Origin of the sequence: Brevundimonas sp. PAMC22021, from assembly GCF_019443405.1 — a bacterium.
Taxonomy (GTDB): domain Bacteria; phylum Pseudomonadota; class Alphaproteobacteria; order Caulobacterales; family Caulobacteraceae; genus Brevundimonas.
The window spans coordinates 1,183,427-1,238,207 of the sequence record NZ_CP080376.1 but is presented as its reverse complement, the minus strand read 5'-3'; the positions used below and the strand labels follow the sequence as shown (position 1 = coordinate 1,238,207).

Genomic DNA, 54,781 nt, shown 5'->3' with positions numbered 1-54,781 from the left:
TCCTGGCGGCAGGGCTGGACCGGACAGCCCTGACCGGCGTCGCCTTTGCCCTGGTCGCCACCTTCAGCTCGACGCTCGGCAACTACTTCGCCTGGCGGGGGCAGCAGGCGCAGGCGCCGATCGCGACGGCGACAGGCTGGGCCATGGCTTATGGCACGGGGATGCTGGCGCTTTACGGCTTTGTCACCGGCGTCGAGTGGCGGATCGTGGCCGAGCCCAGCTATCTGCTGTCGCTGCTCTATCTGTCGCTGTTCGGCTCGGTGATCGCCTTCGGGCTGTATTTCTCGATCGCGCGGCTGAAGGGCTATGCGACCGCCAGCTACATCTCGGCCCTGACGCCGCCGATCGCCATGCTGGTGTCGGTGTTGTTCGAGGGCGCGCGATTTGGTCTGTCGGCGCTCCTGGGCCTGATCTTGGTGTTGGCTGGGCAGCTGCTGCTGATCCGTTCGCCCAAGGCTTGAGGCGGACCCTCAGCGGGGCGACGTCTTCTTCGCTGAGGCGGTGGAGGCGGGCGCAGATTGTCTCCGGCTCCACTTGGCGAGCCTTCGCACGATCAGCAGGGTCAGCAGGCCGTGGCTTGGACGAAAGGCGGATGGGCATGGTGGCCTCCGCTTCAATCGTCCAGCTTTGCGCCATCCAGATGCTTCGAAAGCCGCTTTCGCTCCGCCTCAGCCTGTTCGCGCTCCACGCGGGTGCGGCCGTGCGCCACGCGATTGGCGACGGCCTTGGCCTTTTCGTCCATGCGCGCCTTGGTCTTGCGCGCCCGGTTCAGGTTCACGACCTCGCCCATGCGCGGTCCCTCCTTGAGCCCGAAACCGCAAAGGCTCGGGTGCGTTAAGTCCGCAGGCAATCTGCCATGGCTTACCAACGCGAGGAACCATCATGATCAACTCGGCCGACATCAAGGAACATCTGGAAGTGCTGGGCTCGGACGGCGGTCACGTCGGTCGCGTGGACCATGTGCTGGGCGACCAGATCGAGCTGGCGAAGCTCGACATCGCCGGCGGCTTCAAGCACCACCTGATTCCGGTGTCCTGGGTCCAGCGCGTTGACGACAAGCACGTCCACCTGTCGATCACCAAGGACGAAGCCAAGCAACGCTGGACCGAGAAGCAGTAAGCGACCTTCTTCCGTCAAAGAAAAGAGGCCCCGCCGACGATCGGCGGGGCCTTTGTCGTTTCAGCGCCGGATCACTGCGGCGAGATCATCTTCTCGGGCCGCACCGCCTCGTCGAACTCGGCGTCGGTCAGGTAGCCGCCGCCGACCGCCTCTTCGCGCAGGGTGGTGCCGTTCTTGTGCGCGGTCTTGGCGATCTTGGCGCAGGCGTCGTAGCCCAGCTTGCCGTTCAGGGCCGTCACCAGCATCAGCGAGTTGTTCAAGCCGCGCTCGATGTTGTCGCGGCGGGGCTCGATGCCGACGACGCAGTTCTCGGTGAAGCTGACCGCCGCATCGGCCACCAGACGCACGGACTGCAGGAAGTTGTAGGCCATCACCGGGTTGAAGACGTTCAGCTCGAAATGCCCCTGCGAGCCGGCGAAGGTCAGGGCGGCGTTGTTGCCGAACACCTGCACGCAGACCTGGGTAAGAGCCTCGCACTGGGTTGGATTGACCTTGCCCGGCATGATGGAGCTGCCCGGCTCGTTCTCCGGCAGGGCCAGTTCGCCCAGGCCCGAGCGCGGGCCGGAACCGAGAAAGCGGATGTCGTTGGCGATCTTGAACAGGCTCGCGGCGACCGTGTTGATCGCCCCGTGAGTGAAGACCATGGCGTCGTGTGCAGCCAGGGCCTCGAACTTGTTGGGCGCCGTGGTGAAGGGCAGGCCAGTGATGGAAGCGATCTTGTCCGCCACGCCTTCCGCAAAGCCGACCGGCGCGTTCAGGCCGGTGCCGACGGCGGTGCCGCCCTGCGCCAGTTCCATCAGCTTGGGCAGGCTCTGCTCGATCCGCTCGATGCCGTTCTCGACCTGCTGCACATAGGCCGAGAACTCCTGGCCCAGCGTCAGGGGCGTGGCGTCCTGGGTGTGGGTGCGGCCGATCTTGATGATGTCCTTCCACGCCCCGGCCTTGTCGTTCAGGGCGTTGCGCAGCGTCTGAAGTGCAGGGATCAATCGGTGCACCACCTCCTCGGCGCAGGCGACGTGCATGGCCGTGGGATAGGTGTCGTTGGACGACTGGCTCATGTTGACGTGGTCGTTGGGGTGGACGGGCGTCTTGGAGCCCATCTCGCCGCCCAGCATCTCGATGGCGCGGTTCGAGATCACCTCGTTGGCGTTCATGTTCGACTGGGTGCCCGAGCCGGTCTGCCAGACCACCAGCGGGAAATGATCGTTCAGCTTGCCCTCGATCACTTCGTCCGCGGCCTTGACGATCGCGTCGCCAACGCCGGCGTCGAGCTTGCCCAGCGCCATGTTGGTCTCGGCCGCCGCCCGCTTGACGATGCCCAGCGCTCGCACGATCGGCAGCGGCTGCTTCTCCCAACCAATCTTGAAGTTGCCCAGCGAGCGCTGCGCCTGCGCGCCCCAATAGCGGTCGGCGGCGACCTCGATGGGGCCGAAGGTGTCGGTTTCGGTGCGGACGTTGCTCATCGTACAGGCTCGATTTCAGACGTGGCGGAGATGTGTCGAGGCGTGTAGCACGGGAGCCATGCAGGACAAGGCGAGGCCATCACGATGACCGCCGGCTGGGTGGGCACGGGCAAGGTCCGAGCGCGAGAGGACGATCAGTCGGTCGAGATCGTGGTCGATGGCCTGACGACGCAGGCCAAATACTACAAGCCGCTGATCTATGAGTTCATGCGCAAGGAATGGCGCGGCGCGCGGCCGTCATGGGGCGACCACGTGGTGGAGATCCGCATGGAGCATGTGGGCGAGCCGCCGGTGATGGACCTGGACAACCTGGCCAAGGCGATCCTGGACGCCATCAAGGGCTATCTGTTCCACGACGACGCGCAGGTCGCGCGGCTGCTGGTGGAGCGGTTCGAGGGCGAGCGCGAGCGGATCGTGGTGCGCAGCTATCCGCGCGCCTGACCGGCGCTGGTCACTTCTTCCGAAACTGATCCAGCGACACGACCTTGGGGCCGTCAGCGGCCGGAGCCGGGCCGTCGGGCTCAGGGCTCGGCGTGGGCTCTTCGATCACCTCGGGGTCGTCCCACTGCAGCATGAACTGCACGCTGGGGTCGTAGAAGCGAGTCACGGCCGCATAGGGCATGGCCAGCACGCGCGGAATGCCGCCGAAACGCAGCTTGACCGAGAAGCGGTCGTTCTGGACATCCAGATCTTCGTACTGGTGCTGGATCACCACGGTCATCTCGTCGGGATACTTCGCCAGGATGTCCGGCGGCACGGAAACGCCGACCGCGCGCGTCTTAAAGGTGATGTAGAAATGATGCGCCCCCGGCAGGCCGGCGGGCGAGGCGGCGCGCAGCAGGCCGTCGCGGATCACCGTCCGCAACGCTTCGTGCGTCATCGTCTCATAGTCCATTTCGTCGACCGGCGGGGTCTGGTCGGTCATCGTCACCTCGGCTGCTGGCGAGGCGACCCATAGACGCGCGCGCGCCCAGGCGAAAGACGGCGTGGGACAGCAAGCCTGGATTTTTGCGGATGAAGTGGAGGGCTTCTGTTGCCAGGCGCCCTCCGAGCCCCGCCCAAGGATCTGAACCCCTAGGACTTAAGATTCGAAATCAACCGAACCGCATTACGCGGCGAGGCGGACTTCTCCAGCGAAGTTATCGTTCGCAGTTAGATAAAGGCCCGATACGGTGGGCCAGGACGAGCGAAAGCAATCTTCTTTACACGTCCGTCGATGCTAGTCGGCCCCATGCTCGCTCCGCCGATAACGCGGGGAAGGAATGGTGGAGCCGCCGGGAATCGCACCCGGGTCCGGTCCGCTTATTACAAGCGCGTTTATCGCCATAGTCCGGGCGAACCCGAACGCATCCAATATAGTCGCGTCCTGACAGATGCCAAGAGCTAGCGCCGGCGAGGCCGCCCTTCGGCTGTCCACTCCGGGCGAAAGTCGCTGTTGGCCAACCAGCGCAACGGTTCGACCAGCGACTGGATGGCCTGGGTCATGAAGGGCAGGTTCAGATTGGCGATGGTGTCGTCGGGCGTGTGATAGGTGGGCGTCACCGCCCAGCCGGAGATGGTGTGGGCGACGATGCCCTGCAGCGCCAACTGGTAGTTGTCGGACCGTTCAAAGAAGTTCTGCTCGGGGTAGAGGTCCGGCGCGACAAGGGCGCCGCGCGCCTTCATCTCCGCGCCGAAATTTGAGCGGTCGAAGCCCGTCATCATCATCACGCCGGCCGGCATCTTGGGGTCCTGCTGGCCGATCATCTCGATCTCGAGATTGGCGACGATGTCGTTCAGCGGCACGGGTGGATTGGCGGCGAAGTATTTGGAGCCCAGGAGGCCCAGTTCCTCGCTGCCGTAGCCGACGAACAGAATGCTGCGCTTCGGCTGGCCGGCCGCCGCCATGGCGCGCGCCAGCTCCAGCACCGCCGCCACGCCCGAGGCGTCGTCGTTGGCGCCGTACATGACCACGCCGTCGGGCCGCACGCCGATGTGGTCCAGGTGCGCGCTGATCAGGATCACGCCCGCGCCCGGATCGCTGCCTTGCAGAAAGCCCATGGCGTTGGTGGTCGGGCTTTCGGTGCGCGTCACTTCGCCAAGATCCAGTGTCGCCTGGGCGCCGGCCAAGGCGGCCAGCCGATCAAACATCTCGGCCGATACGATCGCGACCTCGGGGCTGCGCCGCGTTCCGGCGTCTTCGGTCAGGGACACAGGGGTGCGGGTCTTGCCGCCGGCTGCCGCGACGCGCTGCGTCAGGGTCTCGTTCTCGCGCAGCACCAGCGCCTGCACGCCCTTGGTCGCCGCCGCCCCGATCCAGGCGCCAGCCGAGGCCGCGCCCATGTCGGGAACCATGACGATCGCGGCCTGGGGCAGGGCGGCGGGGTCCGATGCCGCGACCTGCGCCAAGCCGGACGCTGGCTGGCCCGAGGACATCAGCAGCGTCAGGCCAGCGCCCTCCGCCACGGTGACGTCGCCCACCGTCAGGTCAGCCTGACCACTCGGCGTGATCCGCGTCACACCCGTGGTCTGGAAGAAGGACGTCATGCCCGGCGGCGGCGTGAGGCCGAAGCCTTCGAACTGCGAGGCGACATAGGCGGCGGCGATGGCTTCGTCTCGGGTCGCGCTGCCGCGCCCCTGCAGCGCCTCGCCGGCCAGGAAGGATTCGTGGGCGCTGACCCAGGCCTGCTTCACCTGCCAGGGCTCCTGCGCCTGCACGGCGGTGGAAGCCATCAGGAAGCCCGCCAGCAGCAGGCCGCGCGTCATCGCCATCGTCGTCTTCTCCCTACATCCCAGCGCTGACATGATTCGGCTGACGGCGCCTCAGGCTCCGGTGCGCGGCCAATCGGCCGTCTGATTGCGGAACCAGGTCAGTTGACGCTTGGCGTAGTTTCGGGTGGCCTGCTTCAGCGCCTCAACCGCCGCCTCTCGCGTAGTCTCGCCGGCGATCCAGGCCGCAAGTTCGCGCACGCCCACCGCCTTCATCGCCGGCAGCGCTGGGTCGAGACGACGTGCGAGCAAGGTCTCGACTTCTTCAGCCGCCCCACTGGCCAGCATGGCGTCCACTCGGGCGTCGCAAGCGGCGTAGAGCGCCGAGCGCTCAGGCTCGATGACCACGCCCGTCCAGGCGCCGTGCGCCAACAGCGGCCGGGTGTCCGCGCGCCAGTGGCTGAGCGCACGACCGCTGGCGCGCAGCACGCTCGCGGCGCGCACCAGCCGCTGACGATCACCGTGCTCGATCGCAAAGGCGGAAGTGACGTCGTCCTCTGCCAAGCGGGCGCGAAACGCGGCTTCGCCCAAAGTGTGGAATTCCCGATCGACCTCAGCGCGAACCTTGTCCGGCACCGGCGGCATCTCGGCCAGGCCTCGGGTCAGCGCCGAGAAGTACAGGCCGGTGCCGCCGACCAGCACCACCGGCCGGTCTCCAGCCTCCTTGATCGTTCCCAACGCTGCGCGGCTCCAGCGCCCCACCGACCAGGCCTCGGCGGCGTCCGCGACGCCATAGAGGGCGTGATCGGCTTCGGCCTCTTCCTGCGGCGATGGGCGCGCCGTCAGCACGCGCAGGTCGGCGTACAGCTGCTGGCTGTCGGCGTTGACGATCAGGGCGCCTCTCTCGCGCGCCATCCGCATGGCGAGGCGCGACTTGCCCGAGGCGGTGGGGCCGGCCAGCAGGGTGATGAGGGGCTGAGACGTCAAATGCGGGCTCGAACAGGAACGGCTCCGGCGATAGAACGCACGCCCACCCGCCCGCAAGCGTCTAAGGAAGTCGTCATGGTCGAACGATCCACCGTCCTGGCCGCGCTGGACCGCGTCATTGACCCTCGCTCCGGGCAGGGCCTGGCCACGGCCGGACTGGTGCAGGGATTGGTTGTGGCCGAGGATCGGGCCGGTTTCGCCCTGGAGGCGCCCGCAGGACAGACCGCCCTCTATGCGCCCGTGCGCGATGCGGCGGAGGCGGCCTTGCGGGCGATTGCGGGCGTATCGCGCGCTTCCGTGGTGCTGACGGCGGAGGCGGCGCCCGCGCCGCGCCGCACCGCCAGTCTGTCGCCCGCCGCCGTCGATCAGGGGCGCGCCAAGGCGCCCGTGCCGACGGATCGCCCCGCGCACGTGCGTCGCGTGCTCGCTGTCGCGTCCGGCAAGGGCGGGGTGGGTAAGTCGACGGTCGCGGTCAACCTGGCGGCGGCGCTTGCTGCGCGCGGGCTTTTGGTCGGCGTGCTGGACGCAGACGTGTATGGGCCGTCCCTGCCGACGATGCTGGGCCTGTCGGGCCAGCCGGCCTATGAGGACGGCGCCATCGTTCCGCACATCGCGCACGGGTTGAAGGCCATGTCGGTCGGCCTGCTGACCAAGGCCGACGACGCCATGATCTGGCGCGGTCCCATGGCCTCGCAGGCGATCACCCAGATGTTGAGCCAGACACGGTGGGGAACAGCCGAGACGCCATTGGACGTGCTGGTGGTCGACCTGCCGCCCGGCACCGGCGACGTGCAGCTGACGCTGATCCAAAAGACGCCGCTCGACGGTGCGGTGATCGTCACCACGCCGCAGGAGGTGGCTCTGGCCGACGCCCGGCGAGCCCACACCCTGTTCCAGCGGGTCGGCGTTCCCACCCTGGGCCTTATCGAGAATATGAGCGGGCCGGTGTTTGGCCAAGGCGGCGCCCAGGCCGAGGCCGATCGGCTGTCGATCCCATTCCTGGGCGATCTTCCGCTGGAGGTGGCGTTGCGGCAGGCGGGCGACGCCGGGCGCCCGCTAGCGATCGCCGATCCCGATGGCGAGATCGCACGGCGATTCGCGTCGGTCGCCGGCCGGATCGTCGAGGCGCTGGGCCTCTAGCGGCGGTCTAGCACGCGAAAGACCATGGCGTGATCGTCCTTGTCTCCGGCCGCGACCCGCTCGGACGAGGTCTCGCCCCAGGCCGATTCGTCAAAGACCGGGAACACCGCATCGCCGTCCGGTGTCGCCTCCACCTCGGTGATGTAGAGCCGATGCGCGCGCGGCAGCGCCGCCTCGAACAAGGCCGTACCGCCGATCACGCAGACCTCGTCCACGCCGTCATCAGCCGCCGTTTCGCGCGCGATCGCGAGCGCCTCGTCCAGCGTGGCGCAGACCAGTGCGCCCTTGGCCATGCCTTCCGTCTCGTAAGAGCCGCCCTTGGTCAGCACGATGTTCAAGCGGCCGGGCAGCGGCTTCAGCGGCAGGCTCTCCCACGTCCGGCGGCCCATGATGCACGGCTTGCCCATGGTGACCGCCTTGAATCGCTGCAGGTCCGAGCGAAGCCGCCAGGGCAGGTCGCCGTCGCGGCCGATGACGCCGTTGCGTCCGCGCGCAACCACCAGGACGATCTTGACGCTCATGCCTGCGGCTCCAGCCAGCTCAGCCACTTGCGCTGCATGGCCGCCTCCAGATCGACGCCTGAGCGGGCGCAGTAGATCAGCAGCATCCCCAGCACGTCCGCCGCCTCATCGCCCAAGGCTTCGGGATTGCCCTGGCCTCGCGCACGACCCGACAGGCGAAGGTGCTCGGCCGTCAGCTCCCCCAGCTCCTCCTGCAGCTTCAGCATCGCCCAGTCGCGGTCACGCTCGATGCCGTGCTCGGCCGCATAGATGTCGGAGATGCGCGACACGTCGGCGCTGAGCCGCTCAAGCGTCAGCGACGCCATCAGACCGCGACCGCCGCCTTGATGTGCGGATGGGGCTCGTAGCCGCTGAGCGTGAAGTCGCCGGCTTCAAACGCGAACAGGTCGGGCTTCGTCGCCAGCGTCATGGTCGGCAAGGGGCGAGGATCGCGGGCCAGCTGGAGCTCGGCCTGATCCAGATGGTTAAGGTACAGATGCGCGTCGCCGAAGGTGTGGACAAAATCGCCCGGCTCCAGCCCGACGACCTGGGCGACCATCAGGGTCAGAAGGGCGTAGGAGGCGATATTGAACGGCACGCCCAGGAAGACGTCGGCCGATCGCTGGTACAGCTGGCAGCTCAGCTTTCCGTCCGCCACGAAGAACTGGAACAGGCAGTGACAGGGCGGCAGGGCCATGTCCTCGACGTCGGCCGGGTTCCAGGCGCTGACGATGTGGCGACGGCTGTTGGGGTTGGTCTTCAGCCCGTCGATCAGGCGCGAAATCTGGTCGATCGACTGGCCGTTCGGGGCGGCCCACGACCGCCACTGCTTGCCATAGACCGGCCCCAAATCGCCGTTCTCGTCGGCCCATTCGTCCCAGATCGAGCAGCCGTTTTCCTTCAGCCAGCCGATGTTGGTGTCGCCGCGCAGGAACCACAGCAACTCCAGGATGATGGAGCGCAGGTGCAGCTTCTTGGTCGTCAGGAGCGGAAAACCCCTGGACAGGTCGAACCGCATCTGCCGGCCGAACACGCCCAGGGTTCCGGTGCCGGTGCGGTCGTCCCGCCGCGCGCCATTGTCCAGGATGTCGCGTAGCAGGTTGAGGTACTGCCATTCCGGATGATCCGCAGCAGCCTGCGGGCGGACATGATCGGCGATGCTGACGACGGCGCTCATGGCCGCAGGATGACAGCGATTCGCGCCGTGCGCCTCTGATGGATTCGCACGCTCCACAGCTATCAGCCGGTAAAGCCGTCCTGCGCGAGAAACGCCTGCTCCTCCGGCGTCGTCTCGCGACCGAGCGCCCGGTTGCGATGAGGGAAGCGGCCGAAGCGGGCGATGACGCCATGGTGATGCTCGGCCCAACGGTCGTCGGCCGGACGGTCCAGCGCCTGGGACAGCGCAAGCGCCCGATCCTGATCCGCCATCGCCTCTGAATGCTGAAGAGGCAGGTAGAAGAAGCGCCGCAGCGCCATTTCCGTCTGTTGATCGAAGCCGTCGGCCAGCGCTTGGTTCGCCAGGCTCAACGCCAGCGGATCGGTGGCGAAGGCGTGGCCGGTTCCGCGAAAGACGTTGCGGGGAAACTGGTCCAGCAGGATCATCAGGGCCAGCGCGCCCTCGGCCGATTGCATCCAGCCATCCAGTTCGCGTCTGGCGGCCGCAAAGTGCGCCGTCTCAAATCGCTCGCGGAACGCGGCGTCGAAGGCGTCGTCCTTGGCGAACCACTTGGCGGGTCCTGCCTCTTTCCAGAAGGCGACGACGTCAGAGGGCGCTATGTCTGTGCTCATGACCCAGACCCTACCCAATCCGCTTCCCGTCTTCCATGACCGTGACTGCGACCTGTCGATCATCCAGGGCAAGCGCGTGGCCGTGATCGGCTACGGCAGCCAAGGCCGCACCCATGCGCTGAATCTGCGCGATTCAGGCGTCGCCGACATCGTCGTGGGGCTGAGAGCGGGTTCGGCGACACGAGCCCAGGCGGAGGCGGACGGCTTTCGCGTGACGACGGCGGGGGAGGCGGCGGCGCAGGCGGATGTGGTCGCCGTCATGGTGTCGGACGAAGGCCATCGCGACCTCTGGCGCGACGAACTCGAGCCGGCGATCCGGCCCGGCGCGGCACTAGTCTTCGCCCATGGCCTGTCGGTACGGTTCGGGCTGGTCGAGCCGCGCCCCGACTTGGACGTCATCCTTGCGTCGCCCAAGGGCATCGGGCCGCGCATCCGGGACCTGTACGAACAGGGCGAGGGGGTCTTCTGCCTGTTCGGCGTGCACCAGGACGCCAGTGGTCGGGCGCATGCGCTCGGGCTGTCCTATGCGGCGGCGCTGGGTTGCGGGCGCAAGGGCATCCTTGAGACCACGATGAAGGACGAGTGCGAAAGCGATCTGTTCGGCGAGCAGGTGGTGCTGTGCGGCGGGACCGCCGAGCTGGTCGACGCCGCTTTTTCCAAGCTGGTGGACGCCGGCTATCCGCCGGAGGTCGCCTGGTTCGAGTGCTTCTACGAGCTGAAGCTGGTGGTCGATCTGATGCATGATCGCGGCATCGCCGGAGCGTTCGGACGCATCTCCAACACCGCCGAGTTCGGGGCCTATGGCACGGGGCCGCGCATCATCGGCGAACCCGCGCGCGCCGCCATGGACCAGGTGCTGGCCGAGGTGCGTTCCGGCGCCTTTGTCCAGCGGCTGATGCAGGACTACGACGCGGGATCGCCGGAACTGCTGGTCCGCAGGCGCGCCCTGGGTGAGCGCCGCATAGAGGCGGTCGGCGCGCACCTGGCCCTCGTGGCGCAAGCCGCCAACGACGCCTGATGTCAGAGAAGGAGGATGGCTGGGGAACTAGGACTCGAACCTAGAATGACGGTACCAAAAACCGGAGTGTTACCATTACACCATTCCCCAGCAGGTCCGGTGTTCCGCCAGCGCGTCAGCGCCGGGGAGCGGTCGAATACGCCAAGCTATCGGCGGATGCAACACCCTCTATGACGACATTTTTCGGGGTGGCGAAGACTATTTCACCGGCGGCGGAATAGGCGCTTGCGAGCGTTTGGCGGCGTCGCTATAAGCCGCCTCCTCGATACGGAAGCTGTCCTCGCGACGGTCCGATCCGATGTCGGAGTGTGGCTCAGTCTGGTAGAGCACCGCGTTCGGGACGCGGGGGTCGCAGGTTCGAATCCTGCCACTCCGACCATCTTCTCCCGATCTAAGTCATTGTTGCGCTTATCGACCTGGAACCCGGACGCAGGTTTGCGCGTCTATTGCTCCGCTGGAGGGCGGAGGGATCGATGAAGATTTGCGCGGCTGCCGCATGCGCGGCGATGCTGATGAGCGGGCTCGCGTCGCCCGCGCGGGCGGACATGTCCCATGCGTTCGGCAACACAGTGGTGTCGCACTATCCCGACGGCGGTTGGGTCAAGCACTTCTTCGAACCGGACGGACGCTATTCTGCGGTCTGGTCCGACGGCCGCAAGATCAACGCGCGCTGGCGCCAGGATGGTGAGCGCGTGTGCCTGAACGAGATCAGGCCGCGCATGATCATCGGCCGCTTCTGCACCGCCATGGTCACGGCCGGCGTCGGCTCGACCTGGCGATCGCGAGATCCCATCGGCCGCACCGTGCGCAACGTCCTGGTGGCCGGTCGCTGACCGCTTGCAGCGGGGCGGCGAACCGCCTATTGGCGGCGTCCTGCCTGCATGCGGATGTGGCGGAACTGGTAGACGCACTGGATTTAGGTTCCAGCGCCGCAAGGCGTGGAGGTTCGAGTCCTCTCATCCGCACCAATCCAGACAGAACATGAAAAAGGCCCCGGATCGCTCCGGGGCCTTTGTCTTTTCGGACGGATCGATCGTCAGTCCTTCTGATTGTCCACGCCGTGCGCCAGGGCGTCGACCGGCGAGTTCATGGTCGGGTCCTCGGAGATGTCGATGCCCTTGGCGAGCTTCGAGTTCCAGAAGCCATAGCCGGCGTAGATCAGGGCGCCGACCACCGCATAGACGCCCAGCAGGGTCAGAGGCAGGGGATTGTCCTCCAGCGCGTGCTGAATCATCGGCGCCAGGTTCTGATAGGCCAGGAACAGGCAGGCGCAGATGCCGAGCACGGCGGTGACGATGCCGCCCGGCACGCGGAACGGACGGGGCAGGTCGGGATGCTTGATCCGCAGATAGATCACGCTGAGGCACACGATCGAGAAGGCCGTGGCGGTGCCCAGCGACACCAGATCGCCCAGGATCGAGATCGGCAGGAAGGCCGCCGCGATGGCGATCAGCACGCCCAGCACGATGGTGCCGATCCACGGCGTGCGGAACTTCGGGTGCACTACCGAGAAGGCTCGCGGCAGCAGACCGTCGCGCGCCATGGTGTAGAAGATGCGCGTCTGGCCATAGCACAGCACCAGCATGACCGAGGACAGGCCAGTGATCGCGCCGATCTTGATCAGGAAACTGATCAGGTTCAGCTGTCCGCCTTCAGCGGTGGCCAGCGGCACATTGGCCCATTCCAGACCCATCCGGTCGATGGCGACGGCGATCGGGGCGGGGGAGGCCAGCTCCAGATAGGGCACCACGCCCGTCATCACGGCGGCCACCGCCATGTAGATGATGGTGCAGACGACCAAGGCGCCCAGGATGCCGACCGGCACGTCCTTGGACGGGTTCTTGGCCTCGGCCGCCGCCGTCGAGACCGCTTCAAAGCCGACATAGGCGAAGAAGATGATCGCAGCGCCGCGGAAGATGCCGCCAACCCCGAACTGGCCGGGCTGACCGGTCGCTTCAGGGATGAAGGGAACCCAGTTTTCCGGATTGATGTAGCCCACGCCCACGACGATGAAGGTCAGCAGGACGATGATCTTGATGACGACGATGGCGTTGTTGATGTTCGCCGATTCGCTGACGCCAAGCACCAGCAGGGCGCAAACCGCCGCGATGCCGACGGCCGCCACCAGGTTGAAGGTGCCGGTGAAGGGGAAGGCCGCGCCGCCGGCGCTCTGGACGAACTGGATCGCGGGGGTGGCCCAACGCTCACCCTCGCCGCCGGCATAGGCGATGGCGGGGAACAACTGATCCGACAGGCCGAAGTCATGCAGGATCGAAACCACATAGCCTGACCAGCCCACGGCAACCGTCGAGGCCGCGACGCCGTATTCGAGCACCAGGAGCCAGCCCATGATCCAGGCCGCGACTTCGCCCAGCGTGCCGTAGGCGTAGGTATAGGCCGAGCCCGACACCGGCATGGTCGACGCCAGTTCGGCGTAGCACAGGCCGGCCAGACCGCAGGCGATGCCTGCGACCACGAAGGACAGCATGATCGCCGGGCCGGCGTTGGCCGAGGCCACCTGCCCGGTCAGAACGAAAATGCCCGCGCCGATGATGGCGCCGATGCCCAGGCTCATCAGATTGATGGGGCCGAGCGTGCGCTTCAGTTCGCCCCGAGCGGCCTCGCGCTGAATCTGGCTGATGGATTTCTTGAGAAGAAGCCGGCTGCCGCCGGATCTAACGCCGTCTGCGGACATGAAGTCGCAATCCCCGAAATGGGCGTCCCTCCCCGGAACGCCTGACTGGCGGCGACGCTAGACACCGTTGAGGCGACGCGCAACGCGAATGACGCGCAGACGACACGGCCGAGACGCTTTCTTGATGCCTCCAAGCCACGCTATGGGCGGGCGATGTTGCCGATCCATGACGTTCTTGACCCGCTGAAGGCCGCGCTCGAGGCGGGGAACACGGCCGTGCTGGCGGCGCCGCCCGGCGCAGGCAAGACCACGGTCGTGCCGCTGGCGCTGCTGGACGCGGGTTGGCTGGGCGCCGGCAAAATTCTGGTGCTGGAGCCGCGGCGCATCGCCGCTCGAGCGGCTGCCGACCGGATGGCCGAGACCCTGGGCGAGCAGGCCGGCGCAACGGTCGGCTATCGTACCCGGCTTCAGAGCCGCATCAGCGCCGACACGCGGATCGAGGTGATCACCGAGGGCGTCTTCACCCGCATGATCCTGGACGATCCGGGCCTGGAGGGTGTCGGCGCCGTGCTGTTCGACGAATTTCACGAGCGAAGCCTGGACGCCGATCTGGGCCTCGCGCTGGCGCGAGAAACGCAGGGGCTGCTGCGACCGGACCTGCGGCTTCTGGTGATGTCGGCGACGCTGGATACGGCTGGGGTGTCGCGGCTGCTGACCGGTGCGGACGGACCCGCGCCGGTGATCGAGGCGCAGGGCCGGGTCCATCCGGTCGAGACCCGTTATCTCGGGCGAAACCCGGCCGAGCGATTCGAAGAGGCGGTGACGCAGGCCTGCCTGACCGCGCTGGGCGAAGAGACCGGCTCCATTCTGGTTTTCCTGCCTGGACAGGGCGAAATCCACCGAACGGCCCGCCTGCTGGGTGAGCGGCTGCGCCATCCCGCCGTTCAGGTGACGCCGCTCTACGGCGGGCTGGACCGCGCCGAGCAGGATCGCGCCATCGAGCCCGCGCCGCCCGGACGCCGCAAGGTGGTGCTGGCGACTTCGGTGGCGGAAACCAGCCTGACCATCGCAGGCGTGCGGGTGGTGATCGACGGCGGCCTGTCGCGCGTGCCGCGATTTGAACCCGCGAGCGGTCTGACGCGCCTGGCCACCGTGCGGGTCAGCCGATCCTCGGCCGAGCAGAGACGCGGGCGGGCAGGCCGGACCGAGCCCGGCGTCTGCTACCGGCTGTGGGACGAAGCGCAGACGAGGGGCCTGGTCCCGCACCAGCGGCCGGAGATCGTGGAGGCCGATCTGACGGGCTTTGCGCTGGACCTCGCCAGGTGGGGCGCGAGATCCACAGACGGCATGGCGTTCCTGGACGCCCCGCCCGCCGGCGCGTTGGCCGAGGCGCGCGCGGTCCTTAACCGGCTGGGCGCACTGGACGACGAGGGCTTGCTGACGCCGCACGGACATCGCCTGACCCGGATACCTTTGACTCCGCGCCTGGCCCACATGGCGGCGGCGGCGTCCGACGCGGGAGACGCCGTGCTGGGTGCAAGGATCGCCGCGATTCTGAGCGAACCGGGCCTGGGCGGTTCCGCGATCGATCTGGGTGAGCGGCTGGCGGGGTTGGAGCGGGACCGATCTCCGCGCGCCCGTGACGCCCAAAAGCTGGCGGATCGTTGGGCGCGCGCGGCCGGGGGCGGCAAGGACGGCGAGGTCGATCCCGCCGTCTTGCTGGCCCACGCCTTCCCCGAAAGGATCGCGCGATCCAAGGGACGTGCCGGGGAGTTCCTGCTGTCTAGCGGTCGCGGCGCCTCGGTCGACGCGGCCGAGCGGCTGGCGGCGGAGCCCTGGCTGGCGGTGGCGGATCTGGGCGGCGGAGACGTGCGCGACCGGGTGAGACTTGCCGCCGGCCTCGATGCAGAACGGATCGAACGCGACTTCCGTCACCTGATCGTCGCTGAGGATCGGCTGACGCGCGAACCGTCGGGCCGGGCGACCTTGCGGCGTATCCGGAGGCTGGGCTCCATCATCCTCGATGACAAGGTCATAGGCCCGCCGGCTCGCGCGACCTTGACCAAGGCGCTGCGGCAGGAGTTCGAAGCACGTGGGCCGGGCGCCTTGCGCTGGGGCGAGACCAGCACGGCCTTGCGCGCCCGGCTCGGCTTTCTTCACGCACTCTCGCCCGAATGGCCGGACGTGTCGGACGAAGGCCTGGTGAAGGCGCGCGAGACCTGGCTCTGGCCGTTGATCGAAGAGGCGCAAGGGCTGGACGCCATTTCGGACGCGAAGCTGACGGAAGGATTGCGGGCGCTCGTCCCTTGGGACCTGCAACGGCGGCTGGACGAGCTGGCGCCGGCGCGCCTGGCGACGCCGCTGGGATCGGCCGCCATCGACTATGCCGCAGAGGGCGGTCCGCGCGTGGAAATCCGGGTGCAGGAGTTGTTCGGGGTGACGCGCCATCCGACCGTAGCCGGCGGTCGAACGCCTCTGACGCTGGCGCTGCTGTCGCCGGCGCGGCGGCCGGTGCAGGTCACCCGAGACCTGCCGGGGTTTTGGGCCGGGTCGTGGGCGGCGGTGCGCGCCGAGATGCGCGGGCGTTATCCTCGCCATCCCTGGCCTGAAGATCCTGCCGCAGCGCCGCCCACGACGCGCGCCAAGCCGCGAGGGACCTGAGCCTTACGTCATCAAGGCGTCTGTGACCGCGTAGGTCATGACGCCCGTTGCCACCGCCAGGTTCAGGCTATCGGCCCGCCCGCGCATCGGGATCTTGACGTTGACGTCGCAGGCGGCAGCCAGCTGGTCGGTCAGGCCCGCCTGTTCGTTGCCCATCAGGATCAGCGCCGGCGCCTTTAGATCAACCGATCGGTAGTGGGCGCTGGCGTCCAGACGCGTGCCTACGATGCTGCCGCCCCAGCGTTCCCGCCACGCCAGGAAGGCGTCTGTCGTGGTGCGGGTGATCGAGACGGCGAACACCGATCCCATCGTCGCGCGCACGGCCTCGACCGAGAAGGGATCGACGCAGTCGCCGATCAGGATCACCCCGCCGCATCCGGCTGAATCCGCCGTGCGGATGATGGTGCCCAGATTGCCGGGATCGCGCACCTGCTCCAACGCGATCCAGCAGGGGGAGCGTGAAGCGTCTAGTTGGTCCAGCGGGATGTAGGTCTGCTGGAACACCGCCAGCACCGTCTGCGGGTTCTCGCGTCGGCTGATCTTTTCGAGAATGGGATGGGTGACCAGCACCACCTCGCCGCCGGCCTTCGTAGTCTCGGCGCGAGCACGATCCAGCAACGGGTGGGGCCGTGCGTCCTGACCCACCAGCAGCAATCGCGGCGCATGGCCCTGATCCAGCGCTTCTCCAATGAACTTCAACCCCTCGGCGAGAAAGGTCCCGGTCGCGTCGCGCTGCTTGCGCATGTGCAGGGCGCGCACGGCCTTGACCGTGTCGTTGGTCAGGGAGGTGATCAGGCGGTCGTCGCTCATCGTCCGCTCCACCGCGCGAAGAAGGAGAGGCCGATAGCGCGAGGGTCGGCCCCCTCTTCGGAGAGCGCCAGTTCACCCCAGTCGATCCACCCTTCGCGGTCAGGCATCGCGGACTTCATCAGGTGCGCCAGCGACAGGCCGGAAATCCTCGCCGCATAGGCGTTCAGCAGCAGGAAGTCGGCGTCTTCCCCCAACAGGGCGGCGCAGTCGGCGAGCAGCCCGGGAAGGTCCTCGAACAGCCGCCAGACCTCGCCCGTCGGTCCGCGCCCGTACTTGGGCGGGTCCAGCACGACGCCGTGGTACTTCGATCCGCGCTTCACCTCTCGCGCCACGTATTTGCGCGCATCCTCGACGATCCAGCGGATGGGCCGATCCGCCAGTCCGGACTGCTCCGCGTTCTCGCGGGCCCAGGCCACGGACTTCTTGGAGGCGTCGACGTGCGTCACCTCCGCTCCGGCCGCCGCGAGCGCCAGGGTCGCCACGCCGGTGTAGCCGAACAGGTTGAGGATGCGCGGCCGCTCGAGCCTTCTGACGCGCGCGTCCATCCATTCCCAATTAGCCGCCTGCTCTGGGAAAAAGGCCAGGTGCCGGAACGGGGTAAATCGGCCAGTGAAGCGCGCCTGCCTCCAGGACAGGGGAAAGGCCTCAGTCCTGGCGGCGCCAGGTCGGAAGCGCCAGCGCCCGGCCTCGTCCTCGTCCTCCGGATCGAACACCGCGTCCGCCTGTTCCCAGGCTGCAGGATCGCGCGGTGACCACAGGCACTGGGGTTCCGGTCGAACCACGGTGAAGCGGCCGTAGCGCTCCAGCTTCTTTCCATCACCGGAATCGAGCAGGGCGTAGTCTTCCCAGCCTCGGGTGACGAGCGTTTCGGGCGTGGGCGACAGGACGACGGGCATGGCCGCCCCATAGGCGTTCAGGCGGCCCGCCGTCCAGCGTCGGCGCCATTGATCGCTGAGGTGGGGCTTGCGCTCTCCTCGCCGCGATCTTCCCGCCGGTGGGGAGTCTTGTCCCAGACGAAGGGCTCGGAGATCAGCCGCCAGGCGGCGTGGCCGAACGCCAGGGTCAGCATGGACCAGTAGACCGGAGCGCTGACCATGTCCTTCACCCCGTACGTCAAACCTGCACGTCGCGCGCCGAGCGCGCAGGAGATCCAGGCGGATGCGACGCCGCCGAACAGCACGCTGAGCGCCACCACCGGCGTCGCCGGCGAGACGCCCGCCACCAGCGCGATAAGCACCGCCGACACGAGCCACCCAAGCGCCGTAGCATGAGCGGCGGCCGAGATCAGGGCCGCCCCCAACGTCATGGCGAGAGCGAGCACGCCTTTCGGCCCCAAGCCGTCGAACGAGCGGGTGTGGACGCCCAGCGTCTGCATATAGCCCTTCAGCCAGCGCGTGCGTTGCGGCAGCCAGATGTCCAACTCACCCGGAGGGGTCTCGTACGTCGGGCGTCGGATGATCCCCAGCCGCCAGCCCTCGCGCCAGAGCCGAAAGCCCAGATCGGCGTCTTCGGTGACGTTGTAGGCGTCCCAGCCGCCCAGCGGACGCAGCGCATCCATGCGGATGTGGTTGCTGGTGCCGCCCAGAGGGAAGGGCAGACCCAGCCGCGCCATGCCCGGCAGTGTCACCTCGAACAGCGATGCATATTCGAACGCGAACTGGCGGTCGAACATGGGCGCTCGCTCGCGGCCCATGTGCTGGCGTATGCGCAACGGCGCCTGAACGCAGCCGAGATCGGGATCGGCGACGAAGCGGGCCGCCGCTTCGCGCAGCTGCAGCGGATCGGGTTCGTCTTCGGCGTCGTAGATGGTGACGATGTCGCCGGTGGCGAACTGCAGCGCATGGTTCAGGGCGCGGGGCTTTGTACGCGGCGCTCCCGGCGGGACGATCAGGACGTTGAGCCAGGATGGCCGTTCCGCCGCTTCGGCGGCGTCGATGGTGGCCTGATCGTGAGCCTCCAGAACCAGAAAGCCCTGCAGCTGTTCTTCGGGGTAGTCGATCGCCGCCAGCCGGCTGGCTAACTGCTGAACGACGTCCGCTTCGTCGTGCAAGGCCGCAAGCACGGTGTAGCGCGGCCAGGAAAGCGGCTCGTGCGGCGTCGTCTCGACCTTGCCGCTCGCGAGCGCCAGCACGATGCGCCAGATCGCGCAGGCGACAAACAGCGCCTGACCCAGCCACATCAGCGCGAGCCAGGTCAGCCCCAGGTCAAGGCAGAAGCCGGCGACGAGCAGGCCCAGCAGAGAAGCGACCACGGCGCCCTGCATGCGGTTCAGACCCAGACGCTGCGCGCCCTCCGCCACCGTCGGCATTGCGCCCCCGTTCATTGCCAAGCTAACGGCTAGGCTGAAGCGGTTGATCGAGCAAGCCGGATTGCAGGCGACATGGCCTTGCCGCTATTGCACGGACTGATCTGATCCGGAGCCCGCCCGCTTGTCCGTCACCGTCCCTCCCGCAACGCGCTCGGCCCGAAAGCCGAAGGGGGAGGGGCATTCCCGCCGGGCCGAGATCCTGCAGGCGGCCGAGCGGATCTTCGTCGAGCACGGCTACGAGGGCGCGACGATCCGCAAGATCGCGGACGAGGTGGGGCTGTCCTCGACCGCCCTCTACATGCATTTCGCCGACAAGGGCGAAATCCTGCTCCAGATCTGCCGCGACGCCTTCGACATGCTGCTGGCGAGCGTGCGTGAACTGGCGGTGCTGGATGCGCCGCCCGAGGTTCGACTGCGGCGGATGATCGAGGCGTACATTGATTTTGGCTTCGCCCAGCCGAACGCCTACCGCCTGATCTACCTGACCCGGCCGCTGGAGGCCCGCGAGGGCGCCCAGAGCGCGGCGCAGGAGTTGGGGGGCGAGCTGTTCGCGGCGTTCGAGGCGGTCGTGCGCGAAACCGTCGAGGCCGGCCGAATGGCGGGCGATCCTTCGACGGTGGCCCAGGCGATCTGGGCGGCGGGGCATGGGATCGTGTCATTGATGATCACTAAACCCTACTTCCCGTGGGCCGAGCGTGAGCGGCTGGTCGGTACGTTACTGGACCCGCTGTTCGCCGGACTGCAGCGGCGGTGAAGGCGCGGGGGCTGGCGGCATTGGGCCTGCTGTCGCTCGTCCCGGCGACGTCTGTCGACGCGAGACCGCTGAGGGTTCTGTCGCTGGATCAGTGCGCCGATCAGTACGCGTTGGCCCTCGCGCCCGACGCCGAGCTTGCCCTGTCGCCACGCGCAGACGATCCCGATTCCCACCTGAAAAGTCTCGCGCAGGGCAGGCGGCAGGTTCGACCTACGCTGGAAGCCGCCACGACCTTTAAGCCTGACGTCGTCATCCGCTACTGGGGCGGAGACCCTCGATTGCTGACCGCGTTGGAGCGAGGCGGAGTCAAGGTGACGAGTCTGGACGACGCCATGGACTTTGACGGCGTGCGCACGAACATCCGCCGCGTGGCGCAGGCGCTGGAACGCCACGACGCGGGAGAGGCGCTGGTGCGCGACATGGACGCAAAGCTGCGGCGGGCGAACACTCGGCCCGCCGCATCGGCGCTGTATCTGACCGCCGGCGGCTTCACGGCTGGAAGCGGCACGCTGATCGATGCGGTGTTCAAGGCGGCGGGGCTCCGCAATCTGGCGCCGGCGCCAGGATATCAGCCGTTCAGCGTCGAGCGGGTGGTGCTGGAGCCGCCGCTGCGCTTCGTTTTGGCCTTCTTCGACCAGGCGCGAGCCGACTGGCGCGGCGCCGGTCGCCATCCATCGGTTCGGCGCGCCGCTCAGTCTCGGACCGTCGCCAGCCTGCCGGCATCGCTGCTGACGTGTCCCGCCTGGTTCGCGGCCGATGCGGTCGAGCGGTTGGGCAAGGGCGGATGAGGCGTCATCGCCTGTCGTGGGGCCTCGCCCTCGGCTGCCTCATCGCGCTCGGCATGGCGGTGGCCTTCGGCGAGAGCGCCTTCGACCTGACCCAATATGCGGCCGCGATCGCTCAACCCGGCTCGCCCGAAGGAGAAGTGCTGTGGCAGGTGCGCGCGCCTCGAGCGGTCTGCGCCCTGCTGGTCGGCGCGGCGCTGGGCTTGTCCGGCGCGGTGATGCAGGGCCTGTTGCGCAACCCCTTGGCCGATCCCGGCGTGTTGGGCGTCTCGGCGACAGCGGCGCTGGCGGCGGCCTGCGCCATCGTCGCGGGCGGCGCAGCCTGGGCCGGCGTCGTCGAGGGCTCGGCCCTGATCGGCGCGCTGGCGGCGGGTGCGGCTCTGGCGGTCGCCGCCGCCCATCTCCGGTCGCCTGAGGCGCTGATCCTGTTCGGCGTGGCCCTGTCGAGCTTTGCCGGCGCCCTGACCGCGTTGATCTTCAACCTTTCCCCGTCACCCATCGCGACGGCCGAGGTGATGAGCTGGCTGCTGGGCTCGGTGCAGAACCGCAGCTGGATCGACGTGGCCTGGGTCGGCCCGGCGGTTCTGGTCGCAGCGGTGCTGGCCGCGCGTACGTCGCCAGGCTTGAGGATGCTGTCGCTGGGCGAAGAGGCGGCGGCGGTGTCGGGTTTGTCCATGCGGCGCTTCAAGGTGCTGGCGCTGCTCGCCACCGCGCTGGCGACAGGCGCGGCGGTCGCGGTGGCGGGCGTGATCGGCTTCGTGGGGCTGGCCGCGCCGCATCTGGTCAGAAGCGCCGTGCGTGGTGATCCTGGCCGTATTCTTGCGCCTTCCGCCTTGACGGGCGGGCTGATGCTGGTCGTCGCCGACCTCCTGGCGCGGATGATCCCGACGGACCAGGAGCTGAAGCTCGGCGTGTTCACCTCCCTGATCGGCGCGCCGCTGTTCGCGCTGGTGGCCTGGCGGGCGGCGAGGGAGTGGCGGCTGTGAGCGCCATCGAACTCAGCGGCGTGTCGACGCGCATCGGCCGAGTGAGGGTGCTGGAGACGGTCAGCCTGTCGGCGGCGCCCGGAGAGGTCGTCGCCCTGTGCGGTCCGAATGGAGCGGGCAAGTCGAGCGTCATTCGCGCGGCGCTTGGGTTGCTTGTCATCGAGTCAGGCGAGGTGCGCCTTGGCGGCGCGCCATTGCGCTCTCTGTCGACGCGCCAGCGGGCGGAGCGCGCGGCCTACCTCCCGCAGGACGGCCGCATAGGCTGGAACATGCCGGCGGTGGAGGTGGCCGCCTTGGGCGCGCCGTTTCTTGGCACGGAGGCCGCATTGGATCGTGCGCGGCGAGCGCTGGATCGACTGGGCATTGGTCATCTGGCGGATCGCGGGGTCGCCGACATGTCCGGCGGAGAGCGGGCGAGAGTGCTGCTGGCGCGCGCGCTGACCACGGGCGCCGATGCGCTGCTGGCCGATGAACCCGTGGCGAGCCTCGATCCCGATGCTCAGCTGCTGGTCGCCGAGGTGCTGCGCGAGCGGGCGAATCAGGGCGCGGCCGTGCTGGCCAGCCTGCACGATCTCGGCCTCGCCGCCCGCGTCGCGGACCGCGTGGTGGTGGTAAACGGCGGCCGGATTGTCGCGGACGGTCCGCCGATGCAGGCGCTGAGACCCGAGATCCTGCGCGAGGTGTTCGGCCTGGAGGCCGAATGGATCGGGGCGGGCGGCGCGCCGCTGTTGGCGACGCGACGCGCCGTCTAGCCGGGGCTCACTGGTAAGCGCGTGGTCCGCTCGCGCCGCGCGCCAGGTCCGCCGAGGGCGTCAGCGGGGCCGAGCCGCCGTTCAGACGCGCGCGATAGACCTGAAGGTTCTCCATCACCCGCATCATGTAGTTGCGCGTCTCGGTGAACGGCGCGCACTCGATGAAGTCGACGGGATCGACCTGGGCGCCGCGAGGATCGCCGCACCGTACGATCCACTGCGGCGGCCGCGCTGGGCCGGCGTTGTAGCCCACGGTGGTCAGCAGCATCGAGCCCGAGAACTGGTTCATCAGTTCGCCCAGGTGATAGCTGCCCAGCGTCATGTTGTAGTCCGGATCCCACAGCTGCTCGGCCGAGAAGCTCATCCCGAGGCGCCGCGCCACGCCCGAGGCGGTGGAGGGCAGGAATTGCATCATGCCGCGCGCATCGGCGGACGAACGGGCGCGCGGGTCAAAGCTCGATTCCTGACGCGTGATGGCCTGGGTGAACTCCAGCGGCGCCGCGCCTGCGACCTGGGGCGGCACGCGCACCGGATACATGCGCTCGGGCATGACGATGCCGCGCTGGCTGGCCGCGCGCCCGACCATCATGGAGGTGAATTGCTCGCCGTAGCCGCGCGTCAGGTCCATCAACAGCGCGAGATCGCCGGCGTTCGGCAGGTCGTCGTCAAGCTGATAGGCGAAGACGCGCAGCAGGCTGGTCTCGCCGGTCTCGCCCAGGATGCGGGCGGCGCGCACCACCTCGTTCGCCTCGAAGCGCGCGACCTCTTCCGGCGACGGATCGGGATCGCCGGGCAGGGTCAGGGTCGAGACGCCCGCCTTTTCCGCCGCCAGCTGGCCGTAGAAGGTCTGCCAGTGCTGGGCGCCGGCCTGGTAGAACTGCATGGCGCGGGATTGATCACGCTGCGCCTCGGCCGCTCGACCCAGCCAGTAGAGGGCGCGACCTTGCGTGATCGGCGTGGACGAGGCGCTGCGCAGCGTCTCGAAGTGACGCGCCGCCGTCGCCGGATCATTCAGCTTGGTCAGGGCGACCCAGCCGGCGAAGAACTCGGCGTCCACCATCCGATCGCCCGAGGTGAAGCCGTGGCCGTTCATGGAGTCATAGGCCGCTCGCCAGTTTCCGGCCTGCAGCGCGTCGAGGAAGTAGTTGCGCCGCTCGCTCCACAACGTCGACTGACCCTCGGCGTGGCTCGGTGCGGAGGGGAGGGCGGCCAGCAGAGGAAAGCCCTCGGACTGGCGGTTCTGCGAGCGCAGGATACGCACACGCTCCAGCGCCACGGTCGGGTCGGCAGCCTGGGCGGGCGTCAGGGTGGCGACAACGGCGTCGGGGCTGTAGGCCGTGCGCAGGTTCATTACCGCATTGGCGACGGCGGCGCGCTCGGGCGAGACCAGCGGGATCATGGCGCGCGTCGCGGGGCCGTGCGGACCGCTCAGCAACATGTTCAACCGCGCTTCGTGATCCGCCTGCGTCAGCCAACCGCCCCAGCGGCCCTGGACCCGCATCTGCTGCGCCTCTTCGAAGGACCGAGTGCGCCACCAGGTGCGGATCAGGGCCTGCGCCTCCGCCGGCCGATTACGCTGCTCGAGGGCGGAGGCGAGGGCGATCGCGCCCTGCACCGTCTCAGGCTGGCCGCCGTCGAAGAAGGCCAGGGTCTCGTCGGCGCCGGCGCCGGCGAGGTCGAGCGCGCGTTCGCCCGCCGCCTGGCGCGAGTCGCCGCGCGGCCACGCGGCCATGTCCCGCTTGGCTCGGACCAGATCGACGTAGGACAGCTGCTGCGCCGAGGTGTCGATCAGCGCCCATTCCACCAGCTTGCGGGCCGTGGGATCGCCGATCTGCTGCATGGTCGAGCGCGTACCCGCCACGTCGCGCGACCGAGCCGATGCGAGGCCCTGGCGGAACAGCGCCGTGTCCTGATCGTTCAGCACCCGGCCCTGATAGGTCGCGCCGGGCGCCTGGGTGCTGTAGGCCACAGGCCCGCCCGACGGCAGAACGTCCTGGGGCGTGGGCGCAAGGATGGCCAGGGCGGCCGCAAGGCTGGTCGCGATCATGAAGTGTCCTGTTCCCATTCATCCCGGTTGCGGCGGGGCCGCCGGCAACCTACCCTCCGGCGCTCCGAAAGCGGCGCGTGACGCCAACCCCCTCGCAGGCAAGAAGTTTCAATGACCGCCCCCTTGTTCAAGGGCGTGATCACCGCCCTGATCACACCACTTCGTGACGGAAACGTGGACGAGGACGCCTTCGTCAGATTGCTGGAGCGCCAGATCGCCGCAGGCGTCCACGGCGTCGTGCCGATGGGCACCACCGGCGAAAGCGCCACCCTGTCGCTGGAAGAGCACAAGCGCGTGGTCGAGCTGTGCGTGAAAACGGCGGCCGGTCGGGTTCGCGTGATCGCCGGGGCCGGGTCTTCGGCCACGGACAAGGCCATCGACCTGGTGCGTCACGCCAAGACGGTGGGCGCGGACGGCGCCCTGGTGGTCACGCCCTACTACAACAGACCATCGCAGGCGGGCATGCTCGCCCACTACCGCGCTATCGCCGATGCGGTGCAGCTGCCGATCCTGCTTTACAACGTGCCCGGCCGGACGGGCGTAGACCTGTCCAACGACAGCGTCGTCGCCCTGTCTGAGCATCCCAACATCGTCGGCATCAAGGACGCCACCGGCGACCTGTCGCGGATCAGCGCCATGCGCACTGCCATCCATGGTCAGTTCGACTATCTGTCGGGGGACGATCCGTCATGGCTGGGCTATGCCGCGCACGGCGGACATGGCGTGATCTCCGTCACCTCCAACGTCGCGCCGGAGGGCATGGTCGCTCTGCACAACGCCGTCACGGCGGGAGACTATGCGACCGCGCGCACTTGGCAGGACCGGCTGATCGGCTTGCACAAGGGGCTGTTCCTCGACAACTCGCCGTCGCCGACAAAGTACGCCCTGTCCAGGCTGGGTCTGTGCTTGGAAGAGGTGCGGCTGCCGCTTGCGCCGACGGCGGAGGCGGTGCGCCCCGTCATCGATCGCGCGATGGCCGAATCGGGCGTCGCCTGATGGCCGCGCCTCAACCCAAGTCCAAGACCATCGCCGAGAACCGGCGGGCGCGCTTCGACTACTTCCTCGAGGACAACACCGAGGCGGGGTTGGTGCTGACGGGCACCGAGATCAAGGCCTTGCGCGACGGTCGGGCCAACATCGCCGAGAGCTATGCGGCGGTGGAAGGGCGCGAGATCGTGCTGATCAACGCCGACATCCCGCCGTACAAACAGGCCAACCGCTTCAACCATGAGCCGCGCCGGCCGCGAAAGCTGCTGCTGCACCGAAAGCAGATCGACCGCCTGATCGGCGCGGTCCAGCGCGACGGCCAGACCATCATCCCCTTGCGCCTCTATCTGAACGAAGACGGGAAGGCCAAGCTCGAGATCGCTCTCGCCAAGGGCAAGAAGCTGCACGACAAGCGCGAAGCCTCCGCCGAGCGCGACTGGCAGCGCGACAAGGCGCGGCTGCTGCGTGACAAGGGCTGAGAGGCTTCAGGCCTCGAGCAGCGCCTGCGCTCGACGGAACACCGCCTCGAACATGTCGGGCGTGAGCCGGCCGGTGTTCGTGTTCAGGCGCGAGCAGTGATAGCTGTTCAGGATGATGTAGCCGCCCGCTTCGCCCTCGGCCCCGTGGCCCGCCGGCATGGCCGTGCCGGGTCGGCCGAACGCCTTCAGGATGTTGCGCCGAGACACATCGCCCAGGGTGACGATCACCTTCAGGCGGGGCAGGGCGGCCAATCTATCGATCAGGAAGGGACGGCAGGTGGTCTCTTCGATCGGCAGCGGCTTGTTGCCGGGCGGCGCGCAGCGGACGGCGTTGGTCACCATGCAGTCGACCAGCTGCAGCGTGTCGTCCGGACGCGCCTCGTAGTCGCCGCGTGCGAAGCCGGTCTTCTTCAGCGTTTCGTACAGCAGCCAGCCGGCGTGGTCGCCGGTGAAGGGGCGGCCGGTGCGGTTGGCGCCCATGCGGCCGGGGGCAAGGCCCGCCACCAGCAGCCTGGCGTCCGGATCGCCGAAGGAGGGAGCCGGGCCGTTGAACCAGTCGGGGTTCTGGCGCGCGTTCTCTTGGCGATAGGCGACGAGGCGCGGACAGCGAGGACAATCGCGGGGCGGTTCAGGGTTCAAGCTCATGCTCAGGCGGGCTTCACACGGCCGAACTCGGCCATCAGGTCGGAGAGGTCGAGATAGTCGTCGGCTTGGCGCCGCAGTTCGTCGGCGATCTGGGGCGGCTGGGTCTTCAAGGTGGAGACAACCGTGACGCGGACACCCCGACGCTGAACCGCCTCCACCAGACGTCGGAAGTCGCCGTCGCCGGAAAACAGCACGACGTGGTCGAGATGGGCGGACAGCTCCAGCATGTCCACCGCGATCTCGATGTCCATGTTGCCCTTCAGCCGGCTGTGGCCATGGGCGTCGGTCAGGCGCTTGGTCGGCTTGGTGACCACGGAGAAGCCGTTGTAGCCCAGCCAGTCGACCAGGGGTCGCACGGCCGAGAACTCTTCGCCCTCGATCACCGCCGTGTAATAGTAGGCCCTCACCAGCCGCGAACGCGCGCCGAACCAGTCCAGCATCCGCCGGAAGTCCAGTTCCTGCTGCAGGGCGCGGGCCGCGGAGTAGAGGTTGGCGCCGTCGATGAAGACCGCGAGCCGGTCGTTGGAGTGGAAGGGCATGGCGGCATCCAGCGACGCAGAAGATCCGGCAGCGGCGAAGAAGCGACACCGCGAGTCGGAAGGGGATGATGCAGTCATCGTGGCGCTTGGCTGCAATGACAAGGGGGCGTGGTCGTCCTGTCACGAGGCGCTGGAGGCCGCCCTGGCCCGCTTCCGTCCCGAAGGCCTGGATGTGACGGCGCGATCGTCGTGGTGGGCGTCGCAGGCCTGGCCGGATCCTTCCGACCCGCCGTTCCTGAACGGCATAGCCATCGTGCAGACCGAACTGGACGCCTCTGACGTCATGGCGGCGCTCCGACGGATCGAGGACCTCTTCGGTCGCCGGCGCAGCGTTCGCAACGCTCCGCGCACCCTGGACCTGGACCTCATCGCCTACGGTCGAATGAGCGGGGATTTCGGAGGTCTGATCCTGCCCCATCCCCGCGCGGCCAAGCGGCTGTTCGTCATGGGGCCACTGGCCGAGATCCAGCCGGACTGGAAACATCCGGACTTCAGCCGATCTGCCGCGACGCTGGCGGCGGCCGCGACCGTCGGCCGCGACGCCCGGCCCTTGAAAGTTCCTGCGCCGCATGTCGTCGTTGACGCAACGATTTCCCCGGAGGCGACATGATCACACTCGTGCTGGCAGGATTGATCGCGGGCGCGGCGCCTCAGCAGAGCCAAGGTTCGCCGGCCGGCGTCGGCGTGGTGATCCGCGAAGCGGACGTGATGGTGCGTCAGGTTCCGCCGCACAACGGCACGGGCATGAGCACCGCCTACCGCATCTCCGATGTCGCGCCGAACAGGGCGATGGAGTTCAGGAAGCGGATCATGCACCCGGGCGCCTCCATCGGCCTGCACGTCATCAACCACGATGAAGTGTATCACGTCGTCAGCGGAGAGGGCGATGTGACGTCGGACGGCGTGACCACGCGGATGAAGGCGGGCGACACCGCCTACCTTTACGACGGCGGCAACGTCGGCATCCGTCAGGTGGGCGAGGAGGACCTGGTGCTGATCATCGCCTATCCGCTGGCGTCCAGGACGGATTGAAAGCCGCACTTCCGCCGCCTTGACGTTGCAAAAACAGGGCTTCGTCTGTATTTGACGCGACTCTTCACCCGCGTCCGAAGGATTGTCATGGCCCGCGTCACCGTCGAAGACTGCATCGAGAAGGTCCCGAACCGCTTTGGCCTGGTTCTGCTGGCCGGTCACCGCGCCCGCAGCATCGCCAATGGCGCGGCGCTGACGCTCGACCGCGACAATGACAAGAACCCGGTCGTCGCCCTGCGCGAAGTGGCCGAGGACACCGTGCGCCCCGACGAGCTGCGCGAGACCATCATCACCAACCTGCAGCGCGTCGACGAGCGCACCGAAGCCGAAGACGAGGCCGAGACCGTCGCCCTGCTGGCCGAGCCGCAGCACATGAACATGTCCGAGGCCGAACTGATCCGCGCGCTGCAAAGCGACAAGGACGGCGGCCAGGAGGAGCGCTACTGACCCCCGACGGGTCCACTGGCGTCACCATTCTGCCGGCGCGGACCGACGCGGCCACGCCGGCGCCCTCTTCTGCGAACACGATCAGATCTGCCGAGGCCGGCGCTGCGCCCAGACGCGCGCCGATCCTTCGTCAGTTCGAGCTGATCGAGGCCGTCAAGGCCTATGACCCCACCGCAGACGAGGCCGCGCTGAACCGCGCCTACGTCTATGCGATGAAGATGCATGGCTCGCAGCTGCGGGCCTCGGGCGATCCCTATTTCGCTCACCCGATCCAGGTCGCCGGCATCCTGACCGACTATCGGCTAGACACCGCCACCATCATCACAGCCCTGCTGCACGATGTGGTCGAGGACACCTCCGCCACGCGCGACGACATCGCCGGCATGTTCGGCGAGGAGATCGCCATCTTGGTCGAAGGCGTGACCAAGCTCAGCCGGCTGGAGCTCCAGGCCGAACGGACGCGACAGGCCGAGAACCTGCGCAAGTTCATCCTGGCCATCAGCCGCGACGTGCGCGTGCTGCTGGTCAAGCTGGCCGACCGCCTGCACAACATGCGCACGCTGCACTTCGTCAAGCCGGAGAAGCGCGAGCGCATCAGCCGCGAGACGCTGGAAGTCTATGCGCCGCTCGGTCGGTCCATCGGCATCCACTCCATCGCCTCCGAGCTGGAAGAGCTGGCGTTCGAGCACCTGAATCCGACGGCCCGCACGGCCATCGAGCGGCGGCTGGAGGCGTTGAAGCTCGAGCACGGTCGCGCCATCGAGGGCGTGTCCTCGGAGGTCGAGCGGGTGCTGACCGAAGGCGGCATTCCCGCGCATGTGAAGGGCCGCCAGAAGACGCCCTATTCGATCTGGAGAAAGCTGCAAAGGAAGTCGGTCGGCTTCTCGTCGCTGTCCGACATCTACGGCTTCCGCGTGCTGGTCGAAGCCGAGGACGACTGCTACCGCGCGCTGGGCATCATTCACCGCGCCTGGCCGATGGTGCCCGAGCGTTTCAAGGATTTCATCTCGACGCCCAAGTCGAACAACTACCGCTCGCTGCACACGACGGTCGTAGGGCCGTCGGGTCTACGCATCGAAATGCAGATCCGCACCGCCGCCATGAACCGCGTGGCCGAGGATGGGGTGGCGGCGCACTGGTCATACAAGAACCAGTCCTACGGCCTGGATCGCGAGGCGATGCAGGCGGACGGCGGGCGCGACCCGCTGCAGAACCTGCGTCACCTGGTCCAGGTGATCGAGCACGGCGAGGGCGGCGAGGACTGGGTCGAGCACGCCAAGCTCGAGATGTATCTCGACCAGGTGTTCGTGTTCACGCCCAAGGGCGCGCTGATCACCCTGCCGCGCGGCGGCATGCCGCTGGACTTCGCCTATGCCGTGCACACCGAGGTCGGCGACACGGCGGTGGGCGTGAAGATCAACGGCGAGCTGAAGCCGATGCGCACGCCGCTGCAGAACGGCGACGTTATCGAGATCATTCGCGGCTCCAAGCGCGAGGCGCCGGCCGACTGGCGTAACCTGACGGTCACCGGGCGCGCGCGCTCGGCCATCCGTCGCCACATCCGCACCAACGAACGCGGCGAGTTCATCCGCCTGGGTCGGGCGGCCCTGGAGCAGACGCTGGGCCGGGTCGACAAGTCGCTGGCCGACCTGTCGCTGAAGCCGGTGCTGGAGACGCTGGCGATCTCGAACGAGGACGACCTGTTCGAAGGACTGGGTCGGGGACGACTGTCGCCCGCCGCAGTCGCGGAGACCCTGTTCCCGGCGCTGGCGCCCCGGCTGCGCGGCGGGCCGGAGAAGCAGCGGATCGAGGGCTCCACGGCGCGCCTGTTCGTGCGGGGCGGCGGCCTGACACCTGGCGTGACCGTGCATTTCGGCCAGTGCTGCACGCCAGTGCCGGGCGATCGCATCGTCGGCATCCTGGAGCCGGATGCGGGTCTGACGGTGCATACGATCGACTGCCAGACGTTGGCGGAATACGCCGACAACGACGCCGTGTGGAGCGATCTGCAATGGACGCCGCAGGCCGAGACGGAGGCCGTCGCCGCGGTTCGTCTGCAGGCCACCATGCGCAATGCGCCGGGCGTCTTGGGCGAGGTCGCGACCCTGATCGGCCAGGCGGGCGGCAACATCATCAACCTGTCGCTTGCCCATCGGCAGCAGGACTTCTTCGACGTCATGGTGGACGTCGAGGTCGAGGACGCCAAGCACGCCACCACCATCATCGCCGCCTTGCGGGCCAACCCTTCGGTCGATGCGGTCGATCGGGTTCGAGGCTGAACAGGTCTTCAACGCCGCGCCCGAAGGCGCTAGAGCTTGGGCATGAACACCGAAGACGTCCTGAACGAGTTCCGCGAGGCCAATGCGCTGCGCGAGGGCCATTTCGTGCTGTCCTCCGGCCTGCACAGCCCCGTCTTCCTGCAAAAGAACCTGGTGTTCATGGACGCGCGCCGTTGCGAACGGCTGTGCAAGGCGCTGGCCGACAAGATCACGGCGGCCGTGGGCGCCGTGGATGTCGTCATCTCCCCGGCGGTTGGCGGCATCATCCCAGGCTACGAGACCGCGCGGCATCTGGGCGCGCCGTCCATGTACGTCGAGCGGGAAGGGGGCGTGTTCAAGCTGCGTCGCGGCTTCTCGGTCGAGGCCGGACAGAAGGTGGTGATGGTCGAGGACATCGTCACGACCGGCCTGTCGTCGCGCGAATGCATCGCGGCCATTCAGGCGGCCGGCGGCGAAGTGGTCGCCGCGGCCTGCATCGTCGATCGCTCGGGCGGCAAGGCCGATGTGGGCGTGCCCCTGATCGCGCTGGCGAGTATGGACGTGCCTGCCTATGCGGCGGACGCCCTGCCGCCGGAGCTCGCCGCCCTGCCTGTCGAGGATCCGGGCAGCCGCCGTCTCGCCAAGTCGGTCTGATGCCCCGCCCCGTCCGCCTTGGGGTCAACATCGACCATGTGGCGACCGTGCGGAACGCACGCGGCGGCGCTCATCCAGACCCGGTGCGAGCGGCCGAGACGGCGCTGGCGGCGGGCGCGGACGGGATCACGGCGCATCTGCGCGAGGACCGCAGGCACATCACGGACGCCGACATCGACGTGCTGAGCGCGCTCTGCGCCCGCGCGGGACGCCCTCTGAACCTTGAGATGGCGGTGACAGACGAGATGCTCGCCGTCGGGCTGCGCCACCGGCCGCACGCCGCCTGCCTGGTGCCTGAACGGCGCGAGGAGGTCACGACCGAAGGCGGGCTGGCGGTCGCCGGACACGAGGCGCGCATTGCGCCGGTCGTGCGCGCGCTGAGCGAGGCCGGGGTGCGGGTGTCCCTGTTCATCGAACCAGCCGAGGAGCAGGTCGAAGCGGCGCGGACCGTCGGCGCGCAGGTGGTCGAGTTTCACACCGGCCGCTACTGTCATCTGGCCGGCGGCGAGCGCGAGGTCGAGTTCGAGCGGCTGGCCTCGGCGGCGGCACAGGCCGACATCCTGGGGCTTGAGGTCCATGCCGGCCACGGGCTCGACTACGACACCGCGCCGCGCATGCTGGCGATCCCGGAGGTGCGCGAGCTCAACATCGGCCACTTCCTGATCGGCGAATCGATCTTCATCGGCCTCGACGCCGCGATCCGTCGGATGCGGGCGGCCATGGATGCGGCGGCATGATCATCGGCGTCGGCGCGGACCTGTCGGACATTCGGCGAATTCAGGCCTCGCTGGATCGCTTCGGCGAACGGTTCAAGCATCGCTGCTTCACCGAGTTGGAACGCACGCGATCAGACAGGAAGCCGGACCCGGCCTGGAGCTACGCCAAGCGGTTCGCCGCCAAGGAGGCCTGCGCCAAGGCGTTGGGCACCGGCATGCGAGCTGATGTCTACTGGCGCGACATGGGGGTGGTGAACTTGCCTTCAGGTCAGCCCACTCTGGCGCTGACGGGGCATGCGGCCGAGCACCTGGCACGCCTCACGCCGCAAGGGTGCAAGCCGCGCATCCACCTGACGCTTTCGGACGAACATCCTTATGCCCTGGCCTTCGTGGTGATCGAAGCCTTGCCGGTGTCGTAATCCCGCTATAGGCGTCGCACACGACCGTCGTTCAAGGCGGCGAAGGATTTTCAGACCGCATGAGCGACGACCGCAAGCCGCACGGGGCGGCCTCCGACCCGACCCCGGAACAGGCGTTCGCCGCATCCGAAGCCGACATGCCGACAGGCGCGGCGCGCACCGAACGCGACCAGCCGGTGTTCGACCGCAAGGCGCGCCGCCGCGAGGCCGCGGGCAAGGCCGGCAACGAGACGGCCGAGGTCATCAAGACCATCGTCTTCGCCCTGCTGATCGCCATGGTGCTGCGAATCTTCCTGTTCCAGCCCTTCACCATCCCCTCGGCCTCTATGGAGCCAAACCTCTACGAGGGCGACTACATCGTCGTGTCCAAGTGGTCGTATGGCTATTCCAGGCACTCGATCCCGTTCAGCCCGCCGATCTTCGACGGCCGCATCCTGGACAAGGCGCCCCAGCGCGGCGACATCGTGGTGTTCAAGCTGCCCCGCGACGACAAGACCGACTTCATCAAGCGCGTGATCGGCCTGCCCGGCGACCGGATCCAGATGATCGCCAACAAGCTGCACATCAACGGCCAGCCGGTCGATGACGTGGTCGTGCGTCAGGGCGAGATCAACGACATCTTCGGCCCGCGTCCCGTCGTGCAGGCGCGCGAGACCCTCCCGGGCGGCCGCACCTTCATGACCCAGGACTTCGGCCCGGGCGGCGATCTGGATGATACGCCTGTCTACGAGGTTCCGGCCGGCCACTACTTCATGATGGGCGACAACCGCGACAATTCGATCGACAGCCGTGTCGAGCAATCCAGCGGCGTGGGCCTGGTGCCGGAAGAGAACCTCGTCGGCAAGGCGCAGGTGATCCTGTTCTCCTGGAAGCCGGGCGCGTCGCTGTGGAACCCGGGCACCTGGTTCAACGTGCGGCTGGATCGCTTCTTCAACGTCCTGCACTGATGGGCAACGTCAGGGCCGAGGCGGTCGAGGCGCTTCAACGCCGCGTGGGGCACGTGTTTCGCGACCGCTCCCTGCTGGAACGCGCCCTGACCCACGCCAGCGTGGGAGAGGGGGCGGCGCCAGGCGTTCATGGCCCGCGCGACAACGAGCGGCTCGAATTCCTGGGCGACCGGGTGCTGGGCCTGCTGACCGCCGAGCGACTGTCGGCCGACTTCCCTCTGGCGGACGAGGGCCAGCTGTCGGCGCGTCTGCACGCCCTGGTCGACAAGTCTGCCTGCGCCCGTGTCGGAGAGGCTTGGGGCATCGGTCCTGCGCTCCGGCTTTCCGCCGGCGAGACCAAGACCGGCGGGCGGCGCAAGGCCGGCGTGATCGCGGACGCCGTCGAGGCCATTTTGGCCGCCGTGTTTCTGGACGGGGGCTTGGACGCCGCCCGCGCTGTGTTCGCGACGGCCTGGGCCGAGGAACTGGCCGCGCCGTCGTCGCGCGAACGCACCAACCCCAAGTCCGCCTTGCAGGAGTGGGCGCAACGGCAGGGGCGTCCGCTGCCGACTTACCGCGTGACCGAGCGCACCGGGTCGGATCACGCGCCGACGTTCACCGTTGAAGTCGCCGTTCAGGGCGTGGAGCCCTTGACCGCCAGGGGGCGTTCGCGTCAGGACGCGGAAAAGGCGGCCGCCGTCGCCATGCTGCAGAGAGAAGGCGTGATTTGACCGAGACCAGCCCTGAGACCCAGCACGCGGGCTTCGCCGCCATCATCGGCGCGCCGAACGCCGGCAAGTCGACGCTGGTCAACCGGCTGACGGGGTCAAAGGTCTCGATCGTCACCCAGAAGGTTCAGACGACGCGCTTTCCGGTCCGCGGCATCGCCATCGAAGGCGACGCCCAGATCGTGCTGGTCGACACGCCCGGCATCTTCACCCCGCGCCGCCGCCTGGACCGCGCCATGGTCGCCTCGGCATGGGGCGGCGCCGAGGACGCCGACGTGGTGGTGCACCTGATCGACGCCCAGTCGCACATCGACGCCGAGGGCCGCGAGGGCACGGCTGCGGATCGCCGCTCGGCCGAGGACACCGAGACGATCATCGCCAACCTGAAGGCGACCGGGACTAAGGTCATCCTGGCCTTGAACAAGATCGACGGCATGCGCCGCGACACCCTGCTGGCCCTGTCGCAGCGGCTTTTCGAAACCGGCGTCTATGAGGAGGTCTATATGATCTCGGCGCTAAGCGGCGATGGCGTCGACGATCTCAAGGCGCGCCTGGCCCGCTCGATGCCGAAGGGTCCCTGGCTATACCCTGAGGATCAGTCCGCCGACGTACCGATCCGCGTCCTGGCCGCCGAGATCACCCGCGAGAAGGTCTACCTGCGCGTCCATGAGGAACTGCCCTATTCGGCGGCCGTCGAGACGACCAGCTTCGAGGAGAAGCCCGACGGCTCGGCCCGGATCGAGCAGACCATCTATGTCGAGCGTGAGAGCCAGCGCCCGATCGTGCTGGGCAAGGGCGGCCAAACGGTCAAGTGGATCGGACAAAAGGCGCGCGAGGAGCTGACCGAGCTTCTGGACCGACCCGTTCACCTGTTCCTGACCGTCAAGGTTGATCCGAAATGGCAGGACAGCCGCGCCCTCTACGCCCAGTTCGGGCTTGATTACGACGTCTGAGTTCCTGTGTTTCACGTTCCCCGCTACTCCGGCGGTCATCCCCGTCTTGTCCTGGCTCTGATCTTCGGCGGGCTTCTGGCGCTCGCCGGCGCCGTGGGCTGGCTGTCGGCCAAGAACCCGATGCACGACGCCGCTCTTGCGGCCAGCCGCAGCGACAAGACCGCGCCGCGACCGCCGCTGGTCGTGGTCGAGAATCTGCCGCAACTGGCCCAGCGATTGAACCGGGAAGCCGCAGCCGGGCGGTTCATGGGCGGCGTCCTCGTGGCCAAGGGCGACCAGGTGCTGTTCCGCCAGGTCTATGGCATGGCCAACCGCGAGCAGGGGCAGGCGATGCAGCTGAACTCCCGCTTCCGCCTGGCCTCGGTGTCCAAGCAGTTCACGGCCGCCGCGATCCTGAAGCTGCAGGACGACGGCAAGCTGCGGATCGAGGATCCGGTCTGCAAGTGGATCCAGCCGTGCCCTGCGGCCTGGGCGCAGATCCGCATCCATCATCTGCTGTCGCACACCTCTGGCATTCCCGACCTGATGGCGAGGCCGGCCTGGGGGCTGGGGCGCGTGACGCCGATCACGCTCGACAAACTGACTGAAGATTCCAAGCTTTACGGTCTGCAGTTCACGCCGGGGTCCAAGGTTCGATACGACAACGCCGCCTTCAATCTGGCCGCAGCCATTGTCGAGAAATCTAGCGGCCAGCCGTTCGCCAGCTACCTCCAATCCGCCTTCTTCACGCCGCTCGGCATGAAGGATACCGGCGTCGATCTGGACGGCGGCGATCATGGCGTGATCATGGGCTACGCCAACTTTCCCGGAGGGCTGACGCCGCAGCCGAATGCCAATGTGTCGGTCGTGGCCGGGGCAGGGGCGGTCTATTCGACGTTGGACGACCTCCTGGTCTGGAACCGGGCCCTTCATGGCGGCAGGCTGCTGACGCCCTACAGCTATGCGCAGATGATCGCCGATCATGCGCCGGCGGACACTCCGAAAGAGCGAGGTCGTCCGCACCGCGCCTATGGCTATGGCGTCTTCTCGAACCGACTGGGTCAGCAGGTCACGCCCGCGTTCGAGGACCGACAAATTTACCATACCGGCAGCTGGGGCGGGTTTCGCAATCTGGTCAGCTACCAGCCGGAACAGGCTGTCACCGTGATCGTCCTGTCCAACAACTACCATCTGCGGGATCAGGTGTTCATGTTGACCCAGCAGGGCATGGCCGAGGCGCTGGGGCGGCCGGTCCCGACAGGGCTCCACCGCTAGGGGCGGGTTGGATGGACTTCCACGAAGACGCCTTTGTGCTGTCCGCCCGCGCCCACGGCGATACCGGTGCGGTCGTGGACCTGCTCAGCGAGACCCATGGACGGCGCGCCGCCTATGTGGCCGGCGGCGCCTCGCGCAAGATGAAGCCGTTCCTGCAGGCCGGGGCGCGCGTGCAGGTCGATTATCGCGCGCGCACCTCCGATCATCTCGGCGCGGCGCGTCTGGAGCCCGTCGGCGAAGGGCCCAGCGGCCTGTTTGACGACCCTCTGGCGCTGACCGGGTTGTCGGCCGCGGCCGCCGTCGTCCAGGGCGCGCTTCCGGAGCGAGAGCCGCATCCGGGCGCCTTTCTGGCCTTTGAGGCTTTGATGACCGCGTTCCAGGCGCCCGAGGTCTGGCCGGCGATCTTTGTCCGCTTCGAGATGGGGCTGCTGGAGGATTTGGGCTTCGGCCTCGATCTGACGCGCTGCGCCTCGACCGGCGTCGTCGATGATCTGGTCTATGTCAGTCCGAGGACGGGTCGCGCCGTCAGCCGCGAGGCGGGCCAACCGTACGCCGACCGCTTGCTGCGGCTGCCGCCGTTCATGCTGGGCGCACAAGCCGGTCTGTCCGACGGCGATGTCGGAGCCGGTTTCGACCTGACCGGGCACTTTCTGGAAGCCTTTGTGTTCAACCCGCAGAACCGGCCGCTGCCGCCGGCGCGCGTGTGGATGCTGGACAAGCTGCGCGTCGCCGACCGGCTGTAGCAGTCGCATTATTTCGCATAATATATCTTAGGCGATTATTGGTCGGTATCAGCGTGCTCGCGCCTCGGACAGCTTTTCCCTCAAGGTCTTTCGTTGGGCGTCGTGATCCTTGTCGAGTGCGGCGCGGCGGCTCTCCAGCGCCTGGATCTGATCGTCGATCTTGTGGATGGCGTCCGCATGATCTTGATCCAGCGCGTCAAGTTCAGCCTTCAGCGTCTTGATCAACTGCGCATTGGCGTTGTCCGGCGCCTTCGACTTCGGCTTGGCTGGAGCGATCTGGCCGACGTCGATCGCTTCGCTCCGTTGAACAACCTGGCCGGGCTTCTCCATGGCGGCGTCATGGTCAGGTCCGGCCTCAAGCTCGTGCGCCAGGCCCGCCTTGAACAGGTCCTGGCCGACACCCCAGGCCTCAAGCGCCTTGGGCCGGGAGGTCGTGGCGACGCTGAACGCGTGAAAGCCGTCGGACCAGGTGAATACCTTCAACCGCGCCAACACCGCCTCCGAAATCGCCGCACCATACTTCCTTAAACGCCTTCGTTTAACCTTGGCGCCAATGGCCGCTGTTCAATCATCGCGATCTGTCGGGATCGCCGAGCCGCCTATCTGGGAGCGGCTGGCCGCGGGCTTTGTCCTCTTCATGTTGACCGGCGCGCTGCTGGCGCCGGTGCTCGCGCCGGACCAGTCGGAGACGCCGATCCTCCGGCTGACTTGGCTGCCGGTCTATGCGCTGACGGCGGGTCTGGCCGCATTCCGGTTCGAGCGGATCATCAAGGCCTGGCCCGCATGGCTGATGGCGGGCGTGCTGCTGGTTCTCGCCTTTGCTTCCAAATACTGGTCGATCGACCCGGAGGTGACCCAGCGTCGGGTCATCGCCATGGCCATCAACGCCGTCTTCGCCCTCTATCTCGGCGCGGCGTTCCGGGGCGCCGCCCTGCCCCGTCTGCTGATGCACACCTGCCTCGTCATGGCCGTCGGCAGCCTGATCATGGTCTTCGCCTACCCGCAGATCGGCGTCCACCAGGCCGACAACGCCGGAATGTGGCGCGGGCTCTGGTACGAAAAGAACCAGATGGGCCTGGTCATGGTGGTCGGCGCCGCATCGGCTGCGGCCTGTCTCGCCGTCGGAGATCGTCGTCCGTGGACGGCGCTTGCCACTTTCGGTCTGTGCTCGCTGCTGGTTCTGGCCAGTCAATCCAAGACGTCCCTGCTGTGTCTGCTGCTTGGCGCCGGCTTCATCGGCGGCGTCTGGAGCTTGCGGCGCGGAGGGGCCGTGATGACCGTGGCGGGGCTGTGGGGAGGCGTGCTGTTGGCGGGCGGCGCGGCCTGGCTCTGGTTCGTCGATTCGGCCGCCGTGCTGACAGCTCTGGGCAAGGATCCGTCGCTGACCGGGCGCACCCTGATCTGGGAAAGCCTGATGCGGCGCGTGGCCGAGCGGCCCTGGACCGGCTACGGCTTCAGCGCCTTCTGGGGGCGGGACTCCGTGCCTGCCGCCTTTGTGCGACAAGAGACGTCCTGGCCGGTGCCATCGGCGCATAACGGCTGGATCGACCTGCTGGTGCAACTGGGCTGGCCCGGCGCCGTGGCTGTGGGCGTGGTGATCGCCGTGGCTGTCGGGCTGGTCGTCTTTCGCATCTGCGGCATGGGCGCGCGCGAGGGCTATTGGAGCGGCGCCTATCTGGCGGTCTTTCTGCTGCTGAGCCTGTCGGAGAGCGTCCTGCTGAACCACGCCAGCCTGCCGTGGACGCTGGTGCTGGCGATCCTGGCGCGCGCGGTGATCTTCGACGATGCACAGGAAAGCACGGCGCTTGCTCGCAGGCCTTCGGAGGCCTACGGGAACCGGCTCCGAATCGCCTCAGACTATGTGAATGGCCCAGCCCGCCGACGACCTGTTCGCCTCCTTTGATCCCGCGCCTGAACCCGCGAAGCCGCCCGAGCCGGTAAAGGCGAAGGCCGCGCCGGTGCTCGCGCCCGTGGTCGCGCCTGCATCGACCGCGCCCGCCACGGCTGGAGCCGCCGCCGCCTACTCCGCCTCGTCCATCGAGGTGCTGGAGGGGCTGGAGCCTGTGCGCAAGCGTCCCGGCATGTACATCGGCGGCACGGACGAACGCGCCCTGCACCACCTGTTCGCCGAGGTGCTGGACAACGCCATGGACGAAGCGGTCGCCCGTCACGCCAAGCTGATCACGGTCGACCTGGACGTGGACGGCTATCTGTCGGTGCGCGACGACGGGCGCGGCATCCCGGTCGATCCGCATCCCAAGCACCCCGGCAAATCGGCGCTGGAGGTGGTGATGACCGTGCTCCACTCGGGCGGCAAGTTCTCCGGCAAGGCCTATGAAACTTCGGGCGGTTTGCACGGCGTGGGCGTGTCCGTCGTCAATGCGCTGAGCGAGCACCTGGACGTCACGGTCTGGCGCGACGGATTCGAGTGGAAGCAGGCGTTCAGCCGCGGCCATGTGCTGGCGCCCATCCAGCAGGTCCAGCCGTCCAAGAAGCGCGGCACCCTGATCCGCTTCAAGCCGGACGAAGAGATTTTCGGCGTCGGCGCGGCGTTCAAGCCCGCGCGCCTGTTCCGCATGGCGCGGTCCAAGGCCTATCTGTTCCGCGGCGTCGAGATCAAGTGGTCCTGCGCGCCCGAGCGGATCACGGACCAGACGCCGGCGCAGGCCCTGCTGCACTTCCCGGGCGGGCTTTCCGACGCCTTGGCCGACAGGATCGGAGAGCTGGAGACGGTGACGCCCACCTTCGCCGGGCGGGTCGAGCGCAAGGGCGAGGCTGGCGCTGTGGAATGGGCGGTGACCTGGTCGCCGATCGGCTTCGGCGAGGCCGACGGCTTCGTCAGCTCCTACTGCAACACCGTCTCGACGCCGGATGGCGGCACGCACGAGGCCGGCTTCCGCGCCGCCCTGGTCAAAGGGCTCAAGGCCTATGGCGAGCTGATCAAGGAGAAGCGGGCCGAGGTCATCACGGCCGAGGACGTGATCGCCAACGCCGGCGCCCTGATCAGCGTCTTTATCCGCAATCCGGAGTTCCAGGGTCAGACCAAGGACCGCCTGTCCTCGCCCGAGGGCGCCCGCATTGTCGAGCAGCTGTTGCGCGATCCGCTGGACCACTGGCTGACCGAGAGTCCCAAGCAGGCGAACGCCCTGCTCGGCTTCGTCATCGACCGGGCCGAGGACCGTCTGCGCCGGCGCAAGGACAAGGAAGTTCAGCGTGCGGCGGCCACCCGCAAGCTGCGCCTGCCGGGCAAGCTGTCCGACTGCAGCCGCCAGGCGGCGGAAGGCACCGAGCTGTTCATCGTCGAAGGCGACTCGGCCGGCGGCTCGGCCAAGCAGGCGCGCGACCGCACGACCCAGGCCATCCTGCCGCTGAGAGGCAAGATCCTGAACGTCGCCTCGGCCACGGTGGACAAGCTGCGTCAGAATGTGGAGCTGTCGGATCTGGCGCTGGCCATGGGCGTGCAGCCCGGCGCGCGCTTCAACATCGACGATCTGCGCTATGAGCGGATCGTGATCATGACGGACGCCGACGTGGATGGCGCGCACATCGCGGCGCTGCTGATCACCTTCTTCTATCGCGTCATGCCCGAGACCATTCGCCAGGGTAAGGTCTTTATGGCCCTGCCGCCGCTATACCGCATCAGTGCGGGGCCTTTGAGCGAATACGCGCGGGACGACGCGCACCGCGAGGAACTGCTGAAGACCGTCTTCAAGGGCAAGAAGGTCGAGATCGGCCGGTTCAAGGGTCTCGGCGAGATGATGGCCTCTCAGCTGAAGGAGACCACCATGGATCCGAAGAAGCGGACCCTGGCTCGCATCACCGTGCCGGACGCGGAGAGCAGCATCGAGGATCTGGTCGAACGGTTGATGGGCAAGCGGGCCGAGGCGCGCTTCCAGTTCATCCAGGAGAACGCCCGCTTCGCCGTCGAGGACCTGGACGTCTAGCCGGCGTTACGATCCAGCCAGGCGCCGACCCGGGCCTGGGCGTCCAGCTCCAGATCGCCGTAGAACAGGCTGTACGGCGGCGTCTTTCTGCGATCGGCCCAGTTTCCCCCCGTCCGGAACGATTCCTGGCTCGGCCGCTCGAACCGCAGCAGACCGTCACGGCACTGCGTAGGGACGGCGCGAGCGATCAGGGCGGGGCGGGCCTCCCATTCCAAACCTGTGGCGTTGGTGGCGCCGTGATGCAGACGGCTCGGGACAGGAGCTGTGTCGGTCGAGCCGGTCACCGGATTGACGCAGAGCGTCGCGCGGTCGGCGCGTTCCACCAGTTGGCCGCGGGCGTCGAACACGAGCGCGCTTTCCAGCCGCCGGCGCGCCGCCGCATCGTCGTCTTCGGCAACCTGCGCCCAGCCGACCACACAGCCGGCCTGATCCCGCCGCTGGCACGCCGGCACGTCCTTCGGCAGTCCGTCGACGGCGACAAGCGTATCGATCAGATAGGCGGCCGCCAGCCGGCGGCGCAGGGCGGCGTCCGGCGCGACGCGTTCGCGCAGCAGGCGATCGACGAGTTCGCCGCCCTGCTCCACCCCCGCCAGGATGATGGGGCCGTCAGGATGCCGCGCCAGCCAGGCGTCGAACGCCCGCTCGACATCGCCATAGGCGAAGCGGCGAGCTTCGCGCGCGTCGTCACGCGGCGTCAGACGCGCGTAAAGGCTGGCCTGGCGATAGAGAGGCGCGCTGACGTCGCCCGCGCGCGCGAAGGGCGCCGCGTAGTTCGGCAGCACGACCCGCCTGAGATAGGCCAGCGCCTGTTCGTCGTCCGTCGCGCCGTTCCATCCCTCGCCGCCGTCGTAGGTGGTGGAGTGCACAAAGAACACCGACGCCGGCCCGGCGCCGCGATCGCGCACGTCGCGCATGGCCCACGCGCCCGCTTGCGCATAGTCCGGCGCGGGGGGCGGCTCATAGGTCTGGAACGGGACGCGCGGGTTCAGGCTGGATCGCACGACAGCCCCGCCAAACACCGCCACCAGAACGGTGAACAGCACCACCAGAGCCAGTCCGACGTACCCGACCCACTGTCCGATTGTCAGCCGAGGCCGCTGCACCGGATCAGGCGGCCCGCGGCTGCGGCGCCTTGGCGCCGACTTCGCGCGCCAGGTCGTCAAAGGCGATCAACTGACGCGCCAGAGCCTCGAATTGAGCCAGCGGCACCATGTTGGGGCCGTCCGACGGCGCGTGATCAGGGTCCGGATGGGTCTCGATAAAGACGGCGTCCACGCCGACCGACACCGCCGCGCGCGCCAGCACCGGCACGAACTCGCGCTGGCCGCCCGAGGAGGTCCCCTGCCCGCCCGGCTGCTGCACGCTGTGGGTCGCGTCGAACACCACGGGGCAGCCGATCTCGCGCAGCACCGGCAATGCCCGCATGTCGCTGACCAGGGTGTTGTAGCCGAAGCTCGCGCCCCGCTCGCAGGCCATGACGTTCGGATTGCCCGCGCCGACCACCTTGGCGATGACGTTCTTCATGTCCCAGGGCGCCAGGAACTGGCCCTTCTTGATGTTGATCGCCCGACCCGTCGCGGCGGCGGCCAGCAGCAGGTCGGTCTGGCGCGACAGGAAGGCCGGGATCTGCAGCACGTCCACGGCTTCAGCCACCGGCGCGCACTGCGCTTCGGAGTGGACGTCGGTCAGCGTCGGCAGGCCCGTGACCGCTTTGATCTCGGCGAAGATCGGCAGGGCGTCGGCCAGGCCGATGCCGCGCGCGGCCGTGGCGGAGGTGCGGTTCGCCTTGTCAAAGCTGGTCTTGTAGATGATGCCGACATCCAGCCGCTCACCGATCTCCTTCAGCGCGTGCGCGGTCTCCAGCGCGTGCTGGCGGCTCTCCATCTGGCACGGGCCGGCGATAAAGGCGATCCGGGCGCCGCCCCCGATCACGACCGGGCGCTGCACGCCTTCAGACAGGGTGATGACGGCGTTTGGCTGGCTCACGGCTGGGGCTTTCTGTGGCTTCGGCGCTATAAGGGCGACGCTTAGTGCGCGCCTGCGGCGATCAGGTGGCGCGAAACGTCTCCGATCGCAATAGCATGGACCACCCGCTCGCATGACTGAACGCCCGATCCTGATGTGGTTTCGCCGCGACCTGCGGCTGGCCGACAATCCAGCGCTTGAGGCGGCGCGGGTCTCGGGAAGGCCCATCACCCCCGTCTACATCCTGGACGACCATCTGGAGAGCAGACCCATCGGGGCCGCGTCCCGATGGTGGCTGGACAAGTCGCTGCGGGCGTTGTCGGCCGACATAGCGGGCCGCGGCGGCCGACTGATCCTGCGCCGAGGCGACGCCGAGGCGGAACTGCATCGGCTGGTCGAGGACACCGGCGCGGAGGCGATGGTCTTCAACCGCCTGTACGAACCGGACGCTCGCGCAAGGGACCGGGACATCGCCCACGCCCTGACCAGCGCCGGCGTCTCGGTTCAAAGCTTCAACGGCGCCTTGCTGGCGGAGCCTGACGCCGTTCGGACGGGGGCAGGCGGCCCCTACAAGGTGTTCACGCCATACCGACGCGCCTTGATGTCGATGCGCGAGGCGCATCCGCCCTCGCCCGTCCCGGCTGAGTTCGCCAACGCCAGCGTCCGGAGCGATGACATAGACGCCTGGCGCCTACATCCGTCCGGGCCGGACTGGTCCTCCGGCTTTGACTGGGCGCCTGGCGAAGCGAGCGCGCAGGCCGGTCTCAGTCAATGGGGGGCCAATGCGTTCGCCGACTATCACCACGGCCGCGATCGGCCGTCGGGTTCCGCCAGCAGCCGCCTGTCGCCTCGCCTGCACTGGGGCGAGCTTGCCCCCTGGCGCGTCCTCGACACGGTTGAACAGGCCTCGCGCGCAGGCAAGGCGCCTGTCGAGGCGGCGGAGAAGTTCGCCTCGGAATTGGCGTGGCGGGACTTCTCGGCGCATTTGCTGCACCACTTTCCCTCCATCGAGGATCGCGCCTTTCGCCCGGCCTATGACGCCATGCCCTGGCGTGACGATCCGGACGCACTGGCCGCCTGGAAAATGGGCCGAACCGGCTATCCGATGGTGGATGCAGGCATGCGCCAGCTCTGGACGACCGGCTGGATGCACAACCGCGTGCGGATGGTCACGGCCTCTTTTCTGGTCAAGCACCTCTTGATCGACTGGCGCGAGGGCGAACGCTGGTTTTGGGACACGCTGATCGACGCAGACCGCGCCAACAACCTGATCAACTGGCAGTGGGTCGCCGGATCAGGACCGGACGCGACGCCGTTTTTCCGCATCTACAATCCGGTGGCGCAAGGTCAGAAGTTCGACGCGGAGGGGCGATATGTCCGCCGCTGGCTGCCGGAACTCGCCAGGCTGCCGGACCGGTGGCTGCACGCGCCGTGGACCGCGGCGGCCGAGGCGCTGTCCCATGCCGGCGTTCGCCTGGGCGCCACCTACCCCCGCCCGATCGTGGATCATGCGCAGGCCCGCGCCCGCGCCCTGGCTGCACTGCAGAGCCTGCCCAAGGCGGACGTCGAAGACTAGGCGGGGCGCGGCAGGGCCCCGAGGTCCATTCTGCACGCCTCGGCCTCTTCGACATGCGCGCGTCGTTGGTCTTCGCTCTGCCGGTCCAGGGTGCGGTAAGGCATGGCCAGCCGGCGGTTGTCGCGTAGCCGCGCTCGATTGCGCTCCAGGAACCCCCAGTAAAGCCGGTTGAACGGACAGGCGCCCGCGCCGGATTTCGCCTTCACGTCATAGCGACAGCCGCCGCAGTAATCGCTCATCCGGTTGATGTAGGCGCCGGACGCCGCATAGGGCTTGGTCCCCATGATCCCGCCATCGGCGAACAGGGCCATGCCGCGCGTGTTCGGCATCTCCACCCACTCATAGGCGTCGGCGTAGACGACCATATACCAGTCATCGACCTCGTCCGGATGCACACCCAGCAGCAGCGCGAGGTTGCCGGTGATCATCAGGCGCTGGATGTGGTGGGCGTAGGCGTGAGCCCGCGTGCCGGCGACCACGTCCGCGACACAGGCCATATCCGTCTCGCCCGACCAGTAGAACCACGGCAGCACGCGATCGGCGTCCAGCGCGTTGCGGAGCCGATACTCCGGAACCTTGAGCCAGTAGATTCCGCGCACGAACTCGCGCCAGCCGAGGATCTGGCGGATGAAGCCCTCCACGGCGTTCAGAGGCGCGCGGCCCGCTTGATGCTCGACCTCCGCCGCGCGGCAGACCTCCAGCGGCTCCAGCAGGCCGAGGTTCAGGGAGGTCGAGATCAGCGCGTGCCACATCCAGGGCTCGCCCGTCGCCATGTCGTCCTGCCAGCGCCCGAAGCCAGGCAGGATGCGGGCGACGAAGTCGTCCAGCACCTTTAACGCTTCCGCTCGCGTCACCGGCCAGCCGAATTGATCAAGGTCGCCGAAGTGGTCGCCGAAGTGGCGTTCCACGTCCTCGATCGCTTGTCGGGTGATCGCATCGGGCGTGATGCGAAGGCGATCCGGCGGCTGGACGCCGCCCGTCAGCGGGCCGCGGTTCTCGGCATCGAAGTTCCAGCGGTCGCCCGCTGGCTGCGCCTGATGCATCAGCAGCCCCGTCTCGCGCCGCATTTCGCGATAAAAGAACTCCATCGTCAGCTCGCCCTTGCCGGCCGCCCAGCGTCGGAACCGCGCATGCGAGCAGATGAAGCGGTCGTCCTCTCGGATCTCCACGGACGCGACGGAGGCCGCTGCAAAGCCCGCGAGAGCCTGCGCCAGCCGCCACTCGCCGCACTCGGTCAGGATCACCCGATCGATGGGTTGATCCGACAACGCCCGCTCGAGCTCTCCGACGATGGAGCCGCTGTTGTCCCGGTCGTCGATGCGGATGTAACGCACCGTGACGCCCCTCGCCTCCAGCCTCGCCGCGAAGTGGCGCATGGCGGAAAAGACCAGCGCGATCTTCTGCTTGTGATGCCGGACATAGGTCGCCTCGTCGCGCACCTCGGCCATCAGCACCACGTCGCGATCCGCGTCCAAGTCTCGCAGGGCGCTGAGGCTGTCCGACAGTTGATCACCAAGCACCAGCCGCAGGGCGCCCGTCGTGCTAGGCTGGGGCATGGACGCTTCTCCGCTGATCTCCACCGAAGAACTCGCCGCCACGCTTGATGATCCGCGATCGCGGCTGGTGGACGCCAGCTGGCGGCTGGACGGCCACGACACGCGCGCCGATCACGCACGAGAGCGGTTGCCGGGCGCTGTGTTCTTCGACCTGGAGGCCATATCGGACACCTCCAGCCCCCTGCCCCACATGGCCCCGTCCGCCGACGTCTTCGCCCATGCCGTCGGCGCCCTGGGCGTGAGCGAAGATGACCGCATCATCGTCTACGACAGCGGGGGCCTGTTTTCGGCGGCGCGGGTCTGGTGGCTGTTTCGGATGATGGGCGCCAAGAATGTGCGCGTGCTGGACGGGGGATTGCCGAAGTGGCGGCGGGAAGGTCGGGCGCTGGAAGGCGGCCGCCTCTCTCCAGTTTCCGAGGCGACCTTCCATCCGCAGGTGAATTCCGATGCGGTCGTGGGCTGGACCGAAGTACGCAATGCGCTTGCGGGCGAAGCCAAGGTTATCGACGCTCGGGCTGGACCCCGCTTCCGGGGCGACGCGCCCGAGCCGCGGCCTGGCCTGCGCGCCGGCCACATGCCGGGAGCGATCAACCTGCCTTACGGCGACCTGCTGCAACCGGACGGAACCCTGAAGCGCGGCGCCGATCTGCGTAGAGCTTTCGAGCGCAGCGGCGTCGATCTCGATCGGCCGGCGATCACCAGTTGCGGCTCCGGCGTCACCGCCGCGATCCTGACGCTGGGACTGGCCGAGTTGGGGATGTCCTCTCGCCTTTACGACGGCTCCTGGGCCGAATGGGGCGGGCGCGGAGATCTGCCGGTCGCGACGGGCTGAGATCAACCCGCCGCGATGTCGTGAACCAGGCCGCGCCGTCCGGCGCCCGGCAAGTCGCCCGCTTCGGACGCGGCAATGTCCGCCGCATCGTCCTTCTCGCCGCGAGACACGATGGTGGCCAGCGCGAGGTCGCCGGTGACGTTCAGCGTGGTGCGGCACATGTCCAGGAAACGGTCCACGCCCAGGATCAGGCCGATGCCTTCGGCCGGCACCCCGACCATGACCAGGATCATCGCCACGACCGGCAGCGATCCCGCCGGCACGCCTGCTGTGCCCACGCCGCCCAGGATGCACACCAGCATGACCACGATCTGCTGGGTCAAGGTCAGCTCGATATTGAAGAACTGCGCCAGGAACAGGACCGTGACGCCTTCGAACAGCGCCGTACCGTTCTGGTTGGCCGTCGCGCCCACAGTCAGGACGAAGCGGGCGATCTTGCGCGGCAGCCTGAGCTGCTCTTCCGCCGCACGCAGGGAGAATGTCAGCGAGGCGTTTGAAGAGGCGGTGGAGAAGGCCACGATCATCGGCTCGCGCACGCCCCGGAAGAAGCTCGTCGGCGATATGCCGCCCAGCAGCCAGACCGCGAGCGGATAAACCACGAACATGTGGATCGCCATGGCGCCCACCGCCACGCCGACAAAGGCCGCAAGGCGCGCCAGGAGCTCCAGTCCGAACAGCGCCGTCAGGTTGAACATCAGGCAGGCGATGGCCAGCGGCGCCAGTTTGATGAACAGGTTGATCAGCTTCATCGTGACTTCGAACAGGCCCTGGATCACCTCCTGCAGGCGGTCGGTCGCCGGGCTCTTGGCCATGACCAGACCGATGCCGAAGAACAGGGCGAACACCATCACCGGCAGGATCGCGTTCTCGGCGGCGGCCGTGAAGACGTTGGACGGCACCAGGTCCAGGAAGAAGTCGCCAAGCGAGATGCTGGTGGGTGCATTCTCGACGATGTTGGCCGCGCCGGCCCGGCCCTGATCCAGCAAGGCCTGCGCCAGGGCCGGATCGACTCCGCGCCCGGGCTGGAAGACGTTGACCATGCCCAGGCCGATCGCCACCGCGATGCCGGAGATCAGGACGGTCAGCAGCAGGGTCTTGAGGCCGGTCCGACCCAGCGACGCCAGATCGCCCATTTCCGCAACCCCGATGACGAGCGCCGAGAACAGCAGCGGGATCACCATCATGAACAGCAGACGCAGGAAGATCTGGCCGATAGGGCCGGTGACGTTGGACGTCAGCCACACGACCCAGGGCGCGTCGCCGCCGACGCCCAGGTTGACGATCAGGCCCAGGCCAAGTCCCACGACAAAGCCGATAAGCATCAGCCAGTGCAGGGCGAGGCCGCGCGTCTTGGTTTCCGTCATGAGTCCCTCAAGATCAGGCGCGAGGCGGCGTCAGCGAATCGGCAGGCCGTAGATCAGGCCCGCCGGTTGAGCGTTCCATTGTGCGTTCAAGCCGCGCTCCAGGTCGAGGGCCGATTGCGATCCGAGATTGCGCTCGAAGATCTCGCCGTAGTTGCCGGTGGCGGCGATGGCCTGTGCGGCCCAGCGCCTGTCCAGGTCCAGCATGGCGCCGAAATCCGCATCCAGCCCCAGCAAGCGCCGGATTCGCGGATCGCGCGCCTGCTCCGTCTGGTCCTGAACGGTGGCGGCGGTGACGCCGAGCTCTTCGGCCAGGATCAAGGCGTTCAGCGTCCACCGCACCAGGGAGGCCCACCGCTCGTCGCCGGAGGCGACGGCAGGTCCCAGCGGCTCCTTCGACACCACGTCGGACAGGATCACATGGCTGTTGGGATTGGGCAGAACGGTCCGCGCTGCGGCCAGAGCCGAGATGTCGCCGCTGAAGGCGTCGCAGTCCTCCCGCCCATAGGCGTCGCGCGCCGCCTCTTCGCTGGGCAGGACAACGGCGCGATACTCGACCCCGTTCAGGCGAAAGAAGTCGTCGGCGTTCTGCTGGGAGGTGGAGCCGCCCTGCACGCAGATACGCGCGCCGTTCAGCTCGGCGGCGCTGTTCAGGTTCAGCGCCCGGCGCACCAGGAATCCCTGCCCGTCGTAATAGTTGACGCCGGCGAAGACGACGCCCTGCCCCGCCTCGCGCGTCAGCGTCCAGGAGGAGTTGCGCCACAGCACGTCGATCCGCCCGTCCTTTAGGGCCTCGAACCGCTGCTCCGTCGTCACCGGCACGAAGCGGACGGCGTCTGGATCATCGAAGATGGCCGCCGCCATGGCCCGGCAGAAGTCGACGTCGAAGCCCCGCCACTGGCCTCGATTGTCGGTATAGGCGAAGCCGACCAGCCCGGGGTGCACGCCGCAGTTCAGACGCCCCCGCCGCTTCACCGCCGCCAGGACACGGCTGGTCGGGCGTTCGCTCGCGACGGGCGCACCGATCTCGGTCGCGAGGAGCGGCTCGGTGGCTTCGGGCACGCCCTGCCGCTCACAGCCAGCCGCCGTTGTTAGAACGGTCAGGATGACCGCAAGCGCCGCCATGCGCATAGAGTTATAGCCTCCGCCGCTTGCGCCCCGCCCCGGTTTAGAGGCCTTTGGCGCCGCATCGCAACCGCAGGACAGCCTTCATGCCCCCGCTTTCGGACCGCACCCGTCTGATTTCATCGGCGACCCGGCGCGGGAAGGGGCGTCGTCCGGTGAACCCGCCGCTTGAGCGCGCCTCGACGATGCTCAGCGATTCGCTGGGCTCGATGCTCGATCCGACCTCTGGTCCGATCTACGGACTGGATGGACTAAGCGCGGCATCGGCGCTGAAGGCGGCGCTTGCGGATCTTGAAGGCGCCGATCACGCCTTCCTGGCGCCGTCGGGGCTGGCGGCGGTGACGATCCCCCTGCTCGCCCTGCTGCGTCCCGGCGATGAGGTGGTGGCGTCCGACGCCATCTATGGTCCCAGCCGCCGCTTCATCACCCGCTATCTCGGGGCGCGAGGCGTCACGAGCCGATTCCACCCGGCCGACGCCTCGACGGAGACGATTGTCGGGATGCTGTCGTCCCGGACGCGCGTCCTGCTGATGGAGTCACCGGCGTCTCTGACCTTTGAAATGGCGGACGCGCCCGCCCTGGCCCATGCCTGCCGCGACCGTGGCGTGATCAGCATCCTGGACAACACCTGGGCCGCCGGCCTCGCGTTTCGCGCGCTGGAACACGGCGTCGATGTCAGCCTGCAAGCCCTCACCAAATACGCGTCCGGCCATTCGGACGTGCTGATGGGGTCGATCGTCACACGCGATCCGACGATTGCGAACGCCTTGGCGGATGTGATCGAGGACATGGGCTGGCACGTCTCGCCGGACGATGCCTGGCTGGCGCTGAGGGGGCTGCGCACCTTGCCGCTGCGCTATGCGGAACAAGCCCGCTCCGCCCTCACAGTCGCCGAATGGCTGCAGCAGCGACCAGAGGTGACGACGGTGCTCTACCCGCCGCTGCCGGGCTCGCCCTCGCACGCGGTTTGGCGGCGCGACTTCACAGGCGCGGCCTCGTTGATGGGTGTTGTGCTGAAAGAAGACGCCGCCTTCGCCGAGCGGCTGCTCGACGCGCTGACGCTGTTCGGCCTCGGCTATTCCTGGGGTGGATTTGAGAGTCTGGCGACGTTCGAAAGTCCTCAACTCGCCTTCCGCCAGCACCCGCCGATGCTGCAAGGCGCCCTGATCCGCCTTCACATCGGCCTGGAAGACCCGGCCGACCTCATCGCCGACATAGAACAGGCTCTTGCCCGCGCGGCCGACTAACGCCCCACAAGCTGGCGCGCCCTGCAGGACTCGAACCTGCAACCGTCCGCTTAGAAGGCGGGTGCTCTATCCGGTTGAGCTAAGGGCGCGTGGGGCCTGAGCGCTGCTGCGGGATAAGGCCGTGCGCGCCAGATCGCAAGACGCTTGCCGGCTCCGTTCGTCGGCGTTTCAGCTGCCGAGAAACAAGGGCGCGAACTCCACCGCCAGCATGAACATCAGGAACACGCCGCCAAAGGTGAGGCCAAAGGCCAGCCAGTCTCGGTAGCGATCAGAGGACCGCCTCTGCGGCGCGGGCATGGTAAACGGCAACTTCGTCATCGAAGCCTCCCGGACCGATCATCGCTCCGTTGGAGACAGAATGGACGAACAGTGTTTCGCCGCGCTTAAAGGCCGGCCGAACCCTCAGTGGGTCCAGGGCTGCTTGCGAGTGGCGGCGAAGTTGTCGGCGTAGGCCTTGATGATCACCGGCTGTTCGTTGGGCGCATGCAGGCGGAAGGGGATGCCGTGGCGCTCGGCGTAGGCGACCGCCTCTTCCTGGGTGTCAAAGGTCAGACGCACCTGCCCGTTCATGTCACCCGAGCTGGTCCAGCCCATCAGCGGATCGATGGTGCGGGCGGCCGCAGGCTCGAACTCCAGCCGCCAGGACAGGCTCTTGCCCCGGCCCGACTGCATGGCGGTCTTGGCGGGACGATAGATGCGGGCGAGCATTGCGGGATCTCTGTGGCGGCCGATGGTTCCCGCGCCGGTCGGGGCGGCAGGATTCGAACCTGCGACCCTCTGGTCCCAAACCAGATGCGCTACCAGGCTGCGCTACACCCCGGACCGGCGCGACGCCCTCTTGCCACGCGCCGGCCGGCTCCGCAACGCGGATCGACCCTCAGCGGATCACTGTTTGAAATACGGATGTTCGATACGGTCGCCTGCGCGCGCGCCGATCTCCTGAGCGCGGCCGGCGCGCAGTTCCAGCACGCCGTTCGCCGGACCATTGGAAGGAATGGTGCTTTCGGACATCGGCGTGGCGTGCGGCGCGATGGAGACGATCCGCCCGTCCGGCGACAGGTAGAGGATGTCCAACGAACTCGGCGTGTTGCGCATCCAGAAGCCCTGCTCGCGAGCCGGCTCTCCCGGCCACTGGAACAGCATCCCCCGATCGGCCGGCAGCGGTTCGCGGTACATCAGTCCCCGCTCTCGCTCGGGCTCGTCGTCGGCGATCTCGACCATGAAGGCGTGACGGCCGGACGCCGTGACGATCGTCAGCGGCTCAAGCGCCTGCCCATCGGCGTCGACGGGCGGCGCGGATCCGCACGCCGCGAGGACCAGCAGAGCGGCCGCCGCCATCGATCTCAGACCGCGAACCATGGTCAATCCTCGTCATCTGCGCCTGACGTCAGATGTCCGCGCGAATCTCGGCGACCACAAGGCCCTTGGGACCCTGTGCGAACCGAACGCCGACGGAATCACCGGGGATCAGTTCGTCGAAACCGCAGCGACGCAGGGTTTCGATGTGAACAAAGATGTCGCCGGGCGCCCCGTCGCGCACCACGAATCCATAGCCCTTGGTGCGGTTGAACCATTTGACCACGGCGGGTTCCAAGGCGCCGTCGACAAGCGTCGAAAAAATGGCGGCGTCATCGGTTCGTCGGGATGTGATCGCCGTCTTCTCGCCCTCGCCCAGCAGGTGGATGTCCACCGCCTGCCATCCCTTGGGCCGTTTGGCGCAATCGCAGGTGATCGGCGCCCCCTCCTGCGCCGCCTCCCAGCCCTTGTCGCGCAGGCTGGTGACATGCAGCAACACGTCTCTGCCGCCCGTCGCTGTCGGGTCGTCCGGCACGATGAAGCCGTAGCCCTTGCCGACATCGAACCACTTCACGCGACCGCTGACGCGGACGCGCTCCACGGTCGCGTCCTCTCCGTCCAGATAATCTGACACTTCTCAGGCCCCCGCCTGCATCCTCACTCCGGCGACATGCTTAACACTGTTCCGCGAGAATTTGGAAAGACCAAATACCAAGGTTGTCCGCTGGCGGCGTGCGAAGGCCGCTGAGGGCAGATTGGCAATGTCTGGGGAAAGGCTCCCGCGCTGGCAGTCCCTAGGGGAATCGAACCCCTCTTTTCAGGTTGAAAACCTGACGTCCTAACCGATAGACGAAGGGACCGCTGCGCGGGAGAGCCGGCGATATAGCCGGGCCTTTTCGGCTGTGCAAGCAACAAAAATGAGGAAAATGAACGAACGCCGTAAGGCCAAGCTTGGCGCTACGCCATGCGCGGATCGGCGACATCCTCGATCTCGAACTGCACGCCGCGACGGCCGTTCCAGTCGTCCGCCTTCAGTCGTCCGACCACGTTCAGACCGCCCTGCCCCGACAGCAGCGCACGCCCATGAGGCAGATCGGCGCACCGCCAGGCGACCGCTCGCAGGCTGCCGCCATCGGGCGCCACGAGGCGACAACGAACATGGCCGCCGTTCATCTGCATCGGCTCGCGCGCCTGCACGCCGCTGAGCGCGAAGACGGGTTCGGGGTTGCCGGGGCCAAAGGGCGCGAGCTGCTCGAACATCTCGAACAAGGCCCGGCTGGCGCCGCCGGGTTCGATCAGGGCGTCGATCTCCAGCACGTCTTCGGCCAGGGCGTCGGCGCGCTCGCCCACAAGCCTCTCGTGGAGAAAGGCCGTGAGATCGCCCAGGCGCTCGCGGTGCATGGTCAGGCCCGCAGCCATGGCGTGACCGCCGCCGGCGATCAGCACGCCCTCCTCCCACGCGGCCTGGATCGCCCGGCCGAGGTTCATGCCCGGCTGCGAGCGGCCCGATCCTTTGCCGACGCCCGTCACCGGATCGACGCCGATCACGATCACGGGCTTGCGCCAGCGTTCGCGCAGGCGACCGGCGACGATGCCGACCACGCCCGGATGCCAGTCGTCGCCGGCCACGACTACGGCCGGCGAATCATCCGCGTTGGCGCCTGTCGCCTCGACGCGCCGAATGGCGGTTTCGGTCACCTCGCGCTCGACCTCGCGGCGCTCGACATTCAGGGCGTCCAGTTCTGCAGCCAGCCGGGCGGCCTCGGCGGCGTCGTCGGTGGACAGCAGCCGCGCGCCCAGGTCCGAACGGCCGATGCGACCGCCCGCATTGATTCTGGGTCCCAGGATAAAGCCCGCATGGCTGGCCTTGGCCGCGCCGGGCTCCACGCCCGCTGCGCCCAGCAGGGCGCGCAAGCCTGGATTGCTCCAGTCGCTCATCACCTTCAGGCCCAGACCCGTCAGGGCGCGATTGAAGCCGGACAGGCGCGTCACGTCGCAAATGGCGCCCAGCGCCGCCAGATCCATCCATTGGCGGATGTCCGGCTCGGCGCGTTCCGCGAACAGGCCCTGCTTGCGACCCTCCCGATTCAAGGCCGCCAGCAGCACGAAAACGACCCCGGCGGCAGCCAGCACGCCCTGTCCCGATCCGCAGTCCGGACGATTGGGGTTGACCACGGCGAGCGCCTTCGGCGGCTCGGCGCGCATCAGGTGGTGATCGACGACCACCACCGGCAGGCCAATGGCGGCGGCATGCGCCAGCGCCTCGTTCGCCGCCGCGCCACAGTCGACGGTGATCACCAGTTCGGCGCCGGAGGCCTTCAGCGTGTCGAAGGCGCGCGCGCTGGGGCCATAGCCCTCGGTCAAGCGATCCGGCACATAAATCGGCGCCTCGACGCCCACAGCCCTGAACCAGCGGATCAGAAGCGCGGCGCTGGCCGCGCCGTCGACGTCGTAGTCGGCGAACACATGGATGCTGGCCTTGCGCTTCACGGCATCGACAATGGCCGCCGCCCCCGCATCCATATCGGCGAAGCACGATGGATCGGGGAACAGGGCGCGAAGCGTAGGCTTCAGATAGTGCGCGCCTTCTTCGGCCCCGACCTCGCGGGAGGCCATGGCGCGCGCCAGCGGTTCGTCCAGACCCAGCGCCTGCATGTG

At 67.9% G+C, this 54,781-nt stretch carries 57 protein-coding genes, 6 tRNA genes and 1 other RNA gene (2 of these 64 cut by a window edge); 32 read left to right on the top strand and 32 right to left on the bottom strand.

Going from position 1 to position 54,781, the window contains the following annotated elements; genetic code table 11:
- Positions 1-461, top strand: partial view of a DMT family transporter gene (locus KY493_RS06095; protein WP_219898069.1) — the 3' portion only. 448 nt of this gene lie to the left of the window's left edge; the window shows 461 of its 909 coding nt (coding positions 449-909); its start codon lies off the left edge, out of view; its stop codon occupies positions 459-461.
- Between the two features lie 152 nt (positions 462-613).
- On the opposite strand, the gene KY493_RS06090 is transcribed toward KY493_RS06095, so the two are convergent.
- On the bottom strand, positions 614-790 hold the full coding sequence (locus tag KY493_RS06090; RefSeq protein ID WP_219898068.1) for a DUF4169 family protein: 177 nt from the start codon (positions 788-790) through the stop codon (positions 614-616).
- 92 nt (positions 791-882) lie between these two features.
- Between KY493_RS06090 and KY493_RS06085 the strand changes: the two genes are divergently transcribed.
- On the top strand, positions 883-1,119 hold the full coding sequence (locus tag KY493_RS06085) for a DUF2171 domain-containing protein (protein ID WP_219898067.1): 237 nt from the start codon (positions 883-885) through the stop codon (positions 1,117-1,119).
- 71 nt (positions 1,120-1,190) lie between these two features.
- Here KY493_RS06085 and fumC read toward each other — a convergent pair whose 3' ends face one another.
- Positions 1,191-2,582: a class II fumarate hydratase gene (gene fumC, locus KY493_RS06080; RefSeq protein ID WP_219898066.1), complete on the bottom strand. Its 1,392-nt coding sequence runs from the start codon at positions 2,580-2,582 to the stop codon at positions 1,191-1,193.
- Positions 2,583-2,666: 84 nt separating this feature from the next.
- Between fumC and KY493_RS06075 the strand changes: the two genes are divergently transcribed.
- Positions 2,667-3,023 carry a RusA family crossover junction endodeoxyribonuclease gene (locus KY493_RS06075; protein ID WP_219898065.1) on the top strand — a complete coding sequence of 119 codons (357 nt, stop codon included), beginning with the start codon at positions 2,667-2,669 and terminating at the stop codon, positions 3,021-3,023.
- Positions 3,024-3,033: 10 nt separating this feature from the next.
- On the opposite strand, the gene KY493_RS06070 is transcribed toward KY493_RS06075, so the two are convergent.
- The 4 genes from KY493_RS06070 to miaA form a co-directional block, all read right to left on the bottom strand.
- Complete coding sequence (locus KY493_RS06070) at positions 3,034-3,507, bottom strand: SspB family protein (RefSeq protein WP_219898064.1); 474 nt, start codon at positions 3,505-3,507, stop codon at positions 3,034-3,036.
- 93 nt (positions 3,508-3,600) lie between these two features.
- Positions 3,601-3,966: a transfer-messenger RNA gene (gene ssrA / locus KY493_RS06065) on the bottom strand.
- Positions 3,966-5,333, bottom strand: a complete 1,368-nt coding sequence (locus tag KY493_RS06060) for a M28 family metallopeptidase (RefSeq protein WP_219898063.1) — start codon at positions 5,331-5,333, stop codon at positions 3,966-3,968. Before KY493_RS06060 ends, ssrA begins: the two co-directional genes overlap by 1 nt.
- Before the next feature lie 51 nt (positions 5,334-5,384).
- The gene (miaA, locus tag KY493_RS06055; protein ID WP_219898062.1) at positions 5,385-6,257 is read right to left on the bottom strand and encodes a tRNA (adenosine(37)-N6)-dimethylallyltransferase MiaA; all 873 of its coding nucleotides are present in this window, start codon (positions 6,255-6,257) and stop codon (positions 5,385-5,387) included.
- A gap of 75 nt (positions 6,258-6,332) precedes the next feature.
- Between miaA and KY493_RS06050 the strand changes: the two genes are divergently transcribed.
- Entirely contained in the window at positions 6,333-7,397 is a 1,065-nt protein-coding gene (locus tag KY493_RS06050) for an Mrp/NBP35 family ATP-binding protein (RefSeq protein WP_219898061.1), read from the top strand.
- On the opposite strand, the gene KY493_RS06045 is transcribed toward KY493_RS06050, so the two are convergent.
- From KY493_RS06045 to KY493_RS06030, 4 genes are all read right to left on the bottom strand, one after another.
- Entirely contained in the window at positions 7,394-7,918 is a 525-nt protein-coding gene (locus KY493_RS06045) for a dihydrofolate reductase (protein ID WP_219898060.1), read from the bottom strand. The genes KY493_RS06050 and KY493_RS06045 overlap by 4 nt on opposite strands.
- Positions 7,915-8,223 carry a phosphoribosyl-ATP pyrophosphohydrolase gene (locus tag KY493_RS06040; RefSeq protein WP_255568067.1) on the bottom strand — a complete coding sequence of 103 codons (309 nt, stop codon included), beginning with the start codon at positions 8,221-8,223 and terminating at the stop codon, positions 7,915-7,917. Before KY493_RS06040 ends, KY493_RS06045 begins: the two co-directional genes overlap by 4 nt.
- Positions 8,223-9,074, bottom strand: coding sequence for a thymidylate synthase (locus KY493_RS06035; protein ID WP_219898059.1), 852 nt, complete (start codon positions 9,072-9,074; stop codon positions 8,223-8,225). Before KY493_RS06035 ends, KY493_RS06040 begins: the two co-directional genes overlap by 1 nt.
- Before the next feature lie 62 nt (positions 9,075-9,136).
- A complete protein-coding gene (locus tag KY493_RS06030) occupies positions 9,137-9,685 on the bottom strand; it encodes a DUF924 family protein (protein ID WP_219898058.1) in 549 nt (182 codons plus the stop codon).
- On the opposite strand from KY493_RS06030, the gene ilvC reads away from it, so the two are divergent.
- Positions 9,684-10,703, top strand: a complete 1,020-nt coding sequence (gene ilvC / locus KY493_RS06025; RefSeq protein WP_219898057.1) for a ketol-acid reductoisomerase — start codon at positions 9,684-9,686, stop codon at positions 10,701-10,703. The genes KY493_RS06030 and ilvC overlap by 2 nt on opposite strands.
- Before the next feature lie 16 nt (positions 10,704-10,719).
- On the opposite strand, the gene KY493_RS06020 is transcribed toward ilvC, so the two are convergent.
- Positions 10,720-10,793, bottom strand: a tRNA-Gln gene (locus tag KY493_RS06020).
- Positions 10,794-11,005: 212 nt separating this feature from the next.
- Between KY493_RS06020 and KY493_RS06015 the strand changes: the two genes are divergently transcribed.
- From KY493_RS06015 to KY493_RS06005, 3 genes are all read left to right on the top strand, one after another.
- Positions 11,006-11,082, top strand: a tRNA-Pro gene (locus KY493_RS06015).
- 133 nt (positions 11,083-11,215) lie between these two features.
- Positions 11,216-11,536, top strand: coding sequence for a hypothetical protein (locus KY493_RS06010; RefSeq protein WP_255568066.1), 321 nt, complete (start codon positions 11,216-11,218; stop codon positions 11,534-11,536).
- 50 nt (positions 11,537-11,586) lie between these two features.
- Positions 11,587-11,671, top strand: a tRNA-Leu gene (locus KY493_RS06005).
- A 68-nt stretch (positions 11,672-11,739) separates the two neighbouring features.
- On the opposite strand, the gene KY493_RS06000 is transcribed toward KY493_RS06005, so the two are convergent.
- A complete protein-coding gene (locus tag KY493_RS06000) occupies positions 11,740-13,398 on the bottom strand; it encodes an amino acid permease (protein WP_219898055.1) in 1,659 nt (552 codons plus the stop codon).
- Between the two features lie 153 nt (positions 13,399-13,551).
- On the opposite strand from KY493_RS06000, the gene hrpB reads away from it, so the two are divergent.
- The gene (hrpB, locus tag KY493_RS05995) at positions 13,552-15,999 is read left to right on the top strand and encodes an ATP-dependent helicase HrpB (protein ID WP_219898054.1); all 2,448 of its coding nucleotides are present in this window, start codon (positions 13,552-13,554) and stop codon (positions 15,997-15,999) included.
- A 3-nt stretch (positions 16,000-16,002) separates the two neighbouring features.
- On the opposite strand, the gene KY493_RS05990 is transcribed toward hrpB, so the two are convergent.
- The 3 genes from KY493_RS05990 to KY493_RS05980 are packed head-to-tail and all read right to left on the bottom strand — an operon-like array spanning position 16,003 to position 19,132.
- Entirely contained in the window at positions 16,003-16,809 is an 807-nt protein-coding gene (locus tag KY493_RS05990; protein WP_219898053.1) for an RNA methyltransferase, read from the bottom strand.
- Positions 16,806-17,705, bottom strand: coding sequence for a class I SAM-dependent methyltransferase (locus KY493_RS05985; RefSeq protein WP_219898052.1), 900 nt, complete (start codon positions 17,703-17,705; stop codon positions 16,806-16,808). The genes KY493_RS05990 and KY493_RS05985 overlap by 4 nt, the downstream gene beginning before the upstream one ends.
- A 17-nt stretch (positions 17,706-17,722) precedes the next feature.
- Positions 17,723-19,132, bottom strand: coding sequence for a glycosyltransferase family 2 protein (locus KY493_RS05980; protein ID WP_255568065.1), 1,410 nt, complete (start codon positions 19,130-19,132; stop codon positions 17,723-17,725).
- 106 nt (positions 19,133-19,238) lie between these two features.
- On the opposite strand from KY493_RS05980, the gene KY493_RS05975 reads away from it, so the two are divergent.
- Genes KY493_RS05975 through KY493_RS05960 form a run of 4 tightly spaced genes read left to right on the top strand, consistent with a single transcriptional unit; the run spans position 19,239 to position 22,394 of the window.
- Complete coding sequence (locus KY493_RS05975; RefSeq protein ID WP_219898051.1) at positions 19,239-19,871, top strand: TetR/AcrR family transcriptional regulator; 633 nt, start codon at positions 19,239-19,241, stop codon at positions 19,869-19,871.
- Positions 19,868-20,659: an ABC transporter substrate-binding protein gene (locus KY493_RS05970; RefSeq protein ID WP_219898050.1), complete on the top strand. Its 792-nt coding sequence runs from the start codon at positions 19,868-19,870 to the stop codon at positions 20,657-20,659. Before KY493_RS05975 ends, KY493_RS05970 begins: the two co-directional genes overlap by 4 nt.
- The gene (locus KY493_RS05965; protein WP_219898049.1) at positions 20,656-21,642 is read left to right on the top strand and encodes an iron ABC transporter permease; all 987 of its coding nucleotides are present in this window, start codon (positions 20,656-20,658) and stop codon (positions 21,640-21,642) included. The genes KY493_RS05970 and KY493_RS05965 overlap by 4 nt, the downstream gene beginning before the upstream one ends.
- Positions 21,639-22,394, top strand: a complete 756-nt coding sequence (locus KY493_RS05960) for an ABC transporter ATP-binding protein (protein WP_219898048.1) — start codon at positions 21,639-21,641, stop codon at positions 22,392-22,394. Before KY493_RS05965 ends, KY493_RS05960 begins: the two co-directional genes overlap by 4 nt.
- A gap of 7 nt (positions 22,395-22,401) precedes the next feature.
- Here KY493_RS05960 and KY493_RS05955 read toward each other — a convergent pair whose 3' ends face one another.
- Positions 22,402-24,441, bottom strand: coding sequence for a lytic transglycosylase domain-containing protein (locus tag KY493_RS05955; RefSeq protein ID WP_255568064.1), 2,040 nt, complete (start codon positions 24,439-24,441; stop codon positions 22,402-22,404).
- Positions 24,442-24,552: 111 nt separating this feature from the next.
- Here KY493_RS05955 and dapA point away from each other — a divergent pair, with 111 nt between their 5' ends.
- Positions 24,553-25,437 carry a 4-hydroxy-tetrahydrodipicolinate synthase gene (gene dapA, locus KY493_RS05950; RefSeq protein ID WP_219898046.1) on the top strand — a complete coding sequence of 295 codons (885 nt, stop codon included), beginning with the start codon at positions 24,553-24,555 and terminating at the stop codon, positions 25,435-25,437.
- Positions 25,437-25,907, top strand: a complete 471-nt coding sequence (gene smpB, locus KY493_RS05945) for an SsrA-binding protein SmpB (protein ID WP_219898045.1) — start codon at positions 25,437-25,439, stop codon at positions 25,905-25,907. The genes dapA and smpB overlap by 1 nt, the downstream gene beginning before the upstream one ends.
- Before the next feature lie 6 nt (positions 25,908-25,913).
- Here the strand turns inward: smpB and KY493_RS05940 are convergent, their stop codons facing one another.
- Together KY493_RS05940 and KY493_RS05935 are read right to left on the bottom strand one after the other, a co-directional pair.
- Complete coding sequence (locus tag KY493_RS05940) at positions 25,914-26,552, bottom strand: uracil-DNA glycosylase (RefSeq protein ID WP_219898044.1); 639 nt, start codon at positions 26,550-26,552, stop codon at positions 25,914-25,916.
- Positions 26,553-26,554: 2 nt separating this feature from the next.
- Positions 26,555-27,091 (bottom strand): NYN domain-containing protein, encoded by a 537-nt coding sequence (locus tag KY493_RS05935; protein WP_219898043.1) that lies wholly within the window; start codon positions 27,089-27,091, stop codon positions 26,555-26,557.
- Here KY493_RS05935 and folK point away from each other — a divergent pair.
- From folK to recO, 12 genes are all read left to right on the top strand, one after another.
- Positions 27,090-27,701, top strand: coding sequence for a 2-amino-4-hydroxy-6-hydroxymethyldihydropteridine diphosphokinase (gene folK / locus KY493_RS05930; protein ID WP_219898042.1), 612 nt, complete (start codon positions 27,090-27,092; stop codon positions 27,699-27,701). The two genes, KY493_RS05935 and folK, sit on opposite strands and share 2 nt — an antisense overlap.
- The gene (locus tag KY493_RS05925) at positions 27,698-28,123 is read left to right on the top strand and encodes a cupin domain-containing protein (RefSeq protein ID WP_219898041.1); all 426 of its coding nucleotides are present in this window, start codon (positions 27,698-27,700) and stop codon (positions 28,121-28,123) included. The genes folK and KY493_RS05925 overlap by 4 nt, the downstream gene beginning before the upstream one ends.
- 87 nt (positions 28,124-28,210) lie before the next feature.
- Positions 28,211-28,570: a DNA-directed RNA polymerase subunit omega gene (rpoZ, locus tag KY493_RS05920; protein ID WP_219898040.1), complete on the top strand. Its 360-nt coding sequence runs from the start codon at positions 28,211-28,213 to the stop codon at positions 28,568-28,570.
- 80 nt (positions 28,571-28,650) lie between these two features.
- Positions 28,651-30,849, top strand: a complete 2,199-nt coding sequence (locus tag KY493_RS05915) for a bifunctional (p)ppGpp synthetase/guanosine-3',5'-bis(diphosphate) 3'-pyrophosphohydrolase (RefSeq protein WP_370627373.1) — start codon at positions 28,651-28,653, stop codon at positions 30,847-30,849.
- 42 nt (positions 30,850-30,891) lie between these two features.
- On the top strand, positions 30,892-31,482 hold the full coding sequence (gene pyrE, locus KY493_RS05910) for an orotate phosphoribosyltransferase (RefSeq protein ID WP_219898039.1): 591 nt from the start codon (positions 30,892-30,894) through the stop codon (positions 31,480-31,482).
- The gene (locus KY493_RS05905; RefSeq protein ID WP_219898038.1) at positions 31,482-32,219 is read left to right on the top strand and encodes a pyridoxine 5'-phosphate synthase; all 738 of its coding nucleotides are present in this window, start codon (positions 31,482-31,484) and stop codon (positions 32,217-32,219) included. The genes pyrE and KY493_RS05905 overlap by 1 nt, the downstream gene beginning before the upstream one ends.
- Positions 32,216-32,617, top strand: coding sequence for a holo-ACP synthase (gene acpS, locus KY493_RS05900; protein WP_219898037.1), 402 nt, complete (start codon positions 32,216-32,218; stop codon positions 32,615-32,617). The genes KY493_RS05905 and acpS overlap by 4 nt, the downstream gene beginning before the upstream one ends.
- A 59-nt stretch (positions 32,618-32,676) precedes the next feature.
- Positions 32,677-33,564, top strand: a complete 888-nt coding sequence (gene lepB, locus KY493_RS05895) for a signal peptidase I (RefSeq protein ID WP_219898036.1) — start codon at positions 32,677-32,679, stop codon at positions 33,562-33,564.
- Positions 33,564-34,274: a ribonuclease III gene (gene rnc / locus KY493_RS05890; RefSeq protein WP_219898035.1), complete on the top strand. Its 711-nt coding sequence runs from the start codon at positions 33,564-33,566 to the stop codon at positions 34,272-34,274. The genes lepB and rnc overlap by 1 nt, the downstream gene beginning before the upstream one ends.
- On the top strand, positions 34,271-35,224 hold the full coding sequence (era, locus tag KY493_RS05885) for a GTPase Era (protein ID WP_219898034.1): 954 nt from the start codon (positions 34,271-34,273) through the stop codon (positions 35,222-35,224). Before rnc ends, era begins: the two co-directional genes overlap by 4 nt.
- A gap of 6 nt (positions 35,225-35,230) precedes the next feature.
- The gene (locus tag KY493_RS05880; protein ID WP_219898033.1) at positions 35,231-36,478 is read left to right on the top strand and encodes a serine hydrolase; all 1,248 of its coding nucleotides are present in this window, start codon (positions 35,231-35,233) and stop codon (positions 36,476-36,478) included.
- Between the two features lie 11 nt (positions 36,479-36,489).
- A complete protein-coding gene (gene recO, locus KY493_RS05875; protein ID WP_219898032.1) occupies positions 36,490-37,221 on the top strand; it encodes a DNA repair protein RecO in 732 nt (243 codons plus the stop codon).
- Between the two features lie 48 nt (positions 37,222-37,269).
- Here the strand turns inward: recO and KY493_RS05870 are convergent, their stop codons facing one another.
- On the bottom strand, positions 37,270-37,716 hold the full coding sequence (locus KY493_RS05870) for a hypothetical protein (protein ID WP_370627357.1): 447 nt from the start codon (positions 37,714-37,716) through the stop codon (positions 37,270-37,272).
- Positions 37,717-37,858: 142 nt separating this feature from the next.
- Between KY493_RS05870 and KY493_RS05865 the strand changes: the two genes are divergently transcribed.
- Together KY493_RS05865 and parE are read left to right on the top strand one after the other, a co-directional pair.
- Positions 37,859-39,124, top strand: coding sequence for an O-antigen ligase (locus KY493_RS05865; protein ID WP_255568062.1), 1,266 nt, complete (start codon positions 37,859-37,861; stop codon positions 39,122-39,124).
- Complete coding sequence (parE, locus tag KY493_RS05860) at positions 39,087-41,165, top strand: DNA topoisomerase IV subunit B (RefSeq protein WP_219898029.1); 2,079 nt, start codon at positions 39,087-39,089, stop codon at positions 41,163-41,165. Before KY493_RS05865 ends, parE begins: the two co-directional genes overlap by 38 nt.
- Here the strand turns inward: parE and KY493_RS05855 are convergent.
- Together KY493_RS05855 and kdsA are read right to left on the bottom strand one after the other, a co-directional pair.
- Positions 41,162-42,268: a DUF3089 domain-containing protein gene (locus KY493_RS05855; protein WP_219898028.1), complete on the bottom strand. Its 1,107-nt coding sequence runs from the start codon at positions 42,266-42,268 to the stop codon at positions 41,162-41,164. The genes parE and KY493_RS05855 overlap by 4 nt on opposite strands.
- A 4-nt stretch (positions 42,269-42,272) precedes the next feature.
- Positions 42,273-43,181: a 3-deoxy-8-phosphooctulonate synthase gene (gene kdsA, locus KY493_RS05850; protein ID WP_370627372.1), complete on the bottom strand. Its 909-nt coding sequence runs from the start codon at positions 43,179-43,181 to the stop codon at positions 42,273-42,275.
- Positions 43,182-43,263: 82 nt separating this feature from the next.
- On the opposite strand from kdsA, the gene KY493_RS05845 reads away from it, so the two are divergent.
- Positions 43,264-44,706 carry a deoxyribodipyrimidine photo-lyase gene (locus tag KY493_RS05845; protein WP_219898027.1) on the top strand — a complete coding sequence of 481 codons (1,443 nt, stop codon included), beginning with the start codon at positions 43,264-43,266 and terminating at the stop codon, positions 44,704-44,706.
- On the opposite strand, the gene KY493_RS05840 is transcribed toward KY493_RS05845, so the two are convergent.
- Positions 44,703-46,262, bottom strand: a complete 1,560-nt coding sequence (locus tag KY493_RS05840) for a cryptochrome/photolyase family protein (protein WP_219898026.1) — start codon at positions 46,260-46,262, stop codon at positions 44,703-44,705. The genes KY493_RS05845 and KY493_RS05840 overlap by 4 nt on opposite strands.
- Here KY493_RS05840 and sseA point away from each other — a divergent pair.
- On the top strand, positions 46,261-47,094 hold the full coding sequence (gene sseA / locus KY493_RS05835; RefSeq protein ID WP_219898025.1) for a 3-mercaptopyruvate sulfurtransferase: 834 nt from the start codon (positions 46,261-46,263) through the stop codon (positions 47,092-47,094). The two genes, KY493_RS05840 and sseA, sit on opposite strands and share 2 nt — an antisense overlap.
- A gap of 2 nt (positions 47,095-47,096) precedes the next feature.
- On the opposite strand, the gene KY493_RS05830 is transcribed toward sseA, so the two are convergent.
- Both KY493_RS05830 and KY493_RS05825 read right to left on the bottom strand, forming a co-directional pair.
- On the bottom strand, positions 47,097-48,458 hold the full coding sequence (locus KY493_RS05830) for a dicarboxylate/amino acid:cation symporter (RefSeq protein WP_219898024.1): 1,362 nt from the start codon (positions 48,456-48,458) through the stop codon (positions 47,097-47,099).
- Positions 48,459-48,488: 30 nt separating this feature from the next.
- Positions 48,489-49,580: an amino acid ABC transporter substrate-binding protein gene (locus KY493_RS05825; protein WP_255568059.1), complete on the bottom strand. Its 1,092-nt coding sequence runs from the start codon at positions 49,578-49,580 to the stop codon at positions 48,489-48,491.
- Between the two features lie 86 nt (positions 49,581-49,666).
- On the opposite strand from KY493_RS05825, the gene metC reads away from it, so the two are divergent.
- On the top strand, positions 49,667-50,827 hold the full coding sequence (gene metC / locus KY493_RS05820; RefSeq protein ID WP_219898022.1) for a cystathionine beta-lyase: 1,161 nt from the start codon (positions 49,667-49,669) through the stop codon (positions 50,825-50,827).
- Between the two features lie 12 nt (positions 50,828-50,839).
- On the opposite strand, the gene KY493_RS05815 is transcribed toward metC, so the two are convergent.
- From KY493_RS05815 to recJ, 8 genes are all read right to left on the bottom strand, one after another.
- Positions 50,840-50,916 (bottom strand) — tRNA-Arg (locus KY493_RS05815).
- Positions 50,917-50,995: 79 nt separating this feature from the next.
- Positions 50,996-51,145, bottom strand: coding sequence for a hypothetical protein (locus tag KY493_RS05810; protein WP_219898021.1), 150 nt, complete (start codon positions 51,143-51,145; stop codon positions 50,996-50,998).
- Between the two features lie 84 nt (positions 51,146-51,229).
- Positions 51,230-51,535: an ETC complex I subunit gene (locus tag KY493_RS05805; protein WP_219898020.1), complete on the bottom strand. Its 306-nt coding sequence runs from the start codon at positions 51,533-51,535 to the stop codon at positions 51,230-51,232.
- Positions 51,536-51,573: 38 nt separating this feature from the next.
- Positions 51,574-51,647, bottom strand: a tRNA-Pro gene (locus KY493_RS05800).
- 65 nt (positions 51,648-51,712) lie between these two features.
- Positions 51,713-52,165, bottom strand: a complete 453-nt coding sequence (locus tag KY493_RS05795) for a DUF192 domain-containing protein (RefSeq protein WP_219898019.1) — start codon at positions 52,163-52,165, stop codon at positions 51,713-51,715.
- A gap of 49 nt (positions 52,166-52,214) precedes the next feature.
- On the bottom strand, positions 52,215-52,757 hold the full coding sequence (locus KY493_RS05790) for a cold-shock protein (RefSeq protein WP_219898018.1): 543 nt from the start codon (positions 52,755-52,757) through the stop codon (positions 52,215-52,217).
- Positions 52,758-52,908: 151 nt separating this feature from the next.
- Positions 52,909-52,983 (bottom strand) — tRNA-Glu (locus KY493_RS05785).
- A gap of 97 nt (positions 52,984-53,080) precedes the next feature.
- Positions 53,081-54,781, bottom strand: the 3' portion of a protein-coding gene (gene recJ, locus KY493_RS05780; protein ID WP_219898017.1) for a single-stranded-DNA-specific exonuclease RecJ. 111 nt of this gene lie beyond the right edge of the window; the window shows 1,701 of its 1,812 coding nt (coding positions 112-1,812); its start codon lies off the right edge, out of view; it ends in the stop codon at positions 53,081-53,083.

Coding starts and splice junctions, on each gene's coding strand:
- KY493_RS06090 (WP_219898068.1), bottom strand. CDS start 790: ATGGGCGAGGTCGTGAACCTGAACCGGGCGCGCAAGACCAAGGCGCGC.
- KY493_RS06085 (WP_219898067.1), top strand. CDS start 883: ATGATCAACTCGGCCGACATCAAGGAACATCTGGAAGTGCTGGGCTCG.
- fumC (WP_219898066.1), bottom strand. CDS start 2,582: ATGAGCAACGTCCGCACCGAAACCGACACCTTCGGCCCCATCGAGGTC.
- KY493_RS06075 (WP_219898065.1), top strand. CDS start 2,667: ATGACCGCCGGCTGGGTGGGCACGGGCAAGGTCCGAGCGCGAGAGGAC.
- KY493_RS06070 (WP_219898064.1), bottom strand. CDS start 3,507: ATGACCGACCAGACCCCGCCGGTCGACGAAATGGACTATGAGACGATG.
- KY493_RS06060 (WP_219898063.1), bottom strand. CDS start 5,333: ATGGCGATGACGCGCGGCCTGCTGCTGGCGGGCTTCCTGATGGCTTCC.
- KY493_RS06050 (WP_219898061.1), top strand. CDS start 6,333: ATGGTCGAACGATCCACCGTCCTGGCCGCGCTGGACCGCGTCATTGAC.
- KY493_RS06045 (WP_219898060.1), bottom strand. CDS start 7,918: ATGAGCGTCAAGATCGTCCTGGTGGTTGCGCGCGGACGCAACGGCGTC.
- KY493_RS06040 (WP_255568067.1), bottom strand. CDS start 8,223: ATGGCGTCGCTGACGCTTGAGCGGCTCAGCGCCGACGTGTCGCGCATC.
- KY493_RS06035 (WP_219898059.1), bottom strand. CDS start 9,074: ATGAGCGCCGTCGTCAGCATCGCCGATCATGTCCGCCCGCAGGCTGCT.
- ilvC (WP_219898057.1), top strand. CDS start 9,684: ATGACCCAGACCCTACCCAATCCGCTTCCCGTCTTCCATGACCGTGAC.
- KY493_RS06030 (WP_219898058.1), bottom strand. CDS start 9,685: ATGAGCACAGACATAGCGCCCTCTGACGTCGTCGCCTTCTGGAAAGAG.
- KY493_RS06010 (WP_255568066.1), top strand. CDS start 11,216: ATGAGCGGGCTCGCGTCGCCCGCGCGGGCGGACATGTCCCATGCGTTC.
- KY493_RS06000 (WP_219898055.1), bottom strand. CDS start 13,398: ATGTCCGCAGACGGCGTTAGATCCGGCGGCAGCCGGCTTCTTCTCAAG.
- hrpB (WP_219898054.1), top strand. CDS start 13,552: ATGTTGCCGATCCATGACGTTCTTGACCCGCTGAAGGCCGCGCTCGAG.
- KY493_RS05990 (WP_219898053.1), bottom strand. CDS start 16,809: ATGAGCGACGACCGCCTGATCACCTCCCTGACCAACGACACGGTCAAG.
- KY493_RS05985 (WP_219898052.1), bottom strand. CDS start 17,705: ATGCCCGTCGTCCTGTCGCCCACGCCCGAAACGCTCGTCACCCGAGGC.
- KY493_RS05980 (WP_255568065.1), bottom strand. CDS start 19,132: ATGAACGGGGGCGCAATGCCGACGGTGGCGGAGGGCGCGCAGCGTCTG.
- KY493_RS05965 (WP_219898049.1), top strand. CDS start 20,656: ATGAGGCGTCATCGCCTGTCGTGGGGCCTCGCCCTCGGCTGCCTCATC.
- KY493_RS05955 (WP_255568064.1), bottom strand. CDS start 24,441: ATGATCGCGACCAGCCTTGCGGCCGCCCTGGCCATCCTTGCGCCCACG.
- dapA (WP_219898046.1), top strand. CDS start 24,553: ATGACCGCCCCCTTGTTCAAGGGCGTGATCACCGCCCTGATCACACCA.
- smpB (WP_219898045.1), top strand. CDS start 25,437: ATGGCCGCGCCTCAACCCAAGTCCAAGACCATCGCCGAGAACCGGCGG.
- KY493_RS05940 (WP_219898044.1), bottom strand. CDS start 26,552: ATGAGCTTGAACCCTGAACCGCCCCGCGATTGTCCTCGCTGTCCGCGC.
- folK (WP_219898042.1), top strand. CDS start 27,090: ATGGCGGCATCCAGCGACGCAGAAGATCCGGCAGCGGCGAAGAAGCGA.
- KY493_RS05935 (WP_219898043.1), bottom strand. CDS start 27,091: ATGCCCTTCCACTCCAACGACCGGCTCGCGGTCTTCATCGACGGCGCC.
- KY493_RS05925 (WP_219898041.1), top strand. CDS start 27,698: ATGATCACACTCGTGCTGGCAGGATTGATCGCGGGCGCGGCGCCTCAG.
- rpoZ (WP_219898040.1), top strand. CDS start 28,211: ATGGCCCGCGTCACCGTCGAAGACTGCATCGAGAAGGTCCCGAACCGC.
- pyrE (WP_219898039.1), top strand. CDS start 30,892: ATGAACACCGAAGACGTCCTGAACGAGTTCCGCGAGGCCAATGCGCTG.
- KY493_RS05905 (WP_219898038.1), top strand. CDS start 31,482: ATGCCCCGCCCCGTCCGCCTTGGGGTCAACATCGACCATGTGGCGACC.
- acpS (WP_219898037.1), top strand. CDS start 32,216: ATGATCATCGGCGTCGGCGCGGACCTGTCGGACATTCGGCGAATTCAG.
- lepB (WP_219898036.1), top strand. CDS start 32,677: ATGAGCGACGACCGCAAGCCGCACGGGGCGGCCTCCGACCCGACCCCG.
- rnc (WP_219898035.1), top strand. CDS start 33,564: ATGGGCAACGTCAGGGCCGAGGCGGTCGAGGCGCTTCAACGCCGCGTG.
- recO (WP_219898032.1), top strand. CDS start 36,490: ATGGACTTCCACGAAGACGCCTTTGTGCTGTCCGCCCGCGCCCACGGC.
- KY493_RS05865 (WP_255568062.1), top strand. CDS start 37,859: ATGTTGACCGGCGCGCTGCTGGCGCCGGTGCTCGCGCCGGACCAGTCG.
- parE (WP_219898029.1), top strand. CDS start 39,087: ATGGCCCAGCCCGCCGACGACCTGTTCGCCTCCTTTGATCCCGCGCCT.
- KY493_RS05845 (WP_219898027.1), top strand. CDS start 43,264: ATGACTGAACGCCCGATCCTGATGTGGTTTCGCCGCGACCTGCGGCTG.
- sseA (WP_219898025.1), top strand. CDS start 46,261: ATGGACGCTTCTCCGCTGATCTCCACCGAAGAACTCGCCGCCACGCTT.
- KY493_RS05840 (WP_219898026.1), bottom strand. CDS start 46,262: ATGCCCCAGCCTAGCACGACGGGCGCCCTGCGGCTGGTGCTTGGTGAT.
- KY493_RS05830 (WP_219898024.1), bottom strand. CDS start 48,458: ATGACGGAAACCAAGACGCGCGGCCTCGCCCTGCACTGGCTGATGCTT.
- KY493_RS05825 (WP_255568059.1), bottom strand. CDS start 49,580: ATGGCGGCGCTTGCGGTCATCCTGACCGTTCTAACAACGGCGGCTGGC.
- metC (WP_219898022.1), top strand. CDS start 49,667: ATGCCCCCGCTTTCGGACCGCACCCGTCTGATTTCATCGGCGACCCGG.
- KY493_RS05810 (WP_219898021.1), bottom strand. CDS start 51,145: ATGACGAAGTTGCCGTTTACCATGCCCGCGCCGCAGAGGCGGTCCTCT.
- KY493_RS05805 (WP_219898020.1), bottom strand. CDS start 51,535: ATGCTCGCCCGCATCTATCGTCCCGCCAAGACCGCCATGCAGTCGGGC.
- KY493_RS05795 (WP_219898019.1), bottom strand. CDS start 52,165: ATGGCGGCGGCCGCTCTGCTGGTCCTCGCGGCGTGCGGATCCGCGCCG.